Genomic DNA, 57,671 nt, shown 5'->3' on the forward strand with positions numbered 1-57,671 from the left:
CCGAGTGATCGGCAACCGACATAAACTCCTCTACTTAACATCGACGGTATCGATTCTTGTCAGTCCACGTTTTCAACAGCAACAATCATCATATTCAGTCACCGGAGGCAAGGCAAGCGGATTTCTATGCGCGTCAGCGCACAGACGGACGATCGGCCGCCGGATATGCTTGTTTCAACGTCTGAATCATTGGATGAATATCAAGTTCAAACAGAGAACTGATGCGGTCTGCAATTTATGCAAGCCGCCGCCAATGACAATTCATACGGGAGAAATACAATGAACATTAAGAACCTTAGAAACTTGATCGCAACCTTGGTCATCGCAATTATCGCAATTCTGGCGACCAGCCAAACGGTCGACGCGCAGGGCAACAAAAAGGAACGCAAGCAGCAGCAGAAGATTGAAAAACAACAGCGAAAGGCGTGGCAAAACCAGGCAAAGAACGAGGACCGACGAATAAAGGCGGCACAGCGGGCAGAGCAAACCCGTTTGCGAAACCTGCCGTATCGTAACGTCAACGTCGATAACGACCGTTGGCGGGTAAGTCGCAACGGATCGTATTACGAAACGAACAACCGCGGTGCCGAAATGCTGAGACAGGCAGTCAATGCCGGTTACCAGGAAGGCTACCGTGCCGGAAGAAACGATCGAAACTACCGTCGTTCCGACAACTATAGAAACTCGTCGGTTTACCGTCGCGGAAACTACGGATATCGGAATTACGTCAATTCCGGTCAGTATCAATACTACTTCCAGCAAGGATTCCAACGCGGCTATGAGGACGGATACAACAGCCGCTACGAATATGGAACGAACAACAACGGATCCCTGAACATTCTGGGAGCGATTCTGCAAAGCATTCTGAGTCTTGAAAGATATTAATGCGGTTTCATTCATCTGTGCGACACCGCACAGATGAATGTGCCCGGATTCGTTAGACTTAGAATCGACAGCAATAAAAGTGGCCGAACGCGCGTCCCGAACGGGAATATGTTGCTGACTCACGAAAGTTTTTTAGACGGGGCGGCCCACCCACAAGCGCGCCGTTTGTTGTAGCGAAAGCTATTTGAAGGATGGTTGTCAGCGTTACCGAGAGCCATCCTTCGTTTTTTCAAGTATGAAAAACGGACAAACAATCAAAGTGATCAAACGGAATCCGCCAAGCGGGGATGCAAAGGCGCAAGCTGCCGTCGGTGCGCGAAAAACCGAAAAGTTATCCCAGAAAGAGGTCGGTTCGATCGTCAGCAGCTGGATATCCGAACGCCGTGAAAACAGCCGGATCGAAAGAGTTTTCTCCGACGACAAGATCTCGTCCTGGAAAGAGCTGCCCGCATCTCCGGATGAAGAGACGGGTTGATTTGTTATGAAAAAGGTACTGGTTTTTTTGTTTAAGTACTGCAAGATGCGCATCGGCGTTCTGTTCGGATTTCGGCGCACGTCGTACCCGCTGAGCATCTCTTGGTGGTGGAATCATCAGGGTTTTTTCAAACTCAATGATGTTTACATCGATTGACCTATTTCAGCGGAAGGTGGCTGGATGCAAAGTTCAGAAAAAGGAGAGAAAATATGATTTCATTGCTTATTTGGTTGATCTTGGGGTTTTTGGCCGGTTATCTGGCGAAGATGATTCTTCCCGGATCGGACGGCGGCGGCATCGTTCTGACGGTTATCTTGGGTATCGTCGGAGCGGTCGTCGGCGGTTACATCGGCACGTTTGTCGGTTATCCGATGGTCAGTTCGTTCAATAACATCGGCAACAGTTTGCCGAGTTTTCTGTCGTCGATCGTCGGTGCGATCGTGGTTTTGATCGTTTTTCGCCTGTTGAGCGGACGCAATATGCGCGGCTGATTCGGGCTGGGGCGAGTGTTGGGACAGTTGGGGGTGCATTATGAAAAAAGTTATTAGTTTGTTTTTTGCGATCGCAATGATGTTATCGATCGTCTTCATTGGCGACGCGATCTCGTCAAACGGAAATCTGTCCGTCAACGCTCAAACCGTTGTCAGGACGAAGAAGAAGAAGGGCATCATTCGCCGGAGCTATCGCGGCGGCAAATGGGTCGTACGCAAGACTTGGAACGGCACCAGATGGGTGTATCGCAAGGTTTGGGTTGCGACCAAATGGACCGGCAAGAAGACCTGGAAGACCGGCCGCAAGGTTGTTAGTCGAACGAAAAAAATCGTCTATTGATCCGGTCATTGCCGACTGAATCGAGCCCCGCATTTTGCAGCAAAACTCCTTTGATCGGGAATTTGCCTCATTATCGCGGGGCTTCTTTGCGTCATCGAATGAGTTTTCTGTCATCAAAATCGCCGTCGCGGTGTATTCCTTTCGTCCGCAATATTATTTCAAGGAGTGCAATTATGTCGAAATTCAAGAATTTGTTCGTACCGTTTCTGACGCTTATCGTGATCGTGATCGGCAACTATGTGATCGTCGCCCAAAATGTAGTAACCGGTGACTGGAAAGCCGAATATCGCACTGAAAAGTCCGCCGACGGCGAAAGGGTTCAACTCACTTTTTCCCGGAAAAGCGGGAAAGGCAAGAATCAAATGGGTTCATCTTACGCGCTGAGCGAACTCCAGGGTTTGTCGGAAAGCCAAATAAACGGCGCCAACACAAACGTCCGATTCAGCCTTGTCCGCGAGGCCGGAACGATCGATTGCGAGGGAACCTTCAAGAACGGGAGGGGCGAAGGAGCGTACACGTTCACGCCGGACGGCAAGTTCGTTTCGGCAATGAAATCGCGCGGATTCGAGTTTGATAAACGCATTGCCCGATCCGACGAGGACGCCTTCGAGAGCCAGCTTTTCGCGGCCGCGACGCTTAATGTTACCGTCGCTCTTGCCGACGATCTGCTGTCGTCCGATTTCGGAAAGCTCGAAACCGAGGACCTCTTCAAAGCGGCGATCTTCAAAATAGACGGCAAGTTCGCGCGCGAGATGAAAGAAAGCGGCTTTCAAAACCTGACATTTGACGACCTGGTAAAGGCAAGAATCTTCAAAGTCGATGCCGACTTTGTGCGCGAAGTCGCGAAAATGGGTTTTGAAAGGGAACCCTTCGAATCGCTGGTAAAGATGCGAATCTTCAAAATTACGCCTGAATTCCTATCGGAAATCCGCGCCGAAGGGTTTAGCGATCTTGAAATTGAACAAGTAGTGAAGCTTCGCATCTTCAACATCGACGCCGAATACATCCGAAAAGCCCGCGCTGAAGGTGTCCCGCTCGATGTTGAAAAACTCGTTCAGAAGAAACTGGGAGTGCTCAGGTAATGACTCAGTGCATGGTGCAAAGTGCAAAGTGCTGAGTGATCCATTGTGAATTTTGCACTATGCACTATGAACTATGCACTTTGCACTGCATTGCACTGCATTCTATTCAAACTGCTTCTTGAATTCCTCGAACGCGGCCTTGAATTCATCGAGTTCGGTCCGTAAGGAGCCGACTTCCTGCTCCAGTTTTTCGAATCGCTCATCGTTCGCCGACCCGCGTGAAACGCGTTCAGGCGGCGCGTAAGATGTGACTTCGCCGCATAACAGATGGGCGTAACGCGACTCGCTCTGGCCCGGAACCCGCGGCAGTTTGACGACCAACGGTTCGTCGCGTCTCGCGAGCGAATCAAGCGTTTCGCTGACATCGCTCAGATCGCGAAAATCGTACATCCTTCCCGAGCGGCCGCGGATCTCCCCGACCGTTTGGGGGCCGCGAAGCATCAGTACCGCGAGAACGGCAGTTTCCGAGGGCTCCAGCTCGTACACGTCCGGCATTATGTGTTTGTACTTCGGAACGCGCGATGTGCTGCCGTAGAAAACGTAAACGATGTTCTTGTCGCGGAGATCGTCGAGCGCCTTTTGAACCGTTTGTTCGTCGTAAGCAACGACCGGTTCGCGGTTGGATTTCTGATTGCAGGCGGCGATCAGCGCGTTCATCGTCAACGGATAATACTCGGGCGTCGTCAATTGTTTTTCGACGAGCGAACCGACAACGCGGGCTTCAATTTCTGTCAATAACATCGATTCTAAATTATGGATCTTGGATTTTGGATTGAATCTTCAATCGCATAAAAGATAACGGAAATCGAGTCAAACTCCTAACTGCGTTTCGCGCGAACGACACGGCGCAAAGTCGTAATTGCGATGTCTTCGAGTTATCATCGCTTACGTGGAAATCTTGATCGCCAGAACCGACGAGCAAACCGACGAAGCGTGGGATCGCCTTTCGCGTACGCGCGCGATCGGGTGCGACACGGAAACTTCGGGGCTCTCGGCGCGATCCGGACGGATCTTCAGCGTGCAGTTTTCAGACGGCGATTTTTCGTGTTTGGTTCCGATCAGCGAAGGCGCGCGGCTCGGGCGGTTGGAGATGCTTTTGGCTGATCCGAGCGTCGTCAAAGTCTTTCACAACGCGCGCTTCGACCTCGAATTCCTGTGCGAACACGGCGTCGAGACGAACAACGTATTCTGCACGATGATCGCCGAAAAAGTTCTGACGCGAGGCGCCAATCAATCGGCGAGCCTTGCCGAAACTCTCTACCGCTATTTCGCCGTCGATCTCGACAAATCTCAGCGAGCGAAATTCAACCGCAAATGGGACGGAATCTGGACGGACGAGCTGGTCGATTATGCTCTCAGCGACGTCGTTCATCTGCCTAAATTGATGGAAGAGCAAACCCAATGGCTCGAGAGGCTCGGACTGCGGAATGAGTTTGAGGCGCACCTCGGGAAAATCGTCCGAGTCTGAAGGCAAATCCGAAATCACAAATCAGAATTCCGAAATCGCAACACGGGCCGCCTAAAGGCGGAACTCCGAACTACCACCGATTAAACGCCGGATGGCCTTCTTTGACGGTGATGAACGTGCCACGGCAGGTGGCGCACACTTTGTCTTCGGCGATAAGCTCGGCTTCGACCACGGCCCGGTCTTCGGTCGATTCGACGACGCGCGCCCTTAGAAAAAGCGTCGCCGCAAAAGGCGTTGGCCGCCGAAGTTTGACGTGAAAATCGGCGGTTACGGTACAGTCCGGTTCGGTCTTGCCGCTCTTGTTCATCAAAAACCAGGCCGCCGTCCAGTTCGAATGGCAGTCGAGCAACGCGCCGATAATGCCGCCGTTGAGCATTCCCGGGAAAGCCTGATGGTGCTCCTCGGCGTGCCATTCGCAGACGACCTCGTCTCCGTCGGGAAAACTCCGGATCCGGAGCCCCTTGTCGTTCGCCACACCGCAGCCGAAACAGATTCCGTTCGGCGCGTAAGTTTCCTGAAGTGATTTGCTCATCGTCCCTGCCATAAATTCAATAATTTTCACGAATCATATCTCGCAACACGACCACCATTGTCCACGGAAACATACTCGAACTCAATCAATTGAGAAAGAGTATTCGTGAAATTCGTGAGATTAGTGGCCGAGTTCACACCAACGATCCTTCGTCGATACAAGTCAACGAGTTCCTGGAAAAAAACAATTGGTGAAATTCGTGGCGAAACTTTTGAACTTCTAGGAAAAAGGTCGTAAATTGATTTCGCTTCAACTAATACCGCAATCAATTCGGAGAACCTTTATATGCTGATCGCCATCGCCGTCGTCTTTCTGTTCTGGCTCGTTTTCGGGTACTTTTCGTACGGAAATTGGATCGCGAAACAGTTCCGGCTCGACGATGCGCGCGAAACTCCGGCGAACGCGGTCAACGACGGCGTGGATTTCGTTCCGACGAAACCGTTCTACCTCTTCGGGCAGCATTTTTCGGCGATCGCCGCTGCCGGTCCGATCGCCGGTCCGATCATCGCCTGCCAGGCGTTCGGATGGCTTCCGTGCCTGCTCTGGATCGCGCTCGGCGTCGTTCTGATCGGCGCCGTTCACGATTTTTCGTCGCTCACTTCGTCGGTTCGCCACGGCGCGCAATCGATCGCCGAGATCACGCGTGAAAAACTCGGCAATGGCGCCGGCCGCGCGATGATGGCGTTCATTTGGATCGCGCTCGTCTATGTCATCGTCGCGTTCACCGACATCACCGCCGGGACATTCGTCTCCGGCGACGAAGCGCTCGTCGGCGAAACGACGTTCAATCCCGGCGGCGCCGTCGCGATCGCTTCGGTGATGTATCTCGGGCTTTCGATCATCCTCGGCCTTGTCGAACGATATCTGAAACCGCCGCTGTGGCTCTCGACGATCATTTTCGTGCCGGCGACGTTCGCACTTTCGTTTCTCGGCACGAAACTCTCGACCGTGCTCATCTTCAGCCACGTCTCGTGGTCGGTTCTGATTCTCGTTTATTGTGTCGTCGCGTCGCTCGTTCCGGTCTGGGCGCTCCTGCAGCCGCGCGGATATCTCGGCGGGTTCGTACTTTACACGGCAATCGCGGTCGGCGTCATCGGAATCTTTTTCGGCGGCTACGAGATCGTTCAACCGTCGTTCAAAGGCTTCGATATCGGCGGAATGACCGGAACGATGTTTCCGTTCCTGTTCGTGACGATCGCCTGCGGCGCGTGCTCCGGATTTCACGGACTCGTCTGTTCGGGCACGACCTCGAAACAGATCGACAAGGAAACGCACACGCACGCGGTCGGCTACGGCGCGATGCTCGCCGAAGGATTCGTCGCGTTCATCGCTCTGGTGACGATTATGATCGTTACTTCGGACGCCGCAAAGGGGTTGACTCCCGGAAAGATCTACGGCAACGGCATCGGCAATTTTCTGACGCTCGTAATCGGCAAGGAGTATCTCGCGTTCGCCGTCACCTTCGGCGCGATGGCGTTCTCGACGTTCGTTTTTGACACGCTCGACGTTTCGCTCAGGCTTGGACGCTACATCGTACAGGAACTCTTTGGGCTAAAGGGCCGCGTCGGCGCGGTCATCGGGACGCTTCTGACCGTCGCCGTGCCGTTCTTCATCGCCTTCTACGCGCCGCGCGGCAGTTGGAACGACTTTTGGACTCTGTTCGGCGCGTCGAACCAACTGCTCGCCGCCCTGACTCTTCTGTCGATCACGGTTTGGCTCTACCAGGCGCGCAAACGTATCGCGTTCACGCTTTTGCCGATGCTGTTCGTGCTGACGATCACGCTTTGGGCGCTCGGCGGTTTGGTCGTCGGGAACTTCCGCGCGTCGACCGGGCTCGACATCAAACTTGTCAATGGAATGGCGTCGCTGGCGCTGATCTCGCTCGCCGTCTATCTCGTCATCACGGCATTGATAAAAGTCCGCACTGAGCGCCACGGTACAAGTTTGACCGAGGAAACGGCGTGAATCGGAATTGGGATTTGGGATTGGGGATTGGGGATTGGGGATTGACTGGAGCGCAAGCTTCCCCGCTTGCAATGAGCGCGGAGCGCGAACGGCGCCGGGGAAAAAGAGCGCGCTGAATTCAACGGCTTTACGGCGCCGGGCGCCGTTGCAAGCGGGGACGCTTGCGCTCCAGTCAGCTTGCGCTCCAGTCAGCTTTGATCAGCGCGGGATCTTTTCGAAATTCCGAGTAGTATGTTCGGTTACGCTCGCCGCCGGTTGGAGCGGTTCTTCAAGTTGAGGAGGTGTTTTGGCGGCGATTTGCGGAGCACGATAAATTTCAGTGGTCCCGGTTTTACCATCGTTGAGTTTCGCGTCGATGAGCTTTGGCAACAGCCTGAGCAGCATAAAGCTGATCATCGTCAGGGCGGCAAGGTAGAAAATGACGATGATCGAGGCGTCCTTCGTATCGACGCCGTTTTTAAGAAGAATCCCGACCAAACCAAGAAGCAGTCCGAAACCGCCGAGAACCACGAAGGCGATCGTCGTCAAGAAATTCTCGAGCATCGACTTTGCCGCCGTTGCCTCCTCTTTAAGAAGCTTCGCACCGCAAATATTGCAATAATTGAGTTTATCGTTGACGGCACTTCCGCAGCCTGAACAATACATAATGGTTACTCGCTCGGTTTGATCTTGTCTTCGAGCCAGTTCGTCAGATCGTCGACCGATTCGATGTGGATCGGCTTGCCTTGAAACGACTTGATCGCAAAGATGATCAGCATTATCGTCGTTACGACGCCAAAAACCACATCACCGATGTGCGCGAGGTTGACGACGTTGCCGAGTCCGCCGAGCACCGCGCTGATGATCATTATCGCAATATGCGCGGCAACGCCCTGGGCGGCGTGAAACCGGACCTTCGCCTCGCTTTTCGGCACGAAAACCAGTTCGAGAATTCCCGCGATCAAACCGATAAAGAAAGGAATGTACGGCAATGCCGTGAGTATGTTCTCGGGAAGGCCGATCTTCGCCACCTTTCGGCTGCGGTTTTCAGCCTGATAGAACGGAGCCGGCGGCGGCTGATAGTTCATCGGCATTTGCTGGCCGTTGTAAGGCGACTGATACGATTGAAAATCCGCCTCGTTGAATTTGCGGGTCTGGTCCTCGGTCGGGATCGGTTCTTCAAAAATCCGCGTCGCCACGTTGCCGCCATTGAGGCCGATCGTCTCCTGCGTGGCCGGCTCCGCGACGGTTTGCGCCGGCAACGGTGCCGCGCCCACCTGTTGCGGAAAATCCGGATCAAGCTGATTTGTGTCGAATTTCTTTTTCGCCATCGTCAATCGTTTTTACGATAGTTCGTATGGTTTGGTTCGGCATTATTTGCCGCGCCGAAACCAACAGGACGGAAGCATAACGCTTGCGGCGATTTTATTCAACAAACTCAGGAATGTTTGGTCGCGGCGCGAAGAACCTCAGCCACGCTCCAGGCTTGCGCGAAGCAGCCGCGCGGCGCGTGAGGCGCGTCGGCATCGAAGATCTCGGAGATCTGCCCGATTCCGGCTTCGCTCAGATGTTCTTCAAATCCGAGGAGTATTTCTTTGATTCGCTTTTCAGTCTGGTTCCCGTTGGGATTCACGCGCCGGATCGCATCGATGAACGGACCGATCAGCCAGCCCCAAACCGTTCCCTGATGGTACGCCGAATCACGATCGAACGGCGATCCGACATAAACCGGACAGTACGCCGGATCACGCGGCGACAAAGAACGCAGTCCGACGGGAGTCAGCAACTCCCGGCCGACTTTGTCAACGACCTTCTGCGCCCGGCCGACCGAAAGCATCGAATGCGGCAGGCTGACGGCGAAGATCTGGTTCGGCCTGACCGACCCGTCGCGCTTGCCGTTGCTGACGACGTCGAACAAACAATCTTCCGCATCGTTCCAAAAAACCGCGTTGAAGCTCTGCTTCGCCATCGCGGCGAGCGATTCGTAACGGGCCTTGTCTTCGCCGTCGCCAAAACGATCCGCAAGTTCGGCCATTATCCGCAGTGCGTTGTACCAGAGCGCCTGGATCTCGACAGGTTTTCCGGTTCGCGGCGTGACGACCCAATCGCCGATCTTGGCGTCCATCCAAGTCAATTGGACGCCGTCAACTCCCGCCCGAACAAGACCGTCCGTGTCGACGCCGATTCCATAACGCGTGCCGCGAACGTGCCAGGCGATCGATTCCGCCATCGCGACGTAAAGATTGTCGCGAACGAAATCGTGATCGCCCGTCTTCTCGACGTAAGCGCGGACGGCCTCGAAAAACCAAAGCGTCGCGTCGACCGTGTTGTATTCGGCCGTGCCGCCGGCATCCGGAAAGCGGTTCGGGATCATTCCTTCCGAAAAATGTTTTGAAAACTCGAGCAGGATTTCGCGCGCTATCTCCGGGCGATTCGTTGCCAGCGTCAGGCCCGGAAGCGCGATCATCGTGTCGCGCCCCCAATCCGAAAACCAAGGGTAACCGGCGATGACCGTCTTGCCGGCGCCGCGCGCGACGATGAACTGATCGGCCGCGAGAACGAGTTGTCCGGCGAAAGAGCCCTGCGCGCCGGAAAGAGAAAGAAGGTCGCGCCGGCGTTCCTTTTCAGCAGTTTCGAGCGGAGCAGAATCATTGGCAGATCGATCGCTCAAGGTCGAAACGACGACGGTCGCCGGCTGCGCGAGATCGAATCTCATCACGAACGGCTGAAACAGATCTTCACGAAAATCGAAACCGCGCTCCCGTTCGATGTCGTACTCGAAATTGCGGTACCAAACGCCGCTGCGTTCGACCGAAACGGCGTTGTGCGCAAAGAACAGTTCGGGCAGATCCGCCAGCGGTTGCAACGAAATTGTTCCATCCGTATCGTGAAACGACCCGTCGAATCGCGTCGTTTCGTGCTGCAAATGGTGATAATCCGTGAAAGAAAGCAAGGGGCGAAGTTCGATTGCGGGCTTCGGATCTGAGATCGCGGGCTCGTTCAGAATTCGCCAGGCGCAGACCGTCGTGTTCTCGCCGTTGACCATAAAAACGCGCTTTTCGAGCGTGACTTCTTTGACTTCGTAAACCCAGACCGGGAACGGATCGAGGCGAAACTCCTTCAAAAATCGAAAACCCTGCGGATGGACCGCGCCGGGAAACCGATTCGACGAGAGTTCAAAGCGCTCACCATTGATTATCAGCGTCTCTTCGAATTTCGAAAGGGTCGTCACGCGCCCGAGGGGCGGATTCGTCGCGGGCGTCAGCAAACCGTGATAACGCCGCGAATTCGCGCCCGAAACCGTGCCCGACGCGAAGCCGCCGATGCCGTTCGTCTCAAGCCACTCACGGCTCGATCCCGCCTCAAAGTCGGCACAGATCTCGGTTCCGAGTCGAACTGTACAATCGTCTAATTCCATATGTTTCAGCCGTTATTCCACCGTGATCGAGAAGGTCCGTCCGGTCAACGCCAGGTTCGGATTGTAGAACGGATCGCCGCCGACGATTCCGGGCCATCTATTCCTGAACAAATCGATCTCATCCGCAATCGGTTCGGCCTCGCGGATGTTGCCGCGAAGTTCGGAATATGGCGTGACGACGATGCGAAGTCCTTTTTCCCTGATCCTCAGACAAAGATCGGCATCGAAGAGGCCTGAACCAAAGCTCGAATCGTCGAAACCGCCGAATTCTTCAAAGAGTTCGCGCCTGATCATAAAGCAGTGGACCGAAACCGCCGAATAGTTTGAGATCACCGAGTTGCGGCACATATTTCCGGCTGCGTCCCGCGGCATCAGCGCGTGCGCCGCGCGAACAAGATCCGGACCGCCGAAGATCAGGCCGCCGCCGCTGACTATTCCGTCCTCGTCAACCAGTTTCGCGCCGACGGTCCCGATCTCGGGCTGAATGGCGAAACCCGCCAATTCGCCAAGCCAGTCCGTATTCAAAGGCGCGAGCCGCGCGTCGAGAAAACAGATCAATTCCGCATCCGACCCAAGCGCCGCATCGTTGAGCGCGGCCGGCGAACCGTCGGCAACGGAAACGGTCTCAAACTTGGGGTAGTCGGTGGTCCGCCCTATCTTTTCGTCGTCGGTCGAAGGGCCGAAAAGAACGATGCGAATCATCGGCTCCGGCTTCGGGAGTTCGTACGAGACGCGGTTCAGATTCCATACAGTCTCGGAAACCGTCGCCTTTTTGCCGCACCGGTCGAGATGTTCGCGAATGGCCTCGCGCGCGCGCTCGTAGGCATATGGTTTCTCGTTCGCGCCGAAGGCGACCGAGCCGCGGATCGCGCGCCAGTGATAAAGAACCTTTGGGATATGAACGATCTGATGCTCGTCGATGATCTCGAGTACGCGCAGCGCGAGGTCGTAGTCCTGACTTCCTTCCGCACCCAGCCGAAATCCGCCGACGCGCCGCAGAATGTCGGTTCGATACGCTGACAGATGCGTGATCATATTCAGCGAATAAAGCAGATCGCGGCTGAAGTCCGGCTTGAACTTGGGCTGAAACCGATTGCCGGCGGCGTCGATCAGATCCTCGTCGCTATAAATGAAAGACGCTTCGGGATGATCGTTGATCACTTTCGCGACAGAGAAAAGCGCGTCTTCCGAAAGTTCGTCGTCGTGATCTAGAAGGACGCAGAATTCACCCTCAGCGAGTTCGAGCGCCGAATTCGACGCGGCCGAGATATGACCGTTGGCGGCTCGATAAACGACCTTGATCCGCGAATCTTCGGCCGCAAATTCGTCAAGGACCTCGCGAACGTGGGGGCTCGGACTTTTGTCGTCGGCAATGCAGAGTTCCCAGTTTTCGTATATTTGATCCTTAACGGAACCGATACAGAGACGGAGCCATCTTTCGTCGATGTCATAGACCGGAACGATGACCGAGATGAGCGGCCGGCGCGCGAACCGATCGATTTCCGAACGCATCGCGTCCCGCCGTTCGGGCGTCAGCGCACTCTCGCGGATCCATTCGGCGTAACGGCGGGCGTCGCGTCGTTCGGCAAGTTTCCAGGCACCTTTCGCAACGAGCGCGCGCCACCCCTCACGGCTCAAGATTCGCAACGCCTTTCGGATATTCTTAACTAACGGCATTTGATGTGACCGCTTGATTTTACCCGAATCAACGGCGAATTTCACAACCTGTCGAATTTCTGTTTTACTTTTGGAGAATAGTCGATTTCGCAACCGAATATGAAAAGCTGCCGAATCTGCGGAAACGCTGCAAACAATCGAATTCACCTCGCCCGCGAGATGATGTTCGCGACCCGTGACGAGTTCGAATACCTCGAATGCGGCGCGTGCGGGACCGTTCAGATCGTCGAAGTTCCGGATCTTTCGCCGTACTACCCGAAGGATTACTACTCTTTTTCAGTCGGTTCGAAGACTTACATCGAAGAAAGGCTTCAACGCCGGCTCGCGGCGCCGTTTGTCGGCCGGTATCTGATGACCGGCCGCGGGACGATCGGCAAGTTTCTGTTCGGCAAGGCGCCGTGGTTCGAAGAGCGGTTTCCGGCCTGGCTTCGCGATCCGGTTTTGACACTCGATTTCAAATCCCGGATCCTCGATTTCGGGTCCGGGAACGGAGCGCTTTTGCGCGATCTCAAACGCTTTGGATTTCAGAGCCTGACCGGCGCCGATGCGTTCATCGAAAAGGACATCGTTTACCCGACCGGCGTTCGTGTTCTGAAGAGAACGCTGGCGGAGGTCGAAGGTGAGTTCGACCTTGTGATGCTGAATCACTCGTTTGAGCATTTGCCGGATCCGGAAGCATCGTTGACGCTCATTGGAAAGCTTCTCGCGCCCGAGGGCCGATGCCTGATCCGGATTCCGGTCGCGTCGCACGCTTGGCAAACGTACGGCGTGAACTGGTTTCAGCTCGATGCGCCGCGCCACCTGTTCCTGTTCACCGAGCGGGCGTTTCGCGATCTCGCCGCGCGGTCCGGTTTTGAAGTTTTGATGGTTGTTTACGATTCCGACTTGATGCAGTTCGTCGTCAGCGAGCAATATGCGCGCGACATTCCGATGCACGATGATCGAGCTTACCGCGGCGAGGTTTCGACGAGCATTTTCACGCCGGAACAGATCGCCGATTGGACGACTGAAGCGGGCAAATTAAATGCTGAAGGGCGGGGCGATCAGGCGTGTTTTTATCTGCGGCGATCACTTTGAGGAAAACTCGGTCGACCATTCGAGCACGGGCCTGATCAGACCTTCCATCGTCCCGACATAGTCTCCGCGCGCGGTGTTGTTGCCCGTCATCCTGTCAACGACATCGAAGCTGACGGCGTCGTGCGCGATCAGATGCACGCGCGACTGCGGATAATGCGTGACGATCGCATAGTTCAGATAAAACGTCCCCTCGGCCATAAAATTCCCCGGAATCCAAACCGTGCTCGTGTAAACGCCGCGCTCCTTCGGACGGCGGATCCAATCGGCGGTGACATCCTGAACGGTGAACAGAAGCTGCCGGCTGTGATTGTAAAGTTGGATGTTCGGCAACAGGATCTCGCCTTCCTTCAGCACTTCGTATGTGCTCTCGATTCCGATCCGCTCGCTGATCTCGTGCGAACCGGCAGTTTCGCCGCGGCCGTTGACGACCCGAACTTTGTTGAGGCGAACAAAGGCGCTTTCCGCCGATGCATCGCCCTCAAAATTCTTTTCCGAATCGACGCGCCAAGTCGCCGTCAGGTAACTTCGGACGACTTCCGCCGATTCGCCCCGATCGACGATCTCACCCTTGTTGAACGCGATCGCCCGCGAACAAACCCGCGTGATCGCCGCCATATCGTGCGAAACAAAGAGAACGGTCCGGCCGCTTTCGCGGATGTCCTGCATTTTACCGAGACATTTCTTTTGGAACTCGGCATCGCCGACCGCCAAGACTTCGTCGACGATCAGGATCTCAGTGTCAAGATGAGCCGCGATGGCAAACGCGAGGCGCATATACATTCCGCTCGAATAGTGCTTCACAGGCGTGTCCAGAAAAGCCTCGATTTCGGCAAAGCTTACGATCTCGTCAAACTTTCGGGCGATCTCGGTTCGCTTCATCCCGAGAATTGCGCCGTTGAGAAAGATGTTGTCGCGCCCCGACAGTTCGTTGTGAAATCCGGTTCCGACCTCAAGCAGACTCCCGACGCGACCGCTGAGAGACGCCGTTCCGGACGTCGGTTTCGTGACGCGCGACAGTATCTTGAGCAGCGTCGATTTGCCGGCCCCGTTTCGCCCGATGATTCCGAGCGTCTCTCCGGCCTCGACTTTGAAACTCACGTCCCGCAACGCCCAGAGTTCACGCCGCGCCCCCGATCTTCCGAAGCCGGCCAGAACTTCGCGCAGCGAGTTGCTCTTGCGCTCGCCGAGAAAATAGAGTTTCGAGAGATTGTTTACTTCGACGGCGCTCATTTATCTAAACCTGGTCAACTGATTCTTGATCGACCGAAGGCGGTCGACGCTTTTCGCCCGGAAACTGCCGTAACGAGAACGGATCTTCGTTTTCAGCCGCGACCAACCGGCGTTCAGGAGCACTGCGGGTTCCAGATCTTTCAACATTTCTTCGTTGATCCGATTGAGCATTTCGATCCGGGTCAGGTCGCTGCCGGCCCCGTTCTTCCTGAGCGCGATATGGAACTCGCAGCCTTCAGCATCGAAAAACGCGACTTCGTTCAGTTCGATGAAACCCAGTTCAAAGAGGTCGTGAATCATCAACCGGAACGAATGCGGCGTGAAACACCAGGCGTGGCAATCGACGTACTCTTTGTTCTCCATCGACTGCCGCATACGGTCGAGAACCTCCTGCTTTGAAAAGGAGAATGTGAAATTCTCGGGAACGTAATAGAACTCGCCCCATCCGGGCATATCGTCCTTCAAAACAAAATTCCGGTAGAATTCGGCGATCGAGCCCGGAGAATGAAGCTTCTGCTCGCGCCAATGCGCGTCGATCATTCGCGAAAGTGACGTGACCGGCCGGAAATGATCGAAACAGAACCGGACGTCGGGAACGGCCAGCGACAACACGCCGTCGTCGTTCAGAATCTTCTCGCAGGATTTCAGAAAACCGATGAAATCCGGAACGTGCTCGATGACGTGCGATGCGATGATCCAATCGTAAAACCCCGTTTTGCCGGTCAGTTCGGAATACTCCTCGCCGCGCCAGACGAAATCGACCTCTTCGATATTGTCGAGGTTCACGCCGTCGTCCTTGTATTTTTCAACCAGCTGCTCGCGCGTCGCGTGGTCGATGACGTGGACGTTGAAACCGTTTCGTTTTGGGGCGATCGGCGAGTGGCTGGCGCCGATCTCGATCCCGATTCCGTCTTTTTTCAGGTGGAAAAGCAGTTTTTCTTCTCTCGTCATATGCGTCCAGTGACTCTCAGATCGAGTCGGCGAAATCGTCCTCCATCCGCTTGAAGATCAAGAGCGAAACCAGCAACACCGCAAATGTGCCGATGCACGAAAGCGCGGTCAGCCTCCAGTCGATCTGTTCGCCGAAAAGGGCCGCTCGAAATCCCTGCAAAATGCCGGTCAACGGGTTAAATGCGATCAACGTCTGCGCCTTCGGCGGCAAAATATCGAGCGGATAAAAGATCGGCGAAATGAACATCCAGATCTGGAGCGCAAACGGCAGCGCGAATTTCACGTCGCGAAAACGGACGTTGAGCGCCGCAAAGAGCGTTCCGACACCCAATGCGAGGATCACCGTCAGTCCCAGAAAGACCGGGATCAGCAGTATCGCCGGCGAGACCGCAACGCCGTAAAAAGCCATCAGCGCGAGTAGGACGAACAAGCCCGGAACGAGATCGACAAGTCCGGCGAGCGTCGCTGCGATCGGCACGATCATTCGCGGAAAATAGACCTTTGTGACAAGATTCGTGTTGCCGATCAAACTGCCCGAAGCAAAGGTGACGGCGTTGAAAACGAACAGCCAAACGAGCAATCCGCTCAAAACATAGAGCGGGTACGGAGGGCCCGCCGTATCGAAACGGGCGATCTGGCTGAAAACGACGGCAAAGATCAAGGTCGTCAGAACCGGCTGCAGAACCGCCCAAAAAACGCCGATGGCGGTTTGCTTGTAGCGGACCTTGATGTCGCGCAAGGTAAGAAAGTAGAGCAACTCGCGATAGTTCCAAATGTCCTTCAAATCGAGTCTCAGGAAGCCGTGTTCGGGCCCGATCTTCGTGATCTGTGTTTCGTCAGCTCTCATCCTTTACCCATCGATTCTGACCCGGAGCGCGATCCGTCTTGCGATTTTATAGTCTTTCCGAATTGCGCTGCGTTCGTGATTCATCGTCGAACGGCAACCGTCGCCGTTGTTTGCAACTAACCGTTTCAGACTCTAAACTTTACCCGAAAGTATAGCGCAACTAAGAATCCGATGCTAAAGGAAGACATTCTCGAAGATCTCGCCTGCCCGCGCTGCAAATGTTCGCTGCCGGCCGGCGAACCGTTCAGATGTCCCGATTGCCGCACCGATTACCCGATCATCGGCGGAGTTCCGGTTTTGATCAACGACGACAACAGTCTTTTTAGGATCGCTGATTTCGTTGCGCAACGAGACACGACATACAAGACCGCCGTTCCGGCGTGGATGCGGTTTGCCAAGCGATTGGTTCCGTCGCTGAACCTTAACGTCAAATCGAAAGAGAATTTCGAAGAGCTGATCTCCCGGCTTGGAGAGCGCGGACCGAATCAACGACTGTTGGTTGTCGGCGGCGCGGTCGAAGGCGAGGGCTTCAAGATCAACGAACTTCCGGAGAGCATAGCGTTGGTCGAGACCGACGTCGCGTTCGGCGATCGGACAGCGATCGTCTGCGATGCGCACGATCTCCCGTTTCGGGAAGGAACATTCGACGGCGTTATCGTGCAGGCTGTCCTTGAGCACGTCGTCGATCCGGTTCGTTGCGTTTCCGAAATTCATCGCGTGCTCAAGGATGACGGGCTCGTTTATGCCGAAACTCCGTTTATGGCTCAGGTTCATCTTGGAAAGTATGATTTCCAGCGTTTCTCGCATCTCGCGCACCGGCGGCTTTTCCGGCGATTCACCGAGATTGCGAGCGGCGCGACGTGCGGGCCGGGAATGGCGCTTGCCTGGTCCTACGCGTATTTTCTCCAGAGTTTTTTCACGAGTCAGATCCTGCGGCGGATCGCGTTCGCGTTCGCGAGCTGGACGGGATTTTGGCTCAAGTACTTCGACTATTTCCTGATCGACAAGCCCGGGACCTACGACGCGGCGCTGAGTTATTACTTTTTCGGCACGCGATCCGAACTTGAACTCGACGACGTGGAACTGATCGGCGGTTATCGCGGGTCGATCCGCTGACGCGATAGGAAGCGCGCCGCTCGCGCCTTCCCAGCAAATACGAATCCCGGCACGAAAAACCTAAACAACATCCGCAGCGCGGCGGCGTGAGAGTCGGCACCCTTCAGATTCTGCCGAAAAAGCGTCCAGCCTTGGCGGCGATGCCCGTTGCGTATGAAATCGGCGACGCATCGGAATTTGAGTTTGGTCTGTGCGTTCTCGAGTTCGCTTTCGGTCAATCCCGTTTCGACGCGCGTCCGGCGTTGCGCCTCAAGCCATTCGTTCATCATCAGCGGGAAATCGGCGCTCGTGTTGTAACCGTGAATGCGCCAGGCTGACAGCATCTTTGGGTCAAGCGCAAACTCGCCGACCGCGGTCAGCCGCAGATAAAGTTCGTAATCTTCAAGTATCGAATCCTCGTTCCAACTGCATTTTTCGAGCGCCGAACGCCGGTAAACGACGCTCGCGCTCGTCGGAATGATCGGATAAAGAAGCATCGAAAGCGCATTGCCGTCTGCGTAAGCGCCCCATTTGTCGGTCGAGTCAAAAACATTGTCCGATTCGTCGACGAGGTAGGCGTGGCCATACGCGAGAACGGCCTTTGGACGTTGTTCGAGCAGCGCAACGCGACTGGCAAGAAACTCAGGCAACCAGATGTCGTCCGAACTGATGTAGGCGAAAAACTGACTTTCGGTCAGGCCGAAGCCCTCGTTCAATGTGGCGCAGAGTCCGCGGTTCTCGCGTACAATCAATTCCGAATCGAAATGGCAGTCGGCGAGGACGCGTTCGATGACGGCGACGGATTCGTCTTTTGAACCGTCGTCAATTACAATCAGTTTCTTCGGGCGCAACGTCTGCGCGAAGATCGAACGAAGTGTTCGCTCGACAAATGGCGCATGGTTGTAGCTCGGCACGAGAACGGTTACTTCGGACACGGGTGTAGTTTAGCGCGATACGTCCGAAGCCCGCTAATTTCGGAATTATGATTTGCGATCGCGGATTTGGGGATTTGCTAGCGGCTAAACGGTCCTTGCAAATCGCATCGCCGCAAATCCAGAATCAGAATCCAAAATCCAAAATCCCTATGCGGGTTCTTCATTTTCTCGACACGACAAATCGCGGCGGCGCTGAAACGCAGGTGCTCGACATCTGCCGCAACGCGCTCGATTTCGGTCTGGAAATGACATTTGTGACGGCGCAAGGTGGAACGCTTGAAGAGGAGTTTCGCGAGTCGGGCGCGGCATTCATTCGGCTCGGGCGCAAGTTCCCGATCGATCTTTATCTTGCGTCGCAGTTGCGCCGGATCATCAAGGAGCGCGGAATCGAGGTCGTTCACGGTTATCAGGCGGTCGAGGGCCTGCACCTTTATCTTGCGACGCGCGGATTGAAGAATGTCCGAAGGGTTCTGAGTTTCCAGGGTGGAACGGTTTATGACTGGAAGAACCGTCGAACGCTTCGGTTTCTGATTCCGCGAATGGACGCGAACGTTGTCGTCAGCAAGGGTTTGAAACGGCTTCACGCCGAAACCGATCGGTTCGACACGTCGAATTTTACCGTTATCCCGAACGGTGCCGATGCAAAACGCCTTAAACCGACGGGAAAGAGTCTCAAAAAGGAACTCGGGCTTTCGGGTGACGCGCGCCTGATCGGAATGGTCGGCAATTTCTACGCCGAACTACGCAAGGATCAGTTGACGGTCTGCCGCGCGCTGCCGCGTGTGTTCGACGAGCACCGGAATGCGAATATGGTCTTTGCCGGCAAGATCGAGAACGGCGCGGAGGACAAATTCGCCGATTGTCTGAACTTTTGCTTAAAGAACAACATCGCCGACCGCGTCCATTTCCTCGGCGGACGCAGCGATGTCGGAGACGTTCTTGCGGCGCTCGACGTCTTTGTTCTTTCGTCCCGGCGCGAGGGGTTGCCGGTCGCGGTTTCGGAAGCGATGCTCGCCGGTTTGCCGCTCGTCCTGTCCGACATCGAACCGCTCATCGAAGTTTCGGACAATGGACGCTGCGCCGAGATCTTCAAGACCGGAAATCCGGACGAACTCGCCGCGCGGTTGCTGGATCTTCTCGGCGACGAGGATCGGCGCCTCGCTCTCGCGGAAAGCGGTCGGCAGTTCGGGATCAAAAACTACAGCATCGAAGCGCACCTGCGCGGTTTGAAGGAGCTTTACGAACGGATCGTACGATGAAGATTCTGATCGGAATGCCGAGCAAAGATTCCTGGGGCGGTCCGGCGTCGAGCGAACCCCCGTTCGTCGATGCTTTGCGCGCAGCGGGCGTGGAGGTTACCGACGAGGTTTACGTTTACGGTGACAGGGACAAGCCGACTCCGATCTTCGAACGCATCCGGCGTGTTGTCAAAACCGCGAATCGGTTTCGCAAAATACTGAAGAAACAGGAATTCGACGTTATCCACCTAAACACGGCGTTCGATCTCAAGACGATACTTCGGGATTCGTTCTCGATCTTTTGGATGCGCCCCGGGAGCGCGAAGGTCTTTTTGAAGCTTCACGGTTCCGAAGCCGAAAGATTTGCCGAAACGAATTTTTTCGTCCGGTTTCTGATCAGTTTCCTGAAGCGCCGCGTTGACGGTTTCGGCATCCACACGCGGGAGGAGATGAAGAATTTCCTCGAGCTCGGCTTCGACGAACGGAAATTTCATTTTGTGAAGAACGCCGTCACCATCCACGCGGATTTGCCCGATAGTTTCGTCAGGGATCAAAAGGAACCAAACGGGCGATTCCGCCTGTTGTTCGTTTCTCGCTTCATTCCGGCAAAAGGCCTGATCGAGACGATTCGCGCCTGTGCGAACCTTCGTGATCGCGGATTCGACTTTGAGCTGATCGCGCTCGGGGACGGCGAAACTCGCTCCGAAGCCGAACGTCTCGTCGCCGAACTTGAACTTACGGACCGCGTGCACTTCACGGGTTACATCCCCGAATCGGACGTCACGAGCCACTTTTTCGATTGCGATATCTTCGTTTTTCCGACGCGCCATCCCGAAGGCTTTCCAAACGTACTTTTCAAGGCGGTCGCAGTCGGGCTGCCGATCGTGACCACACCGGTCCGCGCCGCCGCCGACTATATGAGCGAGCCGGAAAACTGTCTGTTTTCGACGCAGGATCCCGATAATATTGCCGAGAAGATCGGCAAACTGATTGAAAACACACAGCTTCGCGAATCAATGAGCGGTGAAAATCTGAAACTCGGCAAGTCGCTTTTGCCCGCCGAGATCGCGAGGGAATTTCTCGCGATCTATGAGAACCTTCGGTGACGCGGGCGATTTATCAACTAACACCTATCCGCTATCAACTATTCCGAATATCCCCGCTCTCGACTCAAAACCATAGCTGCCAAACCGGGCGTTTCCTTTACGCCCGCGATTTGCTATTTTCGTCATAGGAATTCCGTCAAATGTCCACGATCGCGTTTCCAAATCCGCGCCGGCACATATTCAGCGAATGGGTGCTGATCGGCGACTACTACTACAATGCCCGAGACATCATTGGTTTCGGGGGCGAAATGACGGTCGAGAATCTACGCACAGCGTATCGCAGCGGCATATTTCCATGGCATATCGAGGGCGTTCCGCTACCTTGGTTTTGTCCCGAACGACGAGCCATTCTCGAGTTTGAGAACTTGCGCGTTTCCCGGAGTCTGCGCCGTGAGTACCGCAAGACCGAGTTCACTTTTTCGATCGACCGGAGTTTCAGAGAGGTCGTCGAAAGCTGCGCCGCGACCGTTCGCAGCGATGGCGCCGGAACCTGGATCACCGCGGATTTCAAACTCGCATTCGGAGAACTTCATCGTGCGGGCGATGCCCACAGCGTCGAGGTTTGGGACGGCGATGAACTGGTCGGAGGACTCTACGGCGTCGACTCCGGCGGCGTTTTCTGCGGCGAGAGTATGTTCTTCAAACGATCAAACGCGTCCAAGTTCGCGCTGCTTTTTCTCGTCGAACATCTTCGCTCACGCGGCGCGACGTGGCTCGACATCCAAGTGATGACGCCGCATTTTGAAGCATTTGGCGCAAAAGAAATTGACCGCACGGAATTTTTGGATAAACTCGAGGAAACTTGCGCGTTGAAACTTGAACTATTTTGATATGGCTAATTTCCTTATTTACGGAGCAAACGGATATACCGGCGAACTGATCGCGCGGTACGCGGCCGAACGCGGGATGAAACCGATCCTCGCGGGACGCAACGCGGCCGGAATTGACGAAATCGCGCAACGATTCGGCTTCGAATCGCGCGTTTTTTCGCTTGAGGAGACCGAAAAACTCGATACAGCGCTCGGCGAGGTCGATTTCGTGATTCACGCGGCCGGACCGTTTTCGATCACGTCGCGGCCGATGGCCGAGGCGTGCCTGCGCACCAAGCGGCACTATCTCGATATAACCGGCGAGATCTCGGTGTTCGAATCGATGGCGCTCCTCGACGAACACGCAAAAGCCGCAGGCATTATGGTGATGCCGGGTGTCGGTTTCGATGTCGTACCGTCGGATTGCCTCGCGCGGCATCTTAAGGATCGCCTGCCGTCGGCGACCGAGCTGACGCTCGCGTTTTACGGGCTCGGGCGCATCTCACACGGAACGCAGGCGACGATGACGATGAACGTCGGGCGCGGCGGCGCGGTACGACGCGACGGCGAGATCGTGACCGTACCGTCGGCGTACAAGACTCGCGAGATCGATTTCGGCGAGTTCACGAAGACAGGCGTGACGATTCCGTGGGGGGATGTTTCGACGGCCTACTATTCGACCGGCATTCCCAATATTGAAGTTTATACCGTGCTGCCTGACTCGAGCCGGACGCTCTTGAAATTGAGCCGCTATCTCGGTTGGCTGCTGGCAACGGGTCCGATTCAGGCCGTCCTTCAAAAACAGATCCCGGCGGGCGGTCCGAGCGACGACGAACGGGCGAAAGGCAAGACCTATCTTTGGGGCCACGCGGCGGACGAAGACGGAAACGCCGTCGAAGCCCGCCAGTTCGGCCCCGAAGGCTATACGCTGACCGCGCTGACGGCCCTCAAGATCGCGGAGAAGATCCTCGGCGGAGAATTCTGTCCGGGTTTCCAAACACCGGCGAAATGTTACGGAGCCGATCTGATTCTCGAAATCGAAGGGACAAGTCGGGACTCTTGAATTGAGCATAGGATTCAGTTCACGTTTTGTGGATTTGGCTATATGGACAGAAGACGCTTCATACATCATTTGGGAGCATTTTCCGGCGGCTTGGCGCTGGCATGCAGCGGCTTGGGAAGGCGCGCCGAAGTTCTGGCGCAAACCGGCGACGTTTCGCGATTCAAGGCGCCGGGTTTCGGTGAACTCATTCCGACCAAAGCTTTGAATTCAGAAGTCTCTCATCTAGCACTCCCGAATGGGTTTAGGTACACGGTCATCGGAACGGCCGGCGATCGGATGTCGGACGGACGAATAACGCCCACCAAGCACGACGGAATGGCGACCTTCAAGGTTGGCGGCGAACTCCGCGTCGTGCGCAACCACGAGGTCGTTAACGACAAAATACCGGTTTCGGGCGCCGGGATCGGAACCGCGAATCATTATGACGAAACCGCCGGTGGCGGCACGACAACGCTTGTCATCAATCCGAAGACGCGTCTGATCGAACGCGATTTCGTGAGTCTGTCGGGAACGCTGATCAACTGTGCCGGCGGACCGACACCCTGGGGAAGTTGGATCTCGTGCGAAGAAACGACGCTGGGGCCGACCGTCCGGACGAGTTCGAGCGGTAAGAAGACCGGCGGTTTCGCGAAGCCGCACGGTTATTGTTTCGAGGTTCCGGCATCGGCCAATTCAGCGGTCACGCCCGTTCCGCTCAAAGCGATGGGGCGTTTCGTCCACGAAGCGATCGCCGTCGACAAGAAATCCGGAGTCGTTTATCTGACCGAAGACTACAACCCGGCCGGGTTTTACCGGTTTTTGCCGAAACGAAACAAGCGTCTCGCCGAAGGCGGCGTTCTCCAAGTTCTGAAAGTTGCCGACAGGGATAACTACGACACACGCAAAGGTCAGAGTACCGGGGCGGTTCTTAAAGCGAAATGGGTGACGATCGACAACCCGGATCCGGAAATCGCGGATACCGACGATGCGGCGGTGATAAAACAGGGAATTGCAAAGGGCTGTGCGGTCTTCACGCGTCTCGAAGGTATTTGCGCAGATGCTAAAGGCAGGATCTTCTTTGATTCAACCGACGGCGGCGAACATCGTGCCGGCCAGATCTGGTTGTACACACCGACCGGTAAAGATGAAGGAACGCTGACTCTGATGTTCGAATCGCCGAGCCGTGAGGTTCTCGATATGCCGGACAACATCTGTCTCCACCCGAAAAGCGGGCTCCTGTTTGTTTGCGAAGACAGCGATTACAAGGAAGTTTCGGGTAAGCCCGAAAACTTCGTACGAATTCTGACTGCGGACGGACGAATTGCCGATTTTGCGAAGAACATTTCGCCCGGCAAAGAATCCAGCGAGTTCGCCGGATCGGCTTTTTCACGCGACGGCAAAACTATGTTCGTGAATCTGCAAACGGTCGGAGCGACTTTTGCGATTTGGGGAGATTGGAAAAAGTTCAGGAACTAGCTAAGAATACTTGGTTTGGCGGGCCGCATTGAGAAAACCGACTGAGATTGACCGGTAATTTCGCGCAAAAAAGCTAGCACTCGACAAGAATGCCAATGCGGTTGCCAACTGCCGATAACTACCGGAACTAGGCTGCGGTTTCGAAGAGCGCGAGGATCTGCTTGCCTTCGCTGGAGCGCGGGTCGATCGTGCGGACGTGCTTGTGACCCTGCATTTCCCAGATTGCGGTCACGCTTCCTTCCTTTTCAACTGCATGATACGAAACATCTTGCGTGGTTTCAGTTGCCTCGGCCGTTTCTTCCGCCGTGACTGTTGCGTTCTCTGACATCAATTACAAAAATCTCCTGTTAAATTATCGTTTTCCTTCAAACTTATGATAGTACACGTATTGTCGCACACTTGGCAAAATACAGTCCACTATCCGCGCGCCGTGACACGTTGAAGAGTAGTTGAAATTCGGCAGTCCCGGCTAGCCGGCGTTCGATTCGGCCGGTTTGTTGATGAATGCGATCACGATTCCGTTGATTATCAACGAAACGGCATCGCCGATGATCTGTTTTACAACAACCGCTCCGGGGGTCGGTTGAACCGCATAATAGATCAGATACATCGGAATCGTCGCGACGCAGACAATTGCCAGCGCGAACCGGATTCCCTGCACAAGCCAAGGTCCATTGTTCATTCCCTGGCGATAAATCCAGACCAGCCCGGCCGCGATGAACACGTGAGCCAGAAGCATAAACGGAAAATAGCCGGCGGCGTCCGCTTCGGACCGAAACATCGACGTCAGCTTCATATATTCCGGATTCAGTATCACGCCGTGGACGACGAAACTCCCGCCCATTGCAATGACGAACGCAACGACCAGTGAAATGATGAACTTCGAATTCATATTCGATTCTCCTTTCGAGTTTTTTGGTTAGCGCCGAAAGTATAACCGAATTCTTAGATATCGCAACTATTTTCGCTTCAGTTCAAGCTCGTAGAACCAGAAATCGTTGTTCGGTTGATCGATCTTGAGCTGGTCTGTCTTGCCGTTGCCGTCGAGCGTGAACGTCACCCAACCGCGCGGGAAGTTGTAATTCACCGTCGGCCGCCATTTGATGAGCCACGTGTCGAAATGCCAGTGCTCGAGATCGGCGACGAAGTTCGGTGCGGGTTTGAGTCGCATCACCAGCTTTCCATTCTCGTCGTCGATCGTTACATCGCCGTACATCTCCGACGAATACGTGCCGGCGTAGTCCTTAAGCGCGAGCGACGGCTTGGTGTTGGCGACGCGCGAAGCGTCTTTTTTCTTGTCTTCGTCGGCCTCACGGGCCTTTGCCGCCTTGGAGCGCTCAAGCGCCTCGGCGCTCCAATCGCGTTTCGGCCCGTCGAGCATCGTGTCGAGAATCTTGTTGCGGATGTAGGCTGAGACGCTCGATTCGGAATTCGTCAGCACGACCACCGCGAGTTGCTCCTGCGGCAGAAAACACGTCTGCGAGATCATTCCGTCGAGCCCGCCCGAGTGATTGAGCATTTTGCGTCCGCGGTAGTCGGCGATGAAGAACCCGAGCCCGTAACCGTTCGTGATCTGTCCCGGCGCTTCTTTGGCCGGGAAAGGGTTCACCGGGATGAACATATTCTGAGTCTGAAGATCACCGACAAGCTTCTCCGGAATCAGTTGTTTGCCATCGAATTTTCCGCGGGCGAGCAGCATACGAAACCAGTTCGCCAGCTCGTTGACCGATGAATTGAGGCCCACGAGTCCGATTGCGTCGTCGAGTTTTCCAAGCGGAAGCGCGCGCATCTTGCCGGTCGATTCATTGTGCGGCGAGGCGTAATTTTCCTTGACGTCGCGGACGGACATTTTCGTCCGTTTCATTTTAAGCGGTTTGAGGATGCGTTCCTCGACGAACTTCGCCCACGGCATTCCCGACGCTTTTTCGACCACGCGCCCGGCGGCGAGGAACATCAGGTTCTGGTAACCATACTTGGTGCGAAAGCTCGAGGTCGGTTTCAAATACCGGACCCGCCGCAATATTTCATCGGTCGAATAGGTCGTGTCGTACCACAAGAGATCGCCGGAGAAAGTATCAAGCCCGCTACGATGCGAAAGAAGGTCACGGATCGTCAGTTCGTGCGTGACCCAAGGGTCATACATCTGAAATTCAGGAAGGTACTTCGAAACCTTGTCGTCCCAACCGCCGATCTTTTTTTCGGCGATCAGCATCGCGATGCTCGCGGCGGTGAACGCTTTCGAATTCGAGGCGATGGCGAACAGCGTGTCGGCGTCGACCTTTTCCGGCTTGTTGATGTCGCGCACTCCGTAACCTTTGGAAAAGATCACTTTGTCGTCTTTGACAATCGCGACGGCAACGCCCGGAACATTCCATTCGGCGCGCGTCTTTTCGGCGTAGGCATCGATCTCTGCAAGCTTCGCGGTGTAGTCCTGTGCGGCTGCCTGAAAAACAAGGAAAATCACAAAACCAATTAGAAGTAGAAAGCGTTTATTCATATGTAGGCTCATCGTTTTGGGCTTTTTAGAGAGATTATCACGAGTGCGGCAAAGAATCGCAACGGGAGGTTCCTAAACAATGCCACTATTAATACTGCTCTTCGTTATTCTGGTTGTCGCGGCTTCGGGAATCAGGGTCGCTCAGGAATACCAGCGCGCGGTCAAATTCAGGCTCGGACGGTTCAAGTCCGTAAAGGGGCCCGGAATCTATTACCTCGTTCCCATAATCGACCGGCAACAGAAGGTCGATATTCGAACGACAACGGTAAACCTTGAGCAACAGGAGACGATTACCAAGGACAGCGTGACCATCAAGGTCAACGCGGTTTTATGGTTCCGGATCGTTGACGCGTCGAAGGCAATCCTTGAGGTCGCCAATTACGAGCAGGCCGTTTACCAGTTCTCGGTCACGGCACTTCGGAACATCATCGGACAAAACCAGCTCGACGAGGTTCTCAAAGAGCGCGAGAAGATCAACCAGACGCTTCAGAAGATGGTCGACTCGACGACCGAACCGTGGGGCATAAAGATCGAAATGGTCGAGATGAAGGACGTTGAAATCCCTGAATCGATGCAGCGCGCAATGGCCCGCGAGGCCGAAGCCATCCGCGAAAAGCGCGCCCGTTTGATCAAGGCCGAGGCCGAACTCGAGGCTTCGGTAAAGCTGACGCAGGGCGCGAAACAGATGGAAGAAAGCCCGATTGCGCTTGAACTCAGACGTATGCAAATGTTGTCGGAGATCGGGATCGACAACAACACGACGACGGTCGTGCTGATCCCGTCCGAATTTTCGGAAGCGGCGAAGCGTTTTGCGAAGTCGAGTTAGAGAGTGATCAGTCGACGAAGATCTCGTCAACGAAAATGAACGCATCGAAGCCGGCGCCGGGATGCCAGGCGGGGATTTTGCCGAGGTTTCGCGCTGTCGCGCGAACGTATCGCGCCTTCGCCGGCGCGATCTTCGCGCGATAATCGCGAATTCTGTGTTCCATATCCTCTGCCGGGACGTCGGTCACTATTTCGGCGGCTTTTGTGAAATTGACGCCATCGTTCGAGATCTCGAATTCAACTTTCACCGGCATCCAGATCCACGAACGCGCGACCTGCAGAAAACCGCCGCCGAGCTCCCGGATCTCGGTTTCGCGTTTGAGATCGATGACCGCAACAAAATCCTGCGATTGATATCCCTGCCACTCGCCGGAGGCGAAATTCGTCGTTCCGCGGATGCCGTCGATCAGTCCTTTCGGGCCGCCGCCGGTGTACTGTCGATTGTATGTCGAGAACAACGTGACGTCCCAATCGTGCGGCATTTTCGTCAGGACGGATTCGACGGGAATGCTCTCAGATCCGTCTTTGAAAACTGCAACCGCGCGGATCGTTGCCGATCTGTTTAGCTTGAATGGTTTCGTGTAGAGCTTCGGAGCTTCGTCCAGTGGGCCGGAATCGACTATCGAATACGAAACAGTGGCGTTTGGATCGGGGCGTGAGATCTTCACCGTCGCTTCGCCGTCGAAACTGCGCGGCGCCTCGATCGTCGGAACTGCGGGCGATTCCTGGTTGATTTTCGAAACCGGTGCGGCGGTGAACCACTTCAAATTCGGCTTCGGGCCCATCGTAAATTCGATCGTTCCGCCGGCGTTGATCTCGTTGTGTGTAATGTACGATCTCCGCAAAGGCCTGCCGTTGAGCCGCACGGACTGGACATAGTAGTTCGTCGCCGAAACATCGTTCGCTCTGACGGTAAATAACTTTCCGTTCTCGAGCCTGATCGTCGCCGACGGAAAGAGCGGCGTTCCGAGCGCGTAGGTCGGATCGGACGGATTCACCGGATAAAACCCGAGCGCGCTCAGAATGTACCACGCCGACATCTGGCCGCAGTCTTCGTTGCCGATCAGCCCGTCCGGCTCCGGTTTGTAGAATTCATCGAGGATCTTCCTTATGTAAAACTGAGTCCGCCACGGCCGGCTGGCGTAATTGAAAAGATAAGCGATGTGATGCGACGGTTCGTTGCCGTGCGCGTATTGCCCGATCAATCCGGTGATGTCCGGCTGAACGCGTCCCGTCAGCGGTTCCTTCGTCGCGAAAAGCTCTTCCAGCCGATCGGCGAACGGCGCCGCACCGCCGTGAAGTTTCATCAACCCGGAGACGTCCTGCGGGACGAAGAACGAGTAAACCCACGAATTTCCCTCGGTAAAATGAAACGTCACTTCGCCCGGAGCGAACGGCGAGATCCAGTTGCCGTTCTGTTTCGGGCGCATAAAACGAGTTTCGCGATCGAACAGGTTCTTGTAGAACTGTGCCCGGCGAAGATAGTTCGACTCGTCATCCGGCTTTTTCAGAATCCGCGCCATAACCGCGATACAGTAGTCGTTGTAAGCGTATTCGAGCGTTTTCGAGACCGACTCCTGCTCGTCTTCCATCGAAATGTAGCCGCGGCGTTTGTAGTCCTTGAGCCCAAAATGATCGAGCGTCGCGCTGTGTTTGGCCGCCTCGAACGCTTTTTCGTAATCGAATCCGCCGATTCCTTTCGCCATCGCGTCGGCAATCACCGAAACGGCGTGATAACCGATCATCGTGTCGGTTTCGTTTCCGGCGAGTTCCCAGACCGGAAGACGTCCGCCCTGTTCATACATTCGGATAAACGTATTGACAAAATCGGCTGTCCGCTTGCGGTCGATGATCGTGTACAGCGGATGGGCCGCGCGGAAAGTGTCCCAAAGGGAAAATACAGTGTAGTTGGATTGCGGATTTGTGATCTGGGATTTGGGATTTGAGTGGATCTGTTTGTCCAGCCCGCGATATGAACCGTCGAAATCGTCGAAAACATTCGGCTGGATCGCGGTGTGATAGAGCGCTGAATAGAAGTTCGTCATTTGGGCGTCAGTGCCGCCGGAAACTTCGATCTTCGAAAGCTCTTTGTTCCAACTCGCGCGCGCATCGGTGCGAACCTTGTCGAAGTTCCAGTGCGGAAGTTCCGCCTGCAGATTCCTTCGCGCGCCCGTGATTCCGGTCGGCGAAAGCGCCACTTTGACCATCACAGGTTTTCCCTCGGTCGTATCGAAACGGAGCGCGATCTGCTTTTCTTCGTTCTCATTCTTGATCGCCTCAAACGGTTGCGAAAACTCGGCAACGAAGTAAACGATCTGATCCCGTGCCCACGATGAAGAACGGCGATACCCCTCGATCCGCGTCGAACCGACGATCTTCAGTTCAAATCCGGTGACCTTGTCGCGATGCTTGAGATCGACGATCAGGTTTGCCTCGCTCGTCGCCGGAAACGTGTATCGATGAAATCCGACACGCGTCGTCGCCGTCATTTCGGCGAGAATGTTTCCCTCTTCGAGACGCACCGAATAGAATCCGGGCTCCGCTTTTTCGTTTTCGTGTTTGAAAGTCGAAGCGTAACCGTTTTCGCTCAAGTCACCGGATTTGGCGAAAAACTCGGGTTCGCCGATCGTCGGCGCGAAAAGTACATCGCAGTAATCCGGGATTCCCGTACCGCTCAGATGAGTGTGCGAAAAACCCCAAATGACGTTGTCGGAGTAATGGTAGCCCGACGATCCGTCCCAGTTGTCCTCGCGCGTGTCGGGCGAAAGTTGGACCATCCCGAACGGCACCGTCGCGCCCGGAAAAGTGTGGCCGTGACCGCCCGTTCCGATGAAAGGATTGACATAACGCGCCGGATCGGCACCCAACTGCCCGAAAGCAGGCAGGGAGAGGAACAAGACCGTGAAGATCAAAACGATAGGAGTTCTCATACTTATTTTGCCACAAAAGTGAGCGCCGTTTTTCCCGGCGGCAGCTCGATCCAGAATCCAGTATTGTTCGAGCGATTCCGCAAACGGACATCCTGCGGCTTCGACGCTTCGTTGATCGCCAGATAAAGAATCGAATCGGCAAACTCGGTCGCGCGAACGAGCAGCGACGGATTTCCGTCACGAAGTTCGAACAGCGGCTCGAGCTTCGCTTCCTGAAACACCAGCCGATAGAACTCCTCGATCGGCACGAGCGTGTCGCCGACCTCGAGCGGAACCGGAGACCAGATGATCCGTCCGTTTCCAACCGGAAAAATCCTAACAGTGTCCTCCGCCTTTGCCCGCTCAAGGCGCTGGATCTTTTCACCGCCGAATCGAACCTGAAGGTCTTTGTCGCCGATCCTGAACGATTCGAACTGCGCGACCGGAACCGCGCCGCCGATCTCCGTCATCGCTCCGAGCCGTTCGCGCGGTTCAAGATACTCGTTCTCCTCAAAAAATCCGGTGATCGCGACGGTTGCCCCGTTCCTCGCCATTTCGAGAATCCGCGTCCAAGCGGCGTCGGTCAAAACGCGCGGGCTCGGGATCAGCAACACGCGCGGCGTTTCACGGAGTGATCCGAGCCTGTACTCGGATACCGCGCGGAGCATTTGCCGCAAATGGTAATGGGCTACGCGCACGGCGCGCTTCGTCGCCTCGCCTGCGAAGTTCCTCGGCGTGAACTGATACGAGTGCGGGATGACGAGCAAGGCCTGCTCGTCGATTCGTCCCTGAAAATTGTCACGATTCCTCCGGACCCAAACGGCGAGATCCTCGAAGACGCGAAGTTCCGGTTTTGCCGAGCCGTCGACACGAAGGAAACCGATTCCGGCCTCGTTGTCGATGTTCATAAACGGATTCGTGTTCCAGATCCATTCGATGAATCCGCACGCGTTCGCGCCGATCCCGAGCGCCATTTTCCGGTTCAGAAGGTCGGCGACCGTCTGTTCGTCACGCCACGCCGATCCGTCGGCCTTCTCGTACGACATCACGCCGGTTTCCTGGATCAGATTCGGCGTGTCGGGCGATTTTGAAACGACATTATCCCATAGCAGATCGTCGTTCGACCACCAGTTGTGAAGCGAGGTCAGATCGACCGATGCGGAATGGAACTGCGGGCTTGGACTGTCTCCGGTTCCGCCTTCGTCCTGTCCGACCGTGACGAGTTGTTCGGCACTGCCTTCGGCGCGAAGGGTCGTCGCGAGATCGCGAGCCCAATCTGCGAAGATGTCTTGGGCGAAAAGCCGAAAATCGAGCGCTTTCATCGGACGGCGATCCGCGATGATGTTGACCGATTCGAAATCTTCGAAGCGCGGGAGATCGAACGGATCTTCGCGATCCGTGAGGCGCCATTTCGATCGGAGAATCTCGGCGAGTTCGATCTCGTTACTCTCGTCGAATTTCTTCGCGAGCCAGGCGCGCCAGGCGTCTTTTTCAAATTCATCGTAATTCGGACGGCACGACCAGAGGTTCTTCGGATTAGCGAACGAAGGTTCATTGATCAGGTCCCACGAAACGTCCCTGGCCTTTCTGGCGCGCCTCGCGAATGCGCGAAGAAAACGCTTTTGTCCGTCGATCGCTTTCGGGTCGAGATACGCGTTTTTTCCGCCGAACGTCTCGGGGATGAACGCGAAGAAAGTGAACATCACCGGGATGTCGAATTTCCGGGCCGTCAGCAGAAACGCCTCGAACGCGCGGAGAACCGGTTCGCGGACCGTTCCGTCCGGGTTCAGATACAACTTCCATCCGGTCCAAATCCCGGTGCGGATCATATTCACTCCGGACGATTTCATCGCCGCAAAATCGTCGTACCAAACCGCGGGATTCGGTTCGAGAAGGAATCGGCGGGCAACGTCGGAAGCCATATAGGTCGTTCCCGTGACGGGGAATGGCTTGCCGTCGCGGTTCAGGAAATGACGGTCGGCGGTGATCGCGCTGCCCGATGCAAGCAGCGCCGGGTCGCGGATCCAAAATCCCGTTTTCAGGGCGCGTGCGTGGGGTCGGCCAGTGCGGTTGATACTTAGCGTGATGTTCACGGTGTAGTATCCGGGCGCGTACGGGTATATCCCGTCGGAAAGTACTATTCGCAACGGGTTCGATCCGTCAATTTTGCCGGCATCCGTCCGGACGTTTCCGAAAACGCGCGTCCCGTTGGCGTCGGCAACTTCAATGCCGACACTCTGCGCCGTCAGCGTCCCTGGCCGCGCCGGATCTTCGGCCGAGATCTTGAGTATTGGGATCCATTTCTCTTCGTAACAGGCAAAATCGGTCGCGGCATTGATCTCGAGCGCGCCGACGGCGGCGATCTCGGCCAACTGCCGGATGAGTTCCGGATTCGCCGTTCCTTCAAATGTTGCGAAAACCCATCGCCCGCCGGCGAATTCGCCGAGTCGGCGGTCGATAAGGACGGCGGGCGCGGAGATAACGCGTTGTCGCGCGTCGAGCCCATGGGCAAGCGCGCTCAACGTTGCCTCGCGCGTTCCGTCGCTGCCGGATTCGTCGGGAAAATCGACTCTGGTCGTGAGTTTCGGGTAAAGCGCGAAGCATCGCTTGACACGGATCGATTCCGGCAAAGCGTTCAGGACGTCGGAACGGTAAGTGATCGCAGGCACGCATTCGAACGATTGCAGGATTCCGAGACGTTTGTGGAAATTGACCTGCCGCGTTTCCGCCCGACCGTTCGCGACGGGGACGGCGAACGGAACCCCGCCCAGATTGAGCAGATTTCCGCCTTTCGAGAGATACCCAAAGATCGCCGGCCAAGCTGACTTCGGAAACGCCGCACCGTACGGATTGACGAACAGGTCGGCGCCGGCGGCGAGTGCTTGCGGCAATCGAGCCGAATCGGCGAAAACTACTCGGTGCCCGCGAAGCGCGGAATCAAGCGCTGCCTCAGCTCCCTCGAACCCGTTGACGATCGGGAAGCCTTTCTCCTGAAAAACAATGATCTTCAGCTCGGGCGACGGACCTGCGAACCCGACCGCAGTCGACGCCAGCGTCGCAAATCCCGTGGCCGTCAATCTGGAGATGAATTCGCGTCGGTCCATAGCAGTTTCCGAATCAGGCCAACATAGCACGCTTCTCGCTCCAGCGGCCGCGCGTAAAATCGGGGAACTTGATCGGCATCGAGCCCTTCGCGACCGATTCGGCGCTCATCGGGAACGGGGCCGTCCAGCTCGCACCGTCGTAAACATCATTGTCCGGAACAAGTCCTTCGTTGAAGTATTGCACGATCCGCCAGGCCATCACGAAGTCCATTCCGCCGTGGCCGGCTCCGCGCGCCTTTTCGCCGAGTTTTTTCCAGAGCCAGTGCTCGTATTTGTCCTTGACCTTTTCGATCGTCGTCCATTTATGACCGCCTTCCTGGCCGTCAAGATAGAGGCGGCCGGGGAAATCGGTGAACGCGCCCTTGGTACCCTGAATGTGATTGTGGCGAGTGTACGGGCGGGGTGTCGAAACGTCGTGCTGGAGCATGATCGACACGCCTTTCGCGGTTTTGATGATCGACGTATTCATATCACCGCAGATGTACTTCTCGCGCCATTTCGGCGAGTCCTTTTTCTCGGTCTTTTCGCGATAGGCATCGAGCGATCGCTGTGGGGACGATACCGAAACGAGGTAGTCAAACCTGTCGCCGCGATTGATGTCGAGATAGTTGGCGACCGGGCCCAGTCCGTGTGTCGGATAAAGATTTCCGTTGACTCGCGTATGCCACGCGCGGCGCCACAGGCCCTCGCTGCGACCCTCGTTCACGATCCATCGCAAATCGTGAATGTAGGCCGCCTCGGCGTGGGTCAAATCACCGAAAACGTCGTCGCGGACCATATTGAGAACAAGCAGTTCGTTATAGTTGAAGCAGCAATTCTCGAGCATCAAACAGTGTTTTCGCGTGCGTTCCGACGTTTCGACAAGCTTCCAGATGTCCTTCATCGTCGTCGCCATCGGGACCTCGACGCCGACGTGTTTGCCGGCCTCCATCGCGGCGATCGCCTGCGGCGCGTGCCATTCCCAGGGCGTCGCGATGTAAACGAAATCGATATCATCTCGCGCGACGAGTTTTTGAAACGCGTAATCGCCGTCGGTGTAGAGTTCCGGCGCGGGCCGCCCGGCTTTCTCGATCATCGCGCGCCCTTCTTCGGCGTTAGCTTTGACGTTGTCGCAGATCGCTTTGATCTCGAGATTCTCGATGCCGAGAAAATCCTGGATCATTGACGTTCCGCGTTCGCCGCTGCCGATGATCCCGAAGCGGACTTTGTCTCGCTTTTCAAACGGCACTCCGATCATCGATTTGCCCGCGGGTTTTGCTTCGGAATTTGTTACCAGCGTCGCCGCGATCGTCGCGACGGCGCCTGTTTTGAAAAGATCGCGTCTTGAAATTTTTTCGCTCATATTTTCGTTTGGAGTTCCGCCTTCAGGCGGCCTCCACGTTGAACTCGACTCTGCGCAAATAAGTTCAGAACCGTCTGAAGGCGGAACTCCGAACCGGCTAACGGAACAGCTCGTTTCCGAAGATTCTCCTCAGTCCGGTTCCCTTTATTCCCCAGCGAACGGTAAGCGCTAAATCGCCGCCTGCCTGGAAGAATCTCAAACGGAACGGATGAAGCCCCTTTCGCAATGGAACGACGCCGTAGAGAGTCTGAGGCGTATGCATTCCATCGTTGTCGACGACCACCTCGTCGCCTATCGAAAGAACCGCGCCGTCGTCGGATTCAAGTTGAAATTCGTAGATACCGTCCGCCGGCACGTTGATGTAGCCGTCGAAGGTCGCGGCAAATGGCAATTTGGGATCGATCTTTTTCGCGAATTGGGGAAGCTGGATCGATTTCGAATCACCCTTCTCATCGGGCGTCGCGCTACTGATCTCCGCAACCGATTTGAATGATTGTCTGTAAAACGCGAAATTCACGCCTTCGCGCTTTTCTTTCAATTCGACCGGTTCACGATAGCCGCGACGCAGGATCGTTGCGGCATAAACGACACTTTTGCGTCCGCCGGCCGTCATCACGATCGTTTTGAGTTCCTTCCTCTCATTGTCCGAAAGCTTGATCTCGAAAGGCGTTTTATACTCGTTCGATTTTTCGTTCGGTTCCGTTCCGTCGAGCGTGTAGAAGATTCGCGCCGTCGGCATCGGCGGCGTCAGTTCGATCCGCGCCGTATCGGAATCCGCGAGCAGAATGTTGGAAAGCCCGCGCGGTTCGGGTATGCGGTAATTGACGTTCATCGCATCGAGCCGCGCGAAATGCTCGGGCAACCGACTGCGGAAATCGTCCCAATTCTTGCCATCGAGCGGCGACCAGACGACCTCGGACAGCGCCAGAAGACGCGGGAAGACCATATACTCGACCTTTTCGGGCGTCTTCATATATTCGGTCCAGACGTTGCCTTGCGCGCCGAGGACATACTTCGCTTCGTCCACGGCCAGCTCTTTCGGGATCGGATTGTACGAATAGACCGTTTCGAGCGAGAGCATATTGCCGATGTTGATCGGTTCGAATTTCGGATCGCCCTGACCGTAATCGAAATACATAAAATTCGTCGGCGTCATTATTACGTCGTGTTTCGCCTTCGCCGCTTCGATGCCGCCTTTCTCGCCGCGCCAACTCATCACGACCGCGTTCGGCGCGAGTCCGCCTTCGAGAATCTCGTCCCAACCGATCATTATCTTGCCCTTGGAATTGATGAACTTCTCGATCCGGCGAATGAAATAACTCTGAACCTCGTGCTCGTCCTTCAGGTTTTCGCGCTTCATCAGATCCTGGACGAAGGCCGATTCCTTCCAATGATCTTTGAGAACTTCGTCGCCGCCGATGTGTATGTAAGAAGAATCCGGGAAGAGCGCGATGGTTTCATCGAGGACGTCTTCGAGAAACTTGAACGTCGCGTCCGTCGGACAAAACACTTCCTTGAAGATGCCCCACGTCATCTGCACCTTGTAATCGTAATTCTCCTTGCAGCCGAATTGGGGATACGCCGCGAGCGCCGCCGAACTGTGGCCGGGAAGTTCGATCTCGGGAATGACGTTGATCTTGCGTGCCTTCGCGTACGCGACAACGTCGCGAATTTCGTCCTGCGTGTAGAATCCTTCGACCGGAATCCCGTCGCCGGTGAAAGTCGGCGAAAACCGGCCGACCTGTGTTTGCGGGCGTTTCGATCCGATCTCGGTCAGCCGCGGATACTTCTTGATCTCGATTCGCCAGCCCTGGTCTTCGGTCAGATGCCAGTGAAATTGATTGAATTTATAGCGCGACATCATATCGATGTACTTCTTGACGAATGAGACCGGCATAAAATGGCGGCCGACGTCGAGATGCATCCCGCGGTATTTGAAACGCGGCTGATCGACTATCTCGACCGCCGGAACCGTCGCGCGGCCTTTTTCGATCTTCCGCGGGAGCATTTGGAAGAGCGTCTGGAGCGCATAGAACATCCCGGCGTTGCCGCGCGCCTTGATTCTTATCTCTTTTTTCGAGACCGTCATCGCGTAGTCTTCTTCGGACGGAATGTTGCCGTTTGCGGCGAGCCGTTCAAAGACGATCGCTCCCTTCGGAGTCTTTTTCGGGCTGGCGACGAATTCGAGCTTGAAACCGTGATTCTTGAGCAGGAAATCGTTCAGAAACGAAGCCAGTTCCTGCGCTTCGCGGTCGAGCGTGACGATCTTCGTCTGGTAATTGAACTGAAACTCGCCACGGCCGCGCGTCACCGATTTCGGTCTTGGAATAATGTTCAAGGCCGCCATTTCGTTCGTTGACTGCGCAAAGAGCGCCAGTGTCGAAACGCCGAACAGCGAAAGGATTACGATTGCTTTGTTCATAGACATTTTGATCGAACCAGTCAGATTTCTAAGTTAGTTCAAAGCGCCATTTCAATCAAACCGAGCGGTCGCGATGAGTGTTCGAAACAGCAACGACGACACAAAAAAAGAGGCAAAGCTCTTCGCATTTGCCTCAATGAAGGTTGAAACTTCCGACCGCCGGCACGCGGCCGGGTCATTCAACAGACGTCAAACCGGCATCGCCATACCGGAAACGGGTTTCACAACTTCTTCGTCGAACTGCTCTTCTTCGGTCGATCCCTTGAGAGCGGTCATCGACGAAACTCCACCCGCAATGACCTGGGTCACGGCATCGAAATATCCGGTACCGACGAACGACTGATGCTTCGTCGCCCGGTAACCGTCGACCTCGAGCGAGAATTCGTGCTCCTGAAGTTTGGCGTATGCCGTCATTCCCTGATCGCGATAGTCACGCGCGAGTTCGAACATCGTCATATTCAGCGCGTGGAAACCGGCGAGAGTGATGAACTGGAACTTGTATCCCATTTCGCCGAGTTCCTTCTGGAATTTGGCGATCGTTTCATCCGAAAGCTGCTTTTTCCAGTTGAACGACGGCGAACAGTTGTAGGCCAGCATCTTGCCCGGGTATATCGCGTGGATCGCGTCCGCGAAACGACGCGCTTCGTCGAGATCCGGATGCGCCGTTTCGCACCAGATCAGGTCGGCGTAAGGCGCGTAGGAAAGACCGCGCGAGATCGCTTGATCGATTCCGCTGTGCACGCGATGAAATCCCTCGACGGTCCGTTCGCCGGTGCAGAAGGGTTTGTCGCGGTCGTCGACGTCCGACGTCAGAAGATCCGCGGCATTGGCGTCGGTCCGCGCGACCAGAACGGACGGGACGCCGCAGACGTCGGCCGCCAGTCGTGCCGCGACCAGTTTCTGCACGGCCTCCTGAGTCGGAACGAGAACTTTGCCGCCGAGATGGCCGCATTTCTTTGCCGACGAGAGTTGATCCTCGAAATGGACGCCAGCGGCGCCGGCTTCGATCATCTGTTTCATCAGTTCGAAGGCGTTCAGGTTTCCGCCGAATCCGGCTTCGGCATCGGCGAGGATCGGCGCGAACCAATATGTGCCGTTCTTGCCTTCGGCGGCATAGATCTGGTCTGAACGCTGCAGCGAATTATTGATCTTGCGGACAAGTTCGGGGACGCTGTGCGCCGGATAAAGGCTCTGGTCCGGATACATCTGTCCGGAGACGTTGGCGTCCGCGGCAACCTGCCATCCGCTGCAATAGATCGCCGGCAGACCGGCCTGAACCTGCTGAATCGCCTGACCGCCGGTCAAAGCGCCGAGCGCGTTGACGTATTCCTTTGTCTTCATCAGGTCCCAAAGGCGTTCGGCGCCGAGTTTGGCGAGTGTGTATTCGATCTTTACGGTTCCACGAAGGCGAAGAACGTCTTCCACCGAATATGGCCGTTTGATACCTTCCCAACGCGGGTTTTCCGCCCAGTCTTTCTTGATTTCCTGAATCTGTTCGTTGTTCATAATGTTCTCCTCCTCAGTTTTGTTGATTGCTTGCTCATATCGGATCAAACTGGCCCAAAATGATCATTTCTTCGCTGATGCGTCGTGCTTCCGTCAGCGTCTCGCGCAGTTCGACCGGCGATTCGCCGACGAGTCTCTCCAATTCCTCATCAAAAATCTGCGAGATGACTTCCGGCGTGTGCGTGACCGGCGCGTCGTTCTCGTCGACGATGCGAACCTCGTCGCGGTGCGCCATTCGCTGTGCGATCATCAACCGGTAAATGCGGTCGGTCGCAAGATCCTCCATATAACCGTCGAGCAACGACGCGCCTTTGCCGTTCAGAACTCCGTTCCGGTAACGGATCACGGTTCGAACTGCGGCGCGGGTTCCAGCGACAGTCTTGCGCCCGACATCTTCGGGAATCGGACGCAGATCCGGGAATCGCTCGACGCCTTCTTTCCGAAACGAAATCTGGTTTGGCTCGGGAAACTGCGCTACCGCGATCGGGTTCTGATCCGGATGACCGGTCCAGGCGCCGTCCATTCCGACAGCGGCCTCGTTGTGCTTGTCCGCTTCCAGCACCCGTAGAGCCCGTTCATTGAGTTCCTCATCAAGCCGATTCGGATAAAGCGCGGTCATTCCGCCGATCGCGAGCGCGCCGTGCTTGTGGCAGATCTCTACCAGGAGTTCGCGGAGATTCTGGAAAAACGGAACGTCCGTCGGAATCGTATTGCGGTCGGGCAGCACCCAATCCTTGTCAGACAGATTGAAGTTGATGAGCGACGCCATATAGTCCCAGCGGCCGAGGTTCAGGCCGAGGATATGCTCGCGCAGGTTGTAAAGGAATTCCTCCATTTGAAACGCGAACGGATGCGACTCGACAAGCGCGAAGCACTTGATGAAGCCGCGTTCCCAACCGAGCTTGTCTTCGATCCTTTGAAACAGATCGCGCCAGAAAAAGGCCTCTTCGGCAGACTCGGTCTTCGGGATATAGAACGTCAGATTGTGTTTCAGTTTGGATCGTTCGACGCCGAGCGCGATGCGGACCGCGTCATAAACCGAAGCGGAGAGAAGTTCGTCGGCGAAGATCCCGGCCTGGCTCAGATGAAGGCCGCGGAGACGGATCATCGACACGGTCTTGCTCGAGTTGATCGGAACCCGCCGGTCGCGTTTGAAATCGTAATATGTCAGCGTCCCGTGCAGCGCCGCGAGCGAATTCGAGATGCCGATCTCAAGGTGTTCCCAGGTGTTTGCCATCGAATCCTCGAGATCGATCATCACGCCCGGCGCGCCCGAATTCAGCATTTTTACGACCAACTCTGCATCGTCGGCCGGTCCGGTCATTTGATTGCGCTGATCTTTGATGTATTCGGGAAGTTCGATCTTCCAACTCCCGGTCGTCGCCGGGGAATCGAGCAGATAACCGGGCTTGTCGCCATTGAGCGAGCGCTCGAGAACGTCGCGGCGTTTCCGCACCAGATTCTGCTGACGCGGCGTGAATTCGGGATGCAGTTCGGAAAGCAGGCCGAACAACTCGGGCGAGAATTCTCTTTTCGGGTCAAAATTCGGCGGCGCTTGGTTCACACGTGATTCTACCTGTCGCTCCAGCCGGGCTTGTAATGTCATAGCATCTCCTTTTGTTCAAGATAGTGAACAACTGTTCGAAATAGCGTTCTCTTTTTAATCTACAGTGAGTTTTGACGGATGCAAGTTATATTTTGATTGCATTCATTATATTGAACACTTTTTCACAATCTTGAATTGGTTTTGCGGATTTGCTCAAAAAGAACTACGCTTTTCTTGAGATGTCAGAAGAAAAATCGTCCAGCGCGGTGGCTCGGGCTCTCTCTATGCTTGAGCTTGTCGCAGAAAGCGGAAACGGATTGAGCAACTCAGATCTTAGCCGCCGTCTGAAGATCCCCAGAAGCTCCGCGAGTTACATTCTTCGCGTGCTTGAAAAGCGCGATTATCTGCGCCGCGATGCCGGCGGACGGTATCGTCTCGGACTTAAGCTGATGAGCCTGACCGGCGGCGCGGTCTTTCATATGGATGTCCGCGAGGCCGCCAAACCGATATTGGCGGACTTTCTGAAAAAGAGCCGGTTGCCGGAAGTGCATCTTGCGGTTCTCGACAACGGACGCGCCGTCTATATCGAAAAACTGGAGAGCGAAACCAGTTTCATCAAGATGGACATTTGGGTCGGCCACCGTTTGCCGGTGCATACTACGGCCATCGGCAAGGTGCTTGTCTCATATCTTCCCGATGATCAGATCCTGGGCATCCTCGAGGAACGGGGAATGGAGCGGAAAACGAAACGCTCGATCACGTCACCGACCAAATTTCTGCGCGAAGCGGCGCGCGTCCGCCAGTATGGATTCGCGGTCGATAATGAGGAGAATTCGGAAAGCGTGCGTTGTATCGCCGCACCTATCTTTGACGCGAACGGGGCTGTGCTGGCGGCGCTCGGGACGTCAGCCGTCGTGCTTCACATCAGCGAGGAGCAGTTGCCGAAGATCGTTCAACTGGTCAAGATGGCCGCCGCAAAACTCTCGGCTCAAATGGGGTTTATCGGATAGATCTCGCGATTGGCTTCTCTAAGGCGCTCATCAGCGTAGAGTCTCGAGGAAATCGACCAGCTCGGGCGGCAGCGATGCCGTGAAATTAAGGCGTTCGCCGGAAACGGGATGCGTAAATGACAGCTTTTCGGCGTGCAGGAAAAACCGTCCGAGGTCCGCGATCGCCTTGCGTATCGTCAGATCGTGAACCGTCCTGTCGCGCCCCGCGTTGTAGGTCTCGTCGCCGACGATCGGATGATTGATATTCGCCATATGAACGCGGATCTGATGCGTGCGGCCGGTTTTGATCTCGACGGCGACGAGCGTGAACTTCGCAAAGCGCTTTTTGACCTTCCAAAGTGACAGCGCGTACCGGCCGTGCGCGCGAACCGCCATTTTCGTGCGGTTGTGCTTTTCCCTGGCGATCGGTGCCTCGATCTCTCCAAAATCAACTTCGGGTTCACCGTGAACGAGCGCGACGTAAGACTTGAAAACGTTCCGTTCGCGAAACTGCTCACCGAGCTTGTCCAGAATCTCTTCCGATTTTGCGACGACCATCAGGCCCGAAGTGTCTTTGTCGAGGCGGTGGACGATTCCGATCTTGGATTTTATGTTTTGGATCTTGGATTGTTCACTAAGCTCTGAGTCTTGGCTCAAACTGCCGATTCCGAAATGGTAGGCGAGAGCGTTCGCGAGTGTGCCCGAAGAGATTCCGGTGCCCGGATGGACGACCATTCCGGACGGTTTATTTACCACGGCGAGATGTTCGTCCTCGTAAACAACGTTTAGAGGTATCTCTTCCGGCTCAAAGATATCCGCCGGAAGTTCGGTCAGTTCGATCTCGACCTCTTCGTTTCCACGGAGTTTGAGCGACGCTTTGGCGATCTTTTCATTGACGAGGCAGTCGCCGTCGGTGATGAGTTTTTGGAGCCGCGAACGCGACCAGCCCTCGACGTTTTCCGCGAGAAAAGCATCGAGCCGCTTTCCGGCATCTTCGGGTCGGGCGGCAAAGAGTAATGTCGTATTGTCGTCTTTCACACGATAAGGATATCAGTAATGTCGATTTCGCGAAGTTCGGATTTGAATGAGTTGGCCTAGGCGGCATCGTCAATGGCAAGCGTTTTACGGCGCTTCAATCTCACAATCATAAAGACAACCGCCCCGATCGCGACAAGAAGACTGATGATCTGCGATGTCGAAAGTCCGAGAATCGGGTTGAGCCCGAGCAGATTGCCGCGCGGATCGTCTCGCAAAAACTCGACCGCGAAGCGCCAAATTCCGTAGATGATTCCGTAAGCTATCAAGACTTGTCCGTCAAACTTCTTGTGCCGGTGCAGATAGACCAGAATGCCGAACACTATCAGCATCACGAACGACTCGTAAAGCTGTGTCGGATGAAGGTACAAATCAGCCCCATCGGGACCGTAAACCGGCACTCCGGTAAACTCATGGCCCTTCTCGGAAAAATGCACGCCCCAGGGCAGATGCGTTTCTTTGCCCCAACAGCAACCCGCCGAAAAGCAGCCCTGGCGACCGAAAAACTGCCCGAGCGCGACGCCCGGCGCGAACGCGTCGCCGACCTTCCAGAACGGCATTTTGTAATAGAGAGACATCCCGACGACGGTGAAAAGTCCGCCAAGAAAACCGCCGTAATAAACGCCGCCCGAACGCAGAAAGTCGAGAGAGAAGATATCGACGTGATCGTCGACAAAGAACATCAGCAATTTCGATCCGAGCAGCGCTCCGATCAGCGTCCAGAGTCCCAGATCATACATCCGATCACGCGAGAGTCCGTCGCGCGCGCCCAAACGGGACGCGGCGAACAGTCCGAGCATCATCCCGAGCGCGAGAAAAACGCCATAGGTATGGACCGGGAAATTGCCAATTCTGATGAGTTCGGGAAACAAAGCAATTTGCGATTTGCGATTTCTGATTTGCGATATTTGGATTCAGAAGAGAAATCCCAAATCACAGATCCTCAAATCCAGATCAGTTCTTCTCCTCTTTTCTTGTTAGGAACATATCGATGATCAGCAAAGCCGCACCAGCGACGATCGCCGCATCGGCGACGTTGAACGTCGGGTAATGCCAACCGCCGATGTGGACGTCGATAAAATCCACCACGTATCCGAGTCGCGAGCGATCGGTAACATTGCCGACGATGCCGGCAAGAAGCAACGCGAGACTTCCGAGAACGCGATCATCCGAACGCGGCGTCTTCCAGAAGAAGTAGAGAACAAGCGTCGCCGCGATGAACGCGACGGCCGAGAGCGCCCAACGCCCGGTGCTCCCGTGATCGTCGAACATCGAGAATGCAACGCCCGTATTTTCCGCGTAGGCAAAGTTGAGAAGCCCCGGAATCACCGGGACATCCTCCTGCAAACGCAAACGGCTCTGCGCCCACGCCTTGGTCGTCTGGTCGATCATAAAGACCGCCGCCGAAGCCGCGAGATACCCGAGCTTCCAAAAGAAATCTTTCTTGTTCACAAATCCCTACTCAGTATACGGAAAAATCCGTTTCGGCGCTTTGTATCGTCGCCACCAATCCGCGTAACAAACGTCCGTACAGCCGATCGCGTATGTCACGACCTTCCATCTGGCGCCAGTTTTCTTCAGCAGAGCGAAAAAGTTGTTGTCGAACATATCGGCGTCGATCGCTTCCTGATATCCCGTATTCCGATAATCCGGACGTTCGCCCGCAGTGTTTTGCGGATCGCCCGAGACAAACGCCCAAACACCGGAAACTCTGAGATTCTCAACGTTGAAGACGATCTTTTGTTTCAACTCTTTCTCAACCGGAACACGCAGAGAGTTGAGGATCGCGGTTCGTTCCGCGGAACCCTTCTCAGGCGTGTAAACCGTTTGCGCCGCGGCTGTCATCGCGCCGATCGACAGAATCAATACGATCTTGCTTAACATACATCCCTCACAATCGCCGGAACCGTGTTCCGCGCGGTACATTTAATCCTCGGAATAGCTGATAGTTTATAACTGATAGCTGATAGCTGAGAGTTTCTAGTCAGCAAACTATCCGCTTTCATCTATCAGTTATCAACTATTTCGGAATATCAATTTTCTCAATCTCGATAAGTGCCGACAGACAGCGTTCGCAAACTGTCGGGTAACGCTCCGATTCGCCGACGCGGGTCGAGAAATTCCAGCAGCGTTCGCATTTTTCGCCATCGGCCTTTTGGACCTCGACGCCGAACGCGTCGCCCTCGTGCACCTCGACCTGCGAAGTGATAAAGATGTAGCGCAGGTCATTGAAATAGGCCATCAGGAACATCAACGCATCCTTCTCGACCGTCAAAACTACCTTGGCCATCAACGACGATCCAATGTCGCCGGCAGTGCGCGCCTCTTCGAGCGCCTTAAGAACGGTCTCGCGAATCGCGAAGATGCGTTCCCAATCGTTCAGAAGCTTCGAGTTATCCGCCTCGGTCGCCTTCGGAAATTCCGCCAGATGAACCGACGATAGTCTCTGCTTCGGCAGATTCTCGAATGCTTCGTCGGCGGTGAACGCGAGCACCGGCGCGAGCAAACGGCACAAACGATGCGTGATCAGATAAAGCGCCGTCTGCGCCGAACGTCGTTCCAGCGACTTTGGCGCGTAAATGTAAAGCCGATCCTTGATGATGTCGAGATATCGCGCCGAAAGCGTCACCGTAACTAGATTATAGATCGTTTGATAGACGGCTTGAAAGTCGTAACACGCGTAACCGGCGAGCACTTTCTTCATCGCTTCGTCGAAACTAGCCAATGCCCAACGGTCGATCTCAAGCATCGCCTCAAACGCGACGATGTCGGTTTCCGGATCGAATCCGTCGAGATTCCCCAACGCGTAACGCAGAGTGTTTCTGAATTTACGATAAGCGTCGGTAACTCTTTGCAAGATTTCATCTGAACATCGAACGTCCTCGGTGTAATCGACGGCCGCGGCCCAGAGTCGCAGAACGTCTGCGCCTGATTTGTTGATGATCTCGATCGGCGCGGTGACGTTGCCGACCGATTTCGACTGCTTCTTGCCTTCGCCGTCGACGACCCAACCGTGCGTAATGATCTGTTTGTACGGCGCCTGATCGTGTGCCGCGATCCCGCACATAAGGCTTGAATTGAACCATCCGCGATATTGATCGCCGCCTTCGAGATAGACGTCGGCCGGAAACTTGAGTGTTTCGCCGCGAGTTTCAAGAACCGCGACGCAGCTCGATCCCGAGTCGAACCAGACATCAAGAATGTCCGTTTCTTTTCGAAAATCAGGACTGTTGCACTTCGGGCACGCAAATCCTTCGGGCAACAGCTCCGATTCGGGACGCGCGTACCAAGCATCGGCGGTTTCCTTCGCGAAGATGTCGGCAACATGATCGACGATCTTTGGATCGGCAACCGGTTCGTCGCATTTCTGGCAATAGAAGACCGGGATCGGAACGCCCCACGAACGCTGGCGCGAGACGCACCAGTCTGGACGGCCTTTGAACATATTCGCCATCCGGCCTTGGCCCCACGAAGGATGCCATTTCACGTTTTCGATCTCGCGCATCGCCTGCGCGCGGAGCGACTTTTCACCGGCGTCGTCCATCGAAATGAACCACTGCGGCGTGGCCCGGAAAATAACCGGCTTTTTGCAGCGCCAGCAGTGCGGATAACGATGCTCATAGTTTTCCGAGAATAGCAACGAGCCGTTCGTGCGCATATGCTCGACGATCTGCGGGTTTGCTTTGAAGATATTGACGCCGGCGAATCCATCGACTTCCTGCGAAAATCGGCCGGCATTGTCGACCGGGCAATATATCTCGAGTCCGTATTCTTTGCCAATGATAAAGTCGTCGTGGCCGTGTCCCGGCGCGGTGTGCACGAGTCCAGTTCCGGCCTTGCCCGTTTCGTCGCGGTTGCGTGACTCCGAAACGTCAAGTTCCGTCTCGGCATCGGCCTCACCGCCCATCGTCACGTGCTCACCGTTCATTATCAGCGACTCACGGTCGATCCACGGATGCTTGGCCTTCATCCGGTTCATCTTCGAACCGTTGAACTTAGCGAAAACGTTCGGCATCTTCCGTTCGCCGTCGTCGTCGACGCCCCCAATGCCGCATTTAACGATCACGAATCCGACAAGATCAGAAGCCACGATCAGAACCTCTTCGCCGTGTTCGATCGCCGCATATTCAAAATCCGGATGGACCGCGATTCCGAGGTTCGCCGGGATCGTCCAAGGGGTCGTCGTCCAAATGACGAGCGAGACGCGTTTGCCAGCAAGGGCCGGATCAAGTTCCGCCGGATCGGTGACGAGCGGGAATTTGACGTAGATCGACGGCGATGTGTGGAGTCTGTACTCGACCTCGGCTTCGGCGAGCGCCGTTTGATCGTGAATACACCAATAGACCGGACGCAGGCCTTTGTAGACGTAACCGCGCTCGAGGAACTTGCCGAACAGACGCGCCGTCTCGGATTCGTACTCGTTCGACATCGTCAAATACGGCGTTTCCCATTCGCCGAGGATTCCGAGACGCTTGAAGTCGCGCGTCTGGTTGTTCATCGCCGTCGACGCGTGCTCGCGGCAGATGCGCCGGAACGTCGTGACCGGAATGTCCTTTTTGTCCTTGCCCTTGTCGGCGAGTTTCTTCTCGACGTGCGTTTCGATCGGCAGACCGTGGCAGTCGTAACCCGGAACGTACGGAGCTTCAAATCCCATCATCGAGCGCGATTTGACGACGAAATCCTTGAGAATCTTGTTGAGCGCCGTTCCGATATGGATGTCGGCGTTGGCGTACGGCGGTCCGTCGTGAAGGATGAATTTTTCGCGGCCGCTTCGCGCCTTCAGGATCGCGTCGTATAGTTTGGCATCGCTCCATTTCGCGAGCCGCGCAGGTTCGGCCTGGCCGAGATTCGCCTTCTGTGCGAAGTCGGTTTTCGGAAGGTTAACGGTTTTCTTAAGTTCCAGTGGTTCGGTCATAAAAATTAGTGGTCGGTGGTCAGTGTTCGGACATCAGAACGAACCGCATTCCGCCGAAAAGCCAAATCTTATCATTCATTTACGGATAATTCCGCAATCCCAAAAAAGAAATCCCAAATCAGCGCGATTTGGGACTTTCGGTAAACGCAAATTATCGCTGCGGGCTCTACCGAAGGTCCTCCGTAATTCGAATAATGACTATGATGCTGCGGTCTTTCATTACGTAATTTATTGCAAACTTTCGTTTCAAAGTCAAAAATGTTGTCGGCCGTTGTGGCTTTCGACGCGTCTTACGGATGTTATGAAACACTTTTTCGTAATTATTTTGGTGGCGCTTTTCGTCGTTTCGGCATTTTCGCAAAAGGAAATCAACATCGAGATCAACGGTGTGAAGCGCTTCGCGATCGTCCACGAAGGCGACGCGAAATCGAAAAAGTCGCCCGTTGTGTTCGTCTTTCACGGTCACGGCGGGAACGCACGATTTGCCGAACGCCGTTTGAACTTTCACGACGAGTGGAATGAGGCGCTCGTTGTTTATATGCAAGGAATTCCGGGCGTCGCCGGAATCACGGATGAGGCCGGTACGAAGAACGGTTGGCAGAAGAATCCGGGCGAACTCGGAGATCGTGACCTGAAATTCTTCGATGAGGTTCTGAAGAGCCTGATCAAGGACTACAAGGTCGACGAAAGCAGGATCTATGCTGTCGGACATTCAAACGGCGCGCGTTTCGTCAATGTTCTTTGGGCCGAGCGAGGCGATAAGTTCGCAGCGTTTTGTTCCGTCGCCGCGCAGGGCGGGTTGATGATCCGCAATGCGGTGCCGCGTTCGATCTGGATGAGCATCGGCGAAAACGACCCGCTCGTCCCGGCAAGAGGCCAGAAACTGTCAATTCCGATCGTCCAGAAATTGCTCAATATCGATTCAGAAAAAGGGGATACCAAAGGCGAAATCACTACTTACAAGGGCATTAGCGGTACCGAATTGGTGACCGAAATCCGCGATGCCGGCCACGAATTTCCGGTAATGTCGATTCCGAAAATCGTCGAGTTTTTCAAACGAAACGTGAAAGGCGGGAAAGGGGAAAAGTGAAAAAGGGGAACGGATTGTTTGGAAATCAAGCTCGCTTGTTACTTCTCGTCAGGCAGGACGAGCAACCGCTCGCTTCGCCAAACTCGAACTACCGTGATTGCGAATTGCTCGCGCAAATAAACCACTCTGAACGGCGCGTGAATGATTTCCCGAATGTAGGACAATTGGAACTCGGGAACAATTCGACCCAGTTCGGGATGATCAGATAGAACCTGGATGTGTCCGATGATTTCCCTGACGAACTTTTGACCAACGCCGGGAACTCCTTCAGCCGTGTAGTATTCAATGACATTCTCCAAGTCATTGACGGCCGAATTAGAAAGGCTAATCTTCATTTATTCGACGCCAAGGCGTTTTTTGGCCTCGGATAACGACACCGAATTGCCCTCTTTGATTTCCACAAGACCTTGCGCAATGGCCCGAACAAAAACCAGTTCTTCCTGGTTCTTTTCATATTCATCGAGGTCTTGCATAACGGCAATGCCCCGGCCGCGGCTCGTCACCAGGATGGGTCGGTGAGTTTCTCTGACCTGATTCACGACGCGACCGGGATTGATCTTCAGGTCGGAAAGCGGAATTACATCTTCAGAAAATTTGATCGTCATATTCAACTCCGAGACCTATTTATAGCACCGGTTAACGACACCGGTCAAGAAAAAGGGAATTAACGTTCACGGATCCCAAAGCACAACCCTGATCGATTCGTCAGTGAATCGTGCTTGGCACTATGATGCCGAGATTGTCGTTCTTTGCACGTGGCAATTGAAGGTTGTTTTTGCGTTGTTTCGCGCCACTTCGCGGTCGGCTCTTTTCGTAAGTTCACTGAAACTTCGGTTTCGTGTCGCCACTTACATTCTGACCGCGAATCGACGCGAAGTTTCTGGCGCGTAATTTGGGAAGCCGGGAAGCAAACTCGTTTTCATAAAACCGCAACAATTTGGACGAGCTTTGGAACATGCCAATATAGATTCCGGCTGCGAACAACGGCGTAAAAGCTGCAAACCAAAGACCGTTTTGTAGAATTCCGCGCCTGATAAGGAAGCGCGGCAAACCGCGCTCGCGCACCTGCTTCTATGCTTTCGCTTCGGCTCTTTGGTCTTCGGAAGTTTCTTCGATCCACTCTATTTTCATCGTATTCATTACCGATCCTCAAGCGCGCGGACCTCGGTGTCGGTGTGGCGGAGATGCAATGAAATGGCACGCGCGACGCGTTCGAACACGCGCACGCCAAGAACAGCATCCTTCAATGCGTGTTTATCGAACTCTTCCCTCGAAAGTACGTAGAGTTCACAATCCGTTTTCGCTTCCGCATCTGCAGACCGTTTGCCGCGATCCAGAAACGCCATTTCGCCAAAAAAGTCGCCCCTGCCGAAGGTGGCCAGATGGTGGAGTTTGCCGCCTTTGAGCGGCAGAAGAATCCGAACCACGCCACGGCGAAGCAGAAAGATCTCATCACCTTCATCACCGTGAAGAAACACGTTCTCTCCGGCGCGCACCGTCCGTTCGTAGATGCATTCGCGTAACTTGCCGAGGACATCGTCATCGCAACCACGGAAAAGTTCGATCTGGTCAAGGTCCAGCGCACTCGTTTCTTCTTTCCGCGTCCAGCCCGCAGACTCGAGAATCCGTGTTTCCATCCAGTCCAGCGCATCGTCCCGAATTTCAAAAATCCGGATTTCTCCGCCCTCCTCACCGATCAGACCCACCTTCTGCATATAACGATGAAGATCCTGGCGACTGGACAGGCTGGACGGCATGCCACTGAAAAGTAGTCCGCCGCCGCATTCTTGCAGCCGTTCGTGTATCTGTTCAAAAAGATGCGCGGCGGTGTAGTCCATCGACTGTACCCGGCGCATATCGAGCAGCACCCACTTTCGAACCTTCAGGTCCGGTTCCAACTCCGTAAACAGATTGTCGGTCGTACCGAAAAAGAGGTTCCCCTGCAATTCGTAGACAGCGGCATCTTCGCCGTTTTCATCAAGAATCGCCCGTTCCGATTGAAGGCGGGAAGTTTTGGACGAGATCTCTTTGAGCGTAGCCCGTCTCCGCAAGACCGAACCGCGAATCTGGTCGCGGATAAACAGCAGGATCGCAAGACCGATGCCCGTTGCTGATGCCGAGATCAGGCCGACGGTTTCCGCAACGATAACGACAGCGGCGATAACGACGAAGTCGAGACGCGTTTCGGCGTTTTTCAGCAATCCGAACGCCTGCCAGTCAAACATCCGAAATGCAACTACCAACAGAATCCCGGCGAGCGCGCCGATCGGTACCCACGCGATCAACGGTGACAAGAAAAGGATGGCGAGGACCACAAAGACCCCTTCAATGAAACCGGATCGACTCTTCCGGCCGCCGCTCGTCACGTTCACGAGGGTCGGGCCCATCGTACCGGCGCCGGGCATACCGCCCGCAACGAAGGAAGCAAGGTTGGCCACGCCCTGCCCGAACAACTCGCGGTTGGAGTTGTGTCGGGTTCTGGTAAGCGCGCCAAGCACCACACCGGTTTTGAGCGTATCGATAGACAGCAGTACCGACAGCGCCAACGCGGAATATATGACGAGTTTCAGATCATCCAATTGAATCGTCAGCAGGGATCCGAAACGGTCGCCGACGTTTTGCAGGAATGGTGTACTGGATCGAATCGGCCCGATTACCAGCGGGTTGCTTTCAATCGTCAATAAGGAACGATCGAACAGTCCCAGTATCAGGTAACAAGCAACGCCCGAAACGAGTGCGAGGATCGCGGCCGGAATTGTCTTTGTTAACCGTCCCGCGGAGAGCATCACGATAATGGTAACGATGCCGACGATCACGCCCGGCCATTTCCACAAGCCCGGAGATTGCAGCCCGTGCAAAAGGCCCGTTTCGGACGGCAAGCCGAGCAGTTTGGGCAATTGCCCGAGCGCGATTATCAGGCCGACACCCGAAAGATAACCGCTGACGACCGGGTACGGAATGTACTTGATCAGCTGGCCGCCCTTCAGCAAACCGTAAAGCGCCTGAAAGAACGCTGAAAGCAGTGCCGTCAGCGCAAGCAGTCCCGGAATTCGTTCTATTTGGACCTGCCCAGCGGCAAGCGTGATAGCAAGACCGGACAAGACCGCGGCGGCAGGCGCGCAGGGTGCCGTGATCAGAGCCGGCGTTCCGCCGGCAAAAGGGGCCACCAAGCCCAGTGCCGCCGCGCCGATCATTCCGACAAGCGCACCTTGGCCGGCCATTTCCGGCGAGATCGCCGAGAACACGAGAACACCGAATGCGATGGACGAGGGCAACGCAACGAGCATTGATGCCAGCCCGCCCCAGACATCATTGATAAAGTGAAAACCGGAGGTTGTTGCGGCAGATGTTTCGGTTGTCATCGTATTCTCCCGGCTATGGCCGCCCGCACGAAGGGGCGTCCGACGCATCCACGGAAACTACAAATATCCTTGTTTCATAATAAGCCTGATCAAGAGCACGTTCAACGAGCGGCGATCGTCAGGGGGCGCAAACTACTCACGGCTGACAGCTGACAGCTCATAGCTCGAATGATCAAATCTCTTGAGATTCTTAGTTTGGTAATGACAAGCAGAGGCGGCTTTGTTAATCGTTGATGATGCTTTGCAAATCCCTGTTTTGCTTTGACCGCAACCACCAAACCAGCGAGACGAAACCGGCGACCGCCGCGAAAACGATAAGCAGGATGCTCACGAAAAAAGCGACGAACTCATACGCATCGGGGTCCTTCGTGTCGCGGGCACGATAGTGAACCAACGGGAAGAAGACGATGCCCGCGACAAAGAGATGTGATCGATAGTGTGATCAGGAAACGGAACATAGCTCAATCAGTTCCGCGCGAACCGGCCGCTATCGAAGCGCTTACCCGTGCTTCGACTTTCGATCTGATCCGACCCAACTCTTCTTCCGAATCCGCCTCGAATCTCAGTACAAGGATCGCCTGTGTGTTCGACGCCCGGACAAGTCCCCAGCCGTGTTCGAAGATGATGCGGGCGCCGTCGATCGTGATGACTTCGTTTGTCTTCGCAAATTCGTCGGCGATGCGCGCAACGACGTCGAATTTCGTCTCGTCGGAACACTCGACGCGAAGTTCCGGTGTCGAAAACGTTTCGGGCAGATCGCCGAGCAACTCCGATAGCTTGAGATCGGTTTTCGACAAGATCTCAAGCACCCGCGCGCCGGCGTAGGTCGCGTCGTCGAATCCGTAAAACCTGTCGGCGAAAAAGATATGACCGCTCATTTCGCCCGCGAGCGCGGCGCCGGTCTCTTTCATTTTTGCCTTGATGATCGAATGCCCCGCCTTTCCCATAATCGGATTTCCGCCGTGCGCGGCGATGTCGTCGAAGAGATTCTGCGAACACTTCACCTCGGCGATGATCGTCGCGCCGGGGTTCGTTTTCAGGACCTCGCGCGACAGCAAAACCATCAGTTCGTCCCCCCAAATGATCCGTCCGTTCTCGTCGATGACGCCGATTCGGTCACCGTCGCCGTCGAACGCAAGTCCGATGTCGGCGCCTGATTCACGAACGCCGGCGATGCAATCCTGAAGATTTTCCGTGACGGTCGGGTCCGGATGATGATTCGGGAAGTTGCTGTCGGGCTCCGTAAAAAGCTTGACCAATTCGACGCCGAGCCGTTCGTAGATCGGCACCGCCGTCACGCCGCCCATTCCGTTTCCGCCGTCGACAACCGCTTTCAGCTTGCGGTTGCCGAGTTCGATCTTCGAAAAGATGTCGTCGCAGTAATCCCCCAGAACTTCGATCTCTTCGACCGTTCCCGTTCCTTCAGCGAATTTCCCGGATAACGCGATCCCCTTTATTTCCTGAATTTGCGTCCCGAACAGAGTCTGCTTTCCGAGGCAGATCTTGAACCCATTATGATCGGGCGGGTTGTGCGAACCCGTGATCATCACGCCGCCGTCCATTCCGCGCGTGAAAACGGAGTGATACAAGACCGGCGTCGGAACGCGACCGATCAGGACAACGTCGCAGCCAGTTTGGTTGAAACCTTTGGTCAGAAGATCGCAAAACCGGGGCGAACTGACACGCGCGTCAAAGCCGACCGCAATCCGGCGTGCGCCGTTCCGATTAAAAAACGTCCCGATCGCGCGGCCAAGCGTCGCGACGGTCTCGTCCGTCAAATGCTCTCCGACAATGCCGCGGATGTCGTACTCTCTGAAGATGTTCGTATTCATTGTTGATAGTAATTGTAATTGTAAACGGTTAATTGTAAATCGGAGGAACCGGTCCGATTAACCATCAACGATTGACAATTAACCAATAAAGGGGCTTTTTGATATACTTCAGATTTGCTTACGGGCAACAGGCGCCACGCCTTCGGCATCGTAAAAAGGCGTCACAATTTCGCGATATGAAAAACGTTTCCAAATTACTATTCTTGCTGTCTTTGAATTTGGTGTTCGCCGCATTGGCCAACGGTCAGCAGTCGACACCGACGCCGACCCCGTCGCCCGCGGCGACCAATGACGACACGCCGACGAAAGTTTTCGAAGTCCGCCTGCCGGTGACGGTCGAGGACAAAAAGGACAAGAACAAAAAACTCGTCACCGGCCTGACGCGCGACAGGTTCATTGTCCTCGAAGACGGCGTCGAACAGGATATGACCTTCTTTTCGGATGAAAAGCAGAATCCGGAGGTCTGGGTCGGAGTCCTGATGGACACCTCCGCATCTACCAAGGGAAAACTGGCGTTCTCGAAACGGACCGCGAAGGATTTTCTTTACACGGTCCTCAAGATCCGCAAAGACAAGGCCGCGTTTATGACGTTCGACAACGAGGTCAACTTGATCCAGGACTTCACCGACAAGACGGACTTGCTCGATAAGGCCGTCGATAAGGTCGGCAAGACCGGATCGCAGACCGCGCTTTACGACGCCGTCTGGCAGTTCATCGATGAAAAACTCCGCAATGCGCCGGGCAGGCGCGTCGTGGTCGTGATCACCGACGGCGACGACACGTTCAGCCGCGCCGAACTTACGGATGTCATCGACATTGCGCAGCGAACCGAAACGACGATATTCGGAATCTCAACCAAAGAGGGTTTTCTCGGCGTCGTTCCCGGAGTCGAAGCCGGAACTATCAAAGACAAGGGCGACAAGTTCCTGACGCAGATGGCCGAGGAAACCGGCGGCAAAGCCTTCTTTCTCGGAGATATGTATGCGCTCGAAAAGGCCTTTAAGCGGATCAGCGAAGAGCTGAAATCGCAATATATCCTGACCTATCGCCCCGCGAATCAAGCGTACGACGGAAAGAACCGCAAGATCGAGGTGCGTTTCAGAAACAAGGACGACGAAGACCGTTATCGAATCAGAACGAAGACGAAATATCGTGCGATCAAGGACACGCTTAAATGAGAACTGGGAAGTGAGAACTGGGAAGTGAGAAGTGAGAACTGGGAACCGGGAAGTGTGAAGTGAGAACCGGGAAGTGAGAACCTGGGAAGTGAGGGTTGAGAAGTGAAGGCTCGGATGTGAACAAATAGGGCGCAAGATTCGAGATAGACGAGAGAGAAAAGTATTTATGCGAAACAACGTTTTGATCATCCTGACAGTACTGATGCTGACCGGCGGCGCGTTTTTTGTCCGCGACGCGTCGCATGCGCAGGAGAGAGTTGTTTCGCCGAGCCCGACCGCGACTCCCGCACCTGTCGACGACGATGAGCCGATTCGAATCAACACCGAGGTCGTCAACGTACTTTTTACTGCGCAGGACCGAAATCGCCGTCTGCTCACCGACCTCAAAAAGGAAGATGTCAGAATCCTCGAAGACGGTCAGCTGCAGGAGACCGTCGAGTTCAGCCGCCAGGTCGACTTGCCGCTCAGCCTGGCGATTCTGATCGACACGAGCGCGTCACAGGAGCGAACGCTGCCCGAAGAGAAGTCGGCGGCCAAGTCGTTCGTCGAATCGGTCGTGAGGCCCGCTAAAGACGAAGTCTCGATCGTTTCCTTCACCGGCGAAGCGACACTCGAGCAGGGAATGACGAGCAACATTCAGCGACTTCAACGCGCGATCGATCGTGTTGAGTTCGTCCCGCCTTCCGGATACATCGGCGGCGGAGTTATTGCCGGCGGAACTCCGCCGATCTCGGGGACGAACCAACAGATCCAGGGCTCGACGGCCATTTGGGACGCGATCTGGGTGACGGCCGACGAAGTTCTCGGCCCGGCGCCGGAAAAAACACGCCGAGCCATTATTTTGTTGACCGACGGCTACAATACTTTCGGCAAAAAGAAACTCGACGAAGCCGTTCAGGCGGCGATCAAAGCCGAAGCTGTGATCTATTCGATCGGGATCGGCGACAACTTTTATGCCGGGGTCGACGAGGGCGTGCTCAAGAAGATCAGCGAACGCACCGGCGGCCGCGCCTTTTTTCCGCGCGACGAGGCCGAACTTAGACGCGCGTTCACGCAGATCCAGATCGAAATGCGTTCACAGTATCTGATCTCGTACGAGCCGACCAATCAGAAACGCGACGGATCGTTTCGTAAGATCGAGATTCAAATCGTGAATTCGGAGCTTTCGAAGCAGAAATCCTCGGTCACGCACCGCCAGGGATATTTCGCGAAAAACGAATCCGACCTGCCGAAAAAAACGAAATAGTTCACAGTCAATCGTTAATGGTGATTGCGGTCAACGGCTGCGGTTAGCCATAAACTATTTGCAGTTAACAATGAGCGACTACGAATTCGTTACAATTTGGCGTTTTGATGCGCCGGCAGATCGCGTTTGGACCGAGATCAAGGACTCGGAATCGTGGCCTGAATGGTGGCGCGGCGTTTTGAAGGTCGAGAAACTGCGCGACGGCGACGATTCAGGCGTCGGCGCCGTTCATCGTTCCACGTGGAAAAGCGCTTTGCCTTACAAGCTCATATTCGATTCCGAAGTGATCCGAATTGAGGAACCGCGCGTGATCGAGATACGCGCGTTCGGTCAGCTTGAGGGCAGCGGTCTCTGGACACTGACTCCCGAAAGCGATTCGACGACACGCGTCCGTTACGACTGGCGCGTCGAAACCAACAAGCGTTGGATGAAAACCCTCGCGCCGCTGCTCAAACCCTTTTTTCGCTGGAACCACGATGTTATTATGAGCTGGGGCGGCGAGGGGCTTGCCCGCAGACTCAATTGCGAAATTCTCGAAAATCACTAGACAATTCGCCGCGAAAGGCCGTAATTCTCGCCCGCGGACTCGGCACTCGGATGCGCGCCGGCGCGACCGACGCCGTCTTGTCGCCTGAGCAGCAGCGGATCGCCGAAGCAGGGATCAAAGCGCTGATTCCGGTGGCGGGCGATCGGACGATGCTCGATCTGATCTTGGAAAATCTGTCCGCGGCCGGATTCTCCGACTTCGTTCTCGTCATCGGCAACGAACACGCGGCAATCCGCGAATTTTGCGCGTCGCGCGGTTATGACGCGAGTTTTGCGATTCAAAAGGAACCGCTCGGAACCTCCGACGCGGTTCTCGCCTCGGCAGCGGAGGTCCTGGCGGACGAACTTTTTCTTGTCGTCAATTCCGACAATCTCTATCCGGTCGAAAGCCTCCGCCGGCTCCGGGAAACTAACCGGCCGGGTCTCGTCGCCTTCGCACGCACGGGGCTGATCGAACACGGGAACATCGCCGCAGAGAGGATCGCTAAGTTCGCGACGATCGAAACGAACGCGCGCGGCGACCTTGAACAGATCGTCGAAAAACCCGAGATCGTCGCACCGGATTCGTATGTTTCGATGAACGCGTGGCTGTTTTCCCCCGCGATATTCGAGGCATGCGAGAGAATCGGGCCTTCGCCGCGCGGCGAATTCGAGATCACCGCCGCCGTGCAGTACGCGATCGATGAACTGGGACAGTCATTCGCCGTTGTCCGATCCGACGAAGGCGTTCTCGATCTCTCAAGCCGATCGGACATTGAAACGGCGCGTCTCCGAATCGAAAATCGAGAGCCTTGAAAAATCGCAGTTAGCCCGAAAGATCGTGTTGGTCTGGAACGGTTGAATCCGTTCGCCGATCGCAAATCGAATATGTTCATTCCCGGTCGAATAGAATTTCTCGGAAAGCACACCGATTATTGCGGCGGCGAGAGCATCGTTTGCCCGATCAGTCGCGGTTTTCATTTCGATTTCGAATCCGTCGCCGATCTGACGGTCACGCTGGAGAACCGAGACTCCGGCGAAACGCTCTCGTTCGACCTTGCCGATCCGCGCAAGCGATTTGGTTGGATCAACTACGCGATCGAGGTCGGCGGCCGTTTGCGCGCGAATTTCGGGGAAGCGTTGGACCGCGGCGTCCGTCTCTCGTTTACCAGCGATCTTCCGCAAGCCGCCGGACTTTCGAGCTCGAGCGCGCTGATGATAATGGTCTTC

Annotated in this window: 53 protein-coding genes (2 of these 53 cut by a window edge); 23 read left to right on the plus strand and 30 right to left on the minus strand. The window is 55.3% G+C overall.

Features of this window, described 5'->3' with window-relative positions; genetic code table 11:
* A protein-coding gene (locus tag IPN69_07565) for a Crp/Fnr family transcriptional regulator (GenBank protein MBK8810577.1) crosses the window boundary here: on the minus strand, positions 1–22 show its 5' end (the start). Its footprint begins 713 nt before the window's first position; only the first 22 of its 735 coding nucleotides appear in the window; its start codon is at positions 20–22; its stop codon lies off the left edge, out of view.
* Between the two features lie 257 nt (positions 23–279).
* On the opposite strand from IPN69_07565, the gene IPN69_07570 reads away from it, so the two are divergent.
* From IPN69_07570 to IPN69_07595, 6 genes are all read left to right on the plus strand, one after another.
* Complete coding sequence (locus IPN69_07570) at positions 280–885, plus strand: hypothetical protein (protein MBK8810578.1); 606 nt, start codon at positions 280–282, stop codon at positions 883–885.
* A gap of 235 nt (positions 886–1,120) precedes the next feature.
* Positions 1,121–1,360, plus strand: a complete 240-nt coding sequence (locus IPN69_07575; protein MBK8810579.1) for a hypothetical protein — start codon at positions 1,121–1,123, stop codon at positions 1,358–1,360.
* Positions 1,361–1,366: 6 nt separating this feature from the next.
* Positions 1,367–1,516: a hypothetical protein gene (locus IPN69_07580; GenBank protein ID MBK8810580.1), complete on the plus strand. Its 150-nt coding sequence runs from the start codon at positions 1,367–1,369 to the stop codon at positions 1,514–1,516.
* Between the two features lie 56 nt (positions 1,517–1,572).
* Complete coding sequence (locus IPN69_07585; protein MBK8810581.1) at positions 1,573–1,851, plus strand: GlsB/YeaQ/YmgE family stress response membrane protein; 279 nt, start codon at positions 1,573–1,575, stop codon at positions 1,849–1,851.
* A 40-nt stretch (positions 1,852–1,891) separates the two neighbouring features.
* Positions 1,892–2,191, plus strand: coding sequence for a hypothetical protein (locus IPN69_07590; GenBank protein MBK8810582.1), 300 nt, complete (start codon positions 1,892–1,894; stop codon positions 2,189–2,191).
* Between the two features lie 173 nt (positions 2,192–2,364).
* Complete coding sequence (locus IPN69_07595) at positions 2,365–3,273, plus strand: hypothetical protein (protein MBK8810583.1); 909 nt, start codon at positions 2,365–2,367, stop codon at positions 3,271–3,273.
* Between the two features lie 102 nt (positions 3,274–3,375).
* Here IPN69_07595 and IPN69_07600 read toward each other — a convergent pair whose 3' ends face one another.
* On the minus strand, positions 3,376–4,014 hold the full coding sequence (locus IPN69_07600; GenBank protein ID MBK8810584.1) for a YceH family protein: 639 nt from the start codon (positions 4,012–4,014) through the stop codon (positions 3,376–3,378).
* A gap of 157 nt (positions 4,015–4,171) precedes the next feature.
* Here IPN69_07600 and IPN69_07605 point away from each other — a divergent pair, with 157 nt between their 5' ends.
* On the plus strand, positions 4,172–4,741 hold the full coding sequence (locus IPN69_07605) for a ribonuclease D (GenBank protein ID MBK8810585.1): 570 nt from the start codon (positions 4,172–4,174) through the stop codon (positions 4,739–4,741).
* Positions 4,742–4,811: 70 nt separating this feature from the next.
* Here IPN69_07605 and IPN69_07610 read toward each other — a convergent pair whose 3' ends face one another.
* Positions 4,812–5,285 (minus strand): PaaI family thioesterase, encoded by a 474-nt coding sequence (locus IPN69_07610; GenBank protein MBK8810586.1) that lies wholly within the window; start codon positions 5,283–5,285, stop codon positions 4,812–4,814.
* Between the two features lie 273 nt (positions 5,286–5,558).
* On the opposite strand from IPN69_07610, the gene IPN69_07615 reads away from it, so the two are divergent.
* Positions 5,559–7,238 (plus strand): carbon starvation protein A, encoded by a 1,680-nt coding sequence (locus IPN69_07615; protein MBK8810587.1) that lies wholly within the window; start codon positions 5,559–5,561, stop codon positions 7,236–7,238.
* Positions 7,239–7,436: 198 nt separating this feature from the next.
* On the opposite strand, the gene IPN69_07620 is transcribed toward IPN69_07615, so the two are convergent.
* The 4 genes from IPN69_07620 to IPN69_07635 all read right to left on the minus strand — a co-directional run bounded on the left by IPN69_07620 (position 7,437) and on the right by IPN69_07635 (position 12,312).
* Positions 7,437–7,883: a hypothetical protein gene (locus tag IPN69_07620; protein MBK8810588.1), complete on the minus strand. Its 447-nt coding sequence runs from the start codon at positions 7,881–7,883 to the stop codon at positions 7,437–7,439.
* Between the two features lie 5 nt (positions 7,884–7,888).
* The gene (locus tag IPN69_07625) at positions 7,889–8,548 is read right to left on the minus strand and encodes a hypothetical protein (protein ID MBK8810589.1); all 660 of its coding nucleotides are present in this window, start codon (positions 8,546–8,548) and stop codon (positions 7,889–7,891) included.
* 107 nt (positions 8,549–8,655) lie between these two features.
* Positions 8,656–10,635 carry an amylo-alpha-1,6-glucosidase gene (locus IPN69_07630; GenBank protein ID MBK8810590.1) on the minus strand — a complete coding sequence of 660 codons (1,980 nt, stop codon included), beginning with the start codon at positions 10,633–10,635 and terminating at the stop codon, positions 8,656–8,658.
* Positions 10,636–10,647: 12 nt separating this feature from the next.
* Positions 10,648–12,312, minus strand: a complete 1,665-nt coding sequence (locus IPN69_07635) for a glycosyltransferase (GenBank protein ID MBK8810591.1) — start codon at positions 12,310–12,312, stop codon at positions 10,648–10,650.
* A 99-nt stretch (positions 12,313–12,411) separates the two neighbouring features.
* Here IPN69_07635 and IPN69_07640 point away from each other — a divergent pair, with 99 nt between their 5' ends.
* The gene (locus IPN69_07640; protein ID MBK8810592.1) at positions 12,412–13,389 is read left to right on the plus strand and encodes a class I SAM-dependent methyltransferase; all 978 of its coding nucleotides are present in this window, start codon (positions 12,412–12,414) and stop codon (positions 13,387–13,389) included.
* On the opposite strand, the gene IPN69_07645 is transcribed toward IPN69_07640, so the two are convergent.
* Genes IPN69_07645 through IPN69_07655 form a run of 3 tightly spaced genes read right to left on the minus strand, consistent with a single transcriptional unit; the run spans position 13,381 to position 16,417 of the window.
* Complete coding sequence (locus IPN69_07645) at positions 13,381–14,619, minus strand: ATP-binding cassette domain-containing protein (protein MBK8810593.1); 1,239 nt, start codon at positions 14,617–14,619, stop codon at positions 13,381–13,383. The genes IPN69_07640 and IPN69_07645 overlap by 9 nt on opposite strands.
* Positions 14,620–15,570 carry a methyltransferase domain-containing protein gene (locus tag IPN69_07650; protein ID MBK8810594.1) on the minus strand — a complete coding sequence of 317 codons (951 nt, stop codon included), beginning with the start codon at positions 15,568–15,570 and terminating at the stop codon, positions 14,620–14,622.
* Between the two features lie 16 nt (positions 15,571–15,586).
* Complete coding sequence (locus tag IPN69_07655; GenBank protein ID MBK8810595.1) at positions 15,587–16,417, minus strand: ABC transporter permease; 831 nt, start codon at positions 16,415–16,417, stop codon at positions 15,587–15,589.
* Between the two features lie 171 nt (positions 16,418–16,588).
* Here IPN69_07655 and IPN69_07660 point away from each other — a divergent pair, with 171 nt between their 5' ends.
* A complete protein-coding gene (locus tag IPN69_07660; protein MBK8810596.1) occupies positions 16,589–17,533 on the plus strand; it encodes a methyltransferase domain-containing protein in 945 nt (314 codons plus the stop codon).
* On the opposite strand, the gene IPN69_07665 is transcribed toward IPN69_07660, so the two are convergent.
* Positions 17,512–18,447: a glycosyltransferase family 2 protein gene (locus tag IPN69_07665; GenBank protein ID MBK8810597.1), complete on the minus strand. Its 936-nt coding sequence runs from the start codon at positions 18,445–18,447 to the stop codon at positions 17,512–17,514. The genes IPN69_07660 and IPN69_07665 overlap by 22 nt on opposite strands.
* Positions 18,448–18,596: 149 nt before the next feature.
* On the opposite strand from IPN69_07665, the gene IPN69_07670 reads away from it, so the two are divergent.
* From IPN69_07670 to IPN69_07690, 5 genes are all read left to right on the plus strand, one after another.
* Complete coding sequence (locus IPN69_07670; protein MBK8810598.1) at positions 18,597–19,706, plus strand: glycosyltransferase; 1,110 nt, start codon at positions 18,597–18,599, stop codon at positions 19,704–19,706.
* Positions 19,703–20,791 carry a glycosyltransferase family 4 protein gene (locus IPN69_07675; protein MBK8810599.1) on the plus strand — a complete coding sequence of 363 codons (1,089 nt, stop codon included), beginning with the start codon at positions 19,703–19,705 and terminating at the stop codon, positions 20,789–20,791. The genes IPN69_07670 and IPN69_07675 overlap by 4 nt, the downstream gene beginning before the upstream one ends.
* Positions 20,792–20,931: 140 nt before the next feature.
* A complete protein-coding gene (locus tag IPN69_07680) occupies positions 20,932–21,621 on the plus strand; it encodes a leucyl/phenylalanyl-tRNA--protein transferase (GenBank protein ID MBK8810600.1) in 690 nt (229 codons plus the stop codon).
* Position 21,622: 1 nt separating this feature from the next.
* Positions 21,623–22,663 carry a saccharopine dehydrogenase NADP-binding domain-containing protein gene (locus IPN69_07685; protein MBK8810601.1) on the plus strand — a complete coding sequence of 347 codons (1,041 nt, stop codon included), beginning with the start codon at positions 21,623–21,625 and terminating at the stop codon, positions 22,661–22,663.
* Between the two features lie 42 nt (positions 22,664–22,705).
* Positions 22,706–24,118, plus strand: a complete 1,413-nt coding sequence (locus IPN69_07690) for a DUF839 domain-containing protein (protein MBK8810602.1) — start codon at positions 22,706–22,708, stop codon at positions 24,116–24,118.
* Between the two features lie 127 nt (positions 24,119–24,245).
* Here IPN69_07690 and IPN69_07695 read toward each other — a convergent pair whose 3' ends face one another.
* From IPN69_07695 to IPN69_07705, 3 genes are all read right to left on the minus strand, one after another.
* Positions 24,246–24,446, minus strand: coding sequence for a hypothetical protein (locus IPN69_07695; protein MBK8810603.1), 201 nt, complete (start codon positions 24,444–24,446; stop codon positions 24,246–24,248).
* A 141-nt stretch (positions 24,447–24,587) separates the two neighbouring features.
* Complete coding sequence (locus tag IPN69_07700) at positions 24,588–25,010, minus strand: hypothetical protein (GenBank protein ID MBK8810604.1); 423 nt, start codon at positions 25,008–25,010, stop codon at positions 24,588–24,590.
* Between the two features lie 66 nt (positions 25,011–25,076).
* Positions 25,077–26,582: a serine hydrolase gene (locus tag IPN69_07705; protein ID MBK8810605.1), complete on the minus strand. Its 1,506-nt coding sequence runs from the start codon at positions 26,580–26,582 to the stop codon at positions 25,077–25,079.
* Positions 26,583–26,694: 112 nt separating this feature from the next.
* On the opposite strand from IPN69_07705, the gene IPN69_07710 reads away from it, so the two are divergent.
* Entirely contained in the window at positions 26,695–27,441 is a 747-nt protein-coding gene (locus tag IPN69_07710) for a slipin family protein (protein ID MBK8810606.1), read from the plus strand.
* Between the two features lie 7 nt (positions 27,442–27,448).
* On the opposite strand, the gene IPN69_07715 is transcribed toward IPN69_07710, so the two are convergent.
* The 6 genes from IPN69_07715 to IPN69_07740 all read right to left on the minus strand — a co-directional run bounded on the left by IPN69_07715 (position 27,449) and on the right by IPN69_07740 (position 40,329).
* The gene (locus IPN69_07715) at positions 27,449–30,370 is read right to left on the minus strand and encodes a GH92 family glycosyl hydrolase (protein MBK8810607.1); all 2,922 of its coding nucleotides are present in this window, start codon (positions 30,368–30,370) and stop codon (positions 27,449–27,451) included.
* A 2-nt stretch (positions 30,371–30,372) separates the two neighbouring features.
* Complete coding sequence (locus IPN69_07720) at positions 30,373–33,453, minus strand: hypothetical protein (protein MBK8810608.1); 3,081 nt, start codon at positions 33,451–33,453, stop codon at positions 30,373–30,375.
* Between the two features lie 13 nt (positions 33,454–33,466).
* Positions 33,467–34,795, minus strand: a complete 1,329-nt coding sequence (locus IPN69_07725) for a Gfo/Idh/MocA family oxidoreductase (protein ID MBK8810609.1) — start codon at positions 34,793–34,795, stop codon at positions 33,467–33,469.
* A gap of 97 nt (positions 34,796–34,892) precedes the next feature.
* Entirely contained in the window at positions 34,893–37,217 is a 2,325-nt protein-coding gene (locus IPN69_07730; GenBank protein ID MBK8810610.1) for a family 20 glycosylhydrolase, read from the minus strand.
* 189 nt (positions 37,218–37,406) lie between these two features.
* On the minus strand, positions 37,407–38,723 hold the full coding sequence (gene aceA, locus IPN69_07735) for an isocitrate lyase (GenBank protein ID MBK8810611.1): 1,317 nt from the start codon (positions 38,721–38,723) through the stop codon (positions 37,407–37,409).
* Positions 38,724–38,757: 34 nt separating this feature from the next.
* On the minus strand, positions 38,758–40,329 hold the full coding sequence (locus IPN69_07740) for a hypothetical protein (GenBank protein ID MBK8810612.1): 1,572 nt from the start codon (positions 40,327–40,329) through the stop codon (positions 38,758–38,760).
* A 224-nt stretch (positions 40,330–40,553) separates the two neighbouring features.
* On the opposite strand from IPN69_07740, the gene IPN69_07745 reads away from it, so the two are divergent.
* Positions 40,554–41,279 carry an IclR family transcriptional regulator gene (locus IPN69_07745; protein MBK8810613.1) on the plus strand — a complete coding sequence of 242 codons (726 nt, stop codon included), beginning with the start codon at positions 40,554–40,556 and terminating at the stop codon, positions 41,277–41,279.
* A 30-nt stretch (positions 41,280–41,309) separates the two neighbouring features.
* Here IPN69_07745 and IPN69_07750 read toward each other — a convergent pair whose 3' ends face one another.
* The 5 genes from IPN69_07750 to ileS all read right to left on the minus strand — a co-directional run bounded on the left by IPN69_07750 (position 41,310) and on the right by ileS (position 47,196).
* Positions 41,310–42,296, minus strand: a complete 987-nt coding sequence (locus IPN69_07750; protein ID MBK8810614.1) for an RluA family pseudouridine synthase — start codon at positions 42,294–42,296, stop codon at positions 41,310–41,312.
* Positions 42,297–42,352: 56 nt separating this feature from the next.
* A complete protein-coding gene (lgt, locus tag IPN69_07755; protein MBK8810615.1) occupies positions 42,353–43,165 on the minus strand; it encodes a prolipoprotein diacylglyceryl transferase in 813 nt (270 codons plus the stop codon).
* A gap of 82 nt (positions 43,166–43,247) precedes the next feature.
* Positions 43,248–43,745 (minus strand): signal peptidase II, encoded by a 498-nt coding sequence (gene lspA, locus IPN69_07760; GenBank protein ID MBK8810616.1) that lies wholly within the window; start codon positions 43,743–43,745, stop codon positions 43,248–43,250.
* A 6-nt stretch (positions 43,746–43,751) separates the two neighbouring features.
* Positions 43,752–44,177 carry a hypothetical protein gene (locus IPN69_07765; GenBank protein MBK8810617.1) on the minus strand — a complete coding sequence of 142 codons (426 nt, stop codon included), beginning with the start codon at positions 44,175–44,177 and terminating at the stop codon, positions 43,752–43,754.
* 136 nt (positions 44,178–44,313) lie between these two features.
* The gene (gene ileS, locus IPN69_07770) at positions 44,314–47,196 is read right to left on the minus strand and encodes an isoleucine--tRNA ligase (GenBank protein MBK8810618.1); all 2,883 of its coding nucleotides are present in this window, start codon (positions 47,194–47,196) and stop codon (positions 44,314–44,316) included.
* A 313-nt stretch (positions 47,197–47,509) separates the two neighbouring features.
* Here ileS and IPN69_07775 point away from each other — a divergent pair, with 313 nt between their 5' ends.
* Positions 47,510–48,298, plus strand: a complete 789-nt coding sequence (locus IPN69_07775) for a prolyl oligopeptidase family serine peptidase (GenBank protein ID MBK8810619.1) — start codon at positions 47,510–47,512, stop codon at positions 48,296–48,298.
* Positions 48,299–48,336: 38 nt separating this feature from the next.
* On the opposite strand, the gene IPN69_07780 is transcribed toward IPN69_07775, so the two are convergent.
* The 5 genes from IPN69_07780 to IPN69_07800 form a co-directional block, all read right to left on the minus strand.
* Positions 48,337–48,633 carry a type II toxin-antitoxin system RelE/ParE family toxin gene (locus tag IPN69_07780; protein ID MBK8810620.1) on the minus strand — a complete coding sequence of 99 codons (297 nt, stop codon included), beginning with the start codon at positions 48,631–48,633 and terminating at the stop codon, positions 48,337–48,339.
* Positions 48,634–48,903, minus strand: a complete 270-nt coding sequence (locus IPN69_07785; protein MBK8810621.1) for a type II toxin-antitoxin system Phd/YefM family antitoxin — start codon at positions 48,901–48,903, stop codon at positions 48,634–48,636.
* Between the two features lie 534 nt (positions 48,904–49,437).
* Entirely contained in the window at positions 49,438–51,660 is a 2,223-nt protein-coding gene (locus IPN69_07790) for an SLC26A/SulP transporter family protein (GenBank protein MBK8810622.1), read from the minus strand.
* 223 nt (positions 51,661–51,883) lie between these two features.
* Positions 51,884–52,054, minus strand: coding sequence for a hypothetical protein (locus IPN69_07795; protein ID MBK8810623.1), 171 nt, complete (start codon positions 52,052–52,054; stop codon positions 51,884–51,886).
* Between the two features lie 67 nt (positions 52,055–52,121).
* On the minus strand, positions 52,122–53,492 hold the full coding sequence (locus IPN69_07800) for a phosphomannomutase/phosphoglucomutase (GenBank protein ID MBK8810624.1): 1,371 nt from the start codon (positions 53,490–53,492) through the stop codon (positions 52,122–52,124).
* A gap of 176 nt (positions 53,493–53,668) precedes the next feature.
* Between IPN69_07800 and IPN69_07805 the strand changes: the two genes are divergently transcribed.
* From IPN69_07805 to IPN69_07825, 5 genes are all read left to right on the plus strand, one after another.
* Positions 53,669–54,670: a VWA domain-containing protein gene (locus IPN69_07805; protein MBK8810625.1), complete on the plus strand. Its 1,002-nt coding sequence runs from the start codon at positions 53,669–53,671 to the stop codon at positions 54,668–54,670.
* Between the two features lie 166 nt (positions 54,671–54,836).
* Positions 54,837–55,916, plus strand: coding sequence for a VWA domain-containing protein (locus IPN69_07810; GenBank protein MBK8810626.1), 1,080 nt, complete (start codon positions 54,837–54,839; stop codon positions 55,914–55,916).
* A 70-nt stretch (positions 55,917–55,986) separates the two neighbouring features.
* Positions 55,987–56,463 (plus strand): SRPBCC family protein, encoded by a 477-nt coding sequence (locus IPN69_07815; protein ID MBK8810627.1) that lies wholly within the window; start codon positions 55,987–55,989, stop codon positions 56,461–56,463.
* Positions 56,464–56,513: 50 nt separating this feature from the next.
* Positions 56,514–57,257, plus strand: a complete 744-nt coding sequence (locus tag IPN69_07820; protein MBK8810628.1) for an NTP transferase domain-containing protein — start codon at positions 56,514–56,516, stop codon at positions 57,255–57,257.
* Positions 57,258–57,329: 72 nt separating this feature from the next.
* Positions 57,330–57,671, plus strand: partial view of a galactokinase gene (locus tag IPN69_07825; GenBank protein MBK8810629.1) — the 5' portion only. 822 nt of this gene lie beyond the right edge of the window; 342 of the gene's 1,164 nt are visible here — the first part of the coding sequence; its start codon is at positions 57,330–57,332; its stop codon lies beyond the right edge, outside the window.

The organism is Acidobacteriota bacterium, from assembly GCA_016715115.1.
Classification (GTDB): Bacteria; Acidobacteriota; Blastocatellia; order Pyrinomonadales; family Pyrinomonadaceae; genus JAFDVJ01.

Coding starts and splice junctions, on each gene's coding strand:
- IPN69_07570 (MBK8810578.1), top strand. CDS start 280: ATGAACATTAAGAACCTTAGAAACTTGATCGCAACCTTGGTCATCGCA.
- IPN69_07575 (MBK8810579.1), top strand. CDS start 1,121: ATGAAAAACGGACAAACAATCAAAGTGATCAAACGGAATCCGCCAAGC.
- IPN69_07580 (MBK8810580.1), top strand. CDS start 1,367: ATGAAAAAGGTACTGGTTTTTTTGTTTAAGTACTGCAAGATGCGCATC.
- IPN69_07590 (MBK8810582.1), top strand. CDS start 1,892: ATGAAAAAAGTTATTAGTTTGTTTTTTGCGATCGCAATGATGTTATCG.
- IPN69_07595 (MBK8810583.1), top strand. CDS start 2,365: ATGTCGAAATTCAAGAATTTGTTCGTACCGTTTCTGACGCTTATCGTG.
- IPN69_07600 (MBK8810584.1), bottom strand. CDS start 4,014: ATGTTATTGACAGAAATTGAAGCCCGCGTTGTCGGTTCGCTCGTCGAA.
- IPN69_07610 (MBK8810586.1), bottom strand. CDS start 5,285: ATGGCAGGGACGATGAGCAAATCACTTCAGGAAACTTACGCGCCGAAC.
- IPN69_07615 (MBK8810587.1), top strand. CDS start 5,559: ATGCTGATCGCCATCGCCGTCGTCTTTCTGTTCTGGCTCGTTTTCGGG.
- IPN69_07620 (MBK8810588.1), bottom strand. CDS start 7,883: ATGTATTGTTCAGGCTGCGGAAGTGCCGTCAACGATAAACTCAATTAT.
- IPN69_07625 (MBK8810589.1), bottom strand. CDS start 8,548: ATGGCGAAAAAGAAATTCGACACAAATCAGCTTGATCCGGATTTTCCG.
- IPN69_07630 (MBK8810590.1), bottom strand. CDS start 10,635: ATGGAATTAGACGATTGTACAGTTCGACTCGGAACCGAGATCTGTGCC.
- IPN69_07635 (MBK8810591.1), bottom strand. CDS start 12,312: ATGCCGTTAGTTAAGAATATCCGAAAGGCGTTGCGAATCTTGAGCCGT.
- IPN69_07640 (MBK8810592.1), top strand. CDS start 12,412: ATGAAAAGCTGCCGAATCTGCGGAAACGCTGCAAACAATCGAATTCAC.
- IPN69_07645 (MBK8810593.1), bottom strand. CDS start 14,619: ATGAGCGCCGTCGAAGTAAACAATCTCTCGAAACTCTATTTTCTCGGC.
- IPN69_07650 (MBK8810594.1), bottom strand. CDS start 15,570: ATGACGAGAGAAGAAAAACTGCTTTTCCACCTGAAAAAAGACGGAATC.
- IPN69_07655 (MBK8810595.1), bottom strand. CDS start 16,417: ATGAGAGCTGACGAAACACAGATCACGAAGATCGGGCCCGAACACGGC.
- IPN69_07660 (MBK8810596.1), top strand. CDS start 16,589: ATGCTAAAGGAAGACATTCTCGAAGATCTCGCCTGCCCGCGCTGCAAA.
- IPN69_07670 (MBK8810598.1), top strand. CDS start 18,597: ATGCGGGTTCTTCATTTTCTCGACACGACAAATCGCGGCGGCGCTGAA.
- IPN69_07675 (MBK8810599.1), top strand. CDS start 19,703: ATGAAGATTCTGATCGGAATGCCGAGCAAAGATTCCTGGGGCGGTCCG.
- IPN69_07680 (MBK8810600.1), top strand. CDS start 20,932: ATGTCCACGATCGCGTTTCCAAATCCGCGCCGGCACATATTCAGCGAA.
- IPN69_07685 (MBK8810601.1), top strand. CDS start 21,623: ATGGCTAATTTCCTTATTTACGGAGCAAACGGATATACCGGCGAACTG.
- IPN69_07690 (MBK8810602.1), top strand. CDS start 22,706: ATGGACAGAAGACGCTTCATACATCATTTGGGAGCATTTTCCGGCGGC.
- IPN69_07695 (MBK8810603.1), bottom strand. CDS start 24,446: ATGTCAGAGAACGCAACAGTCACGGCGGAAGAAACGGCCGAGGCAACT.
- IPN69_07700 (MBK8810604.1), bottom strand. CDS start 25,010: ATGAATTCGAAGTTCATCATTTCACTGGTCGTTGCGTTCGTCATTGCA.
- IPN69_07710 (MBK8810606.1), top strand. CDS start 26,695: ATGCCACTATTAATACTGCTCTTCGTTATTCTGGTTGTCGCGGCTTCG.
- IPN69_07715 (MBK8810607.1), bottom strand. CDS start 30,370: ATGAGAACTCCTATCGTTTTGATCTTCACGGTCTTGTTCCTCTCCCTG.
- IPN69_07720 (MBK8810608.1), bottom strand. CDS start 33,453: ATGGACCGACGCGAATTCATCTCCAGATTGACGGCCACGGGATTTGCG.
- IPN69_07725 (MBK8810609.1), bottom strand. CDS start 34,795: ATGAGCGAAAAAATTTCAAGACGCGATCTTTTCAAAACAGGCGCCGTC.
- IPN69_07730 (MBK8810610.1), bottom strand. CDS start 37,217: ATGAACAAAGCAATCGTAATCCTTTCGCTGTTCGGCGTTTCGACACTG.
- aceA (MBK8810611.1), bottom strand. CDS start 38,723: ATGAACAACGAACAGATTCAGGAAATCAAGAAAGACTGGGCGGAAAAC.
- IPN69_07740 (MBK8810612.1), bottom strand. CDS start 40,329: ATGACATTACAAGCCCGGCTGGAGCGACAGGTAGAATCACGTGTGAAC.
- IPN69_07745 (MBK8810613.1), top strand. CDS start 40,554: ATGCTTGAGCTTGTCGCAGAAAGCGGAAACGGATTGAGCAACTCAGAT.
- IPN69_07765 (MBK8810617.1), bottom strand. CDS start 44,177: ATGTTAAGCAAGATCGTATTGATTCTGTCGATCGGCGCGATGACAGCC.
- IPN69_07775 (MBK8810619.1), top strand. CDS start 47,510: ATGAAACACTTTTTCGTAATTATTTTGGTGGCGCTTTTCGTCGTTTCG.
- IPN69_07780 (MBK8810620.1), bottom strand. CDS start 48,633: ATGAAGATTAGCCTTTCTAATTCGGCCGTCAATGACTTGGAGAATGTC.
- IPN69_07785 (MBK8810621.1), bottom strand. CDS start 48,903: ATGACGATCAAATTTTCTGAAGATGTAATTCCGCTTTCCGACCTGAAG.
- IPN69_07790 (MBK8810622.1), bottom strand. CDS start 51,660: ATGACAACCGAAACATCTGCCGCAACAACCTCCGGTTTTCACTTTATC.
- IPN69_07800 (MBK8810624.1), bottom strand. CDS start 53,492: ATGAATACGAACATCTTCAGAGAGTACGACATCCGCGGCATTGTCGGA.
- IPN69_07805 (MBK8810625.1), top strand. CDS start 53,669: ATGAAAAACGTTTCCAAATTACTATTCTTGCTGTCTTTGAATTTGGTG.
- IPN69_07810 (MBK8810626.1), top strand. CDS start 54,837: ATGCGAAACAACGTTTTGATCATCCTGACAGTACTGATGCTGACCGGC.
- IPN69_07815 (MBK8810627.1), top strand. CDS start 55,987: ATGAGCGACTACGAATTCGTTACAATTTGGCGTTTTGATGCGCCGGCA.
- IPN69_07820 (MBK8810628.1), top strand. CDS start 56,514: ATGCGCGCCGGCGCGACCGACGCCGTCTTGTCGCCTGAGCAGCAGCGG.